48 protein-coding genes and 4 tRNA genes (1 of these 52 running past the window's edge) are annotated in these 57,671 nt (G+C 65.5%); 24 read left to right on the top strand and 28 right to left on the bottom strand.

Annotated elements, in window-relative coordinates:
• Positions 1–1,447, bottom strand: a 1,447-nt coding sequence (locus BFL43_RS07310; RefSeq protein WP_084891960.1) for a cytochrome c oxidase assembly protein, incomplete at its 3' end; no start/stop codon positions are given.
• A 153-nt stretch (positions 1,448–1,600) separates the two neighbouring features.
• Here BFL43_RS07310 and BFL43_RS07315 point away from each other — a divergent pair.
• The 7 genes from BFL43_RS07315 to cmrA all read left to right on the top strand — a co-directional run bounded on the left by BFL43_RS07315 (position 1,601) and on the right by cmrA (position 7,182).
• Positions 1,601–1,677, top strand: a tRNA-Arg gene (locus BFL43_RS07315).
• An 87-nt stretch (positions 1,678–1,764) separates the two neighbouring features.
• Positions 1,765–1,914: a hypothetical protein gene (locus BFL43_RS28855; RefSeq protein WP_168176553.1), complete on the top strand. Its 150-nt coding sequence runs from the start codon at positions 1,765–1,767 to the stop codon at positions 1,912–1,914.
• Between the two features lie 4 nt (positions 1,915–1,918).
• On the top strand, positions 1,919–2,164 hold the full coding sequence (locus BFL43_RS07320; RefSeq protein ID WP_240498119.1) for a DUF6188 family protein: 246 nt from the start codon (positions 1,919–1,921) through the stop codon (positions 2,162–2,164).
• Between the two features lie 84 nt (positions 2,165–2,248).
• The gene (locus tag BFL43_RS07325; protein ID WP_084891924.1) at positions 2,249–3,565 is read left to right on the top strand and encodes an HNH endonuclease; all 1,317 of its coding nucleotides are present in this window, start codon (positions 2,249–2,251) and stop codon (positions 3,563–3,565) included.
• Positions 3,566–3,643: 78 nt separating this feature from the next.
• Positions 3,644–4,201 (top strand): PadR family transcriptional regulator, encoded by a 558-nt coding sequence (locus BFL43_RS07330; protein ID WP_084891925.1) that lies wholly within the window; start codon positions 3,644–3,646, stop codon positions 4,199–4,201.
• Positions 4,202–4,240: 39 nt separating this feature from the next.
• Positions 4,241–6,286 (top strand): NADPH-dependent 2,4-dienoyl-CoA reductase, encoded by a 2,046-nt coding sequence (locus tag BFL43_RS07335; RefSeq protein WP_084891926.1) that lies wholly within the window; start codon positions 4,241–4,243, stop codon positions 6,284–6,286.
• Between the two features lie 92 nt (positions 6,287–6,378).
• Entirely contained in the window at positions 6,379–7,182 is an 804-nt protein-coding gene (cmrA, locus tag BFL43_RS07340) for a mycolate reductase (protein WP_084891927.1), read from the top strand.
• 1 nt (position 7,183) lies between these two features.
• Here the strand turns inward: cmrA and BFL43_RS07345 are convergent, their stop codons facing one another.
• Entirely contained in the window at positions 7,184–8,722 is a 1,539-nt protein-coding gene (locus tag BFL43_RS07345) for a helicase HerA-like domain-containing protein (protein ID WP_084891928.1), read from the bottom strand.
• Between the two features lie 63 nt (positions 8,723–8,785).
• On the opposite strand from BFL43_RS07345, the gene orn reads away from it, so the two are divergent.
• Both orn and BFL43_RS07355 read left to right on the top strand, forming a co-directional pair.
• The gene (gene orn, locus BFL43_RS07350; protein WP_084891929.1) at positions 8,786–9,385 is read left to right on the top strand and encodes an oligoribonuclease; all 600 of its coding nucleotides are present in this window, start codon (positions 8,786–8,788) and stop codon (positions 9,383–9,385) included.
• 83 nt (positions 9,386–9,468) lie between these two features.
• Positions 9,469–9,541 (top strand) — tRNA-His (locus tag BFL43_RS07355).
• A gap of 145 nt (positions 9,542–9,686) precedes the next feature.
• Here BFL43_RS07355 and BFL43_RS07360 read toward each other — a convergent pair.
• On the bottom strand, positions 9,687–10,898 hold the full coding sequence (locus BFL43_RS07360) for an Ig-like domain-containing protein (protein WP_084891961.1): 1,212 nt from the start codon (positions 10,896–10,898) through the stop codon (positions 9,687–9,689).
• A gap of 206 nt (positions 10,899–11,104) precedes the next feature.
• On the opposite strand from BFL43_RS07360, the gene BFL43_RS07365 reads away from it, so the two are divergent.
• Positions 11,105–11,177: transfer RNA gene (locus BFL43_RS07365), tRNA-Lys, on the top strand.
• Between the two features lie 167 nt (positions 11,178–11,344).
• On the opposite strand, the gene BFL43_RS07370 is transcribed toward BFL43_RS07365, so the two are convergent.
• Complete coding sequence (locus tag BFL43_RS07370; protein WP_084891930.1) at positions 11,345–11,566, bottom strand: DUF3618 domain-containing protein; 222 nt, start codon at positions 11,564–11,566, stop codon at positions 11,345–11,347.
• Between the two features lie 139 nt (positions 11,567–11,705).
• On the opposite strand from BFL43_RS07370, the gene bcp reads away from it, so the two are divergent.
• Both bcp and BFL43_RS07380 read left to right on the top strand, forming a co-directional pair.
• Positions 11,706–12,179 (top strand): thioredoxin-dependent thiol peroxidase, encoded by a 474-nt coding sequence (bcp, locus tag BFL43_RS07375; protein WP_084891962.1) that lies wholly within the window; start codon positions 11,706–11,708, stop codon positions 12,177–12,179.
• A 20-nt stretch (positions 12,180–12,199) separates the two neighbouring features.
• A complete protein-coding gene (locus BFL43_RS07380) occupies positions 12,200–12,889 on the top strand; it encodes a TetR/AcrR family transcriptional regulator (RefSeq protein WP_084891931.1) in 690 nt (229 codons plus the stop codon).
• A 4-nt stretch (positions 12,890–12,893) separates the two neighbouring features.
• On the opposite strand, the gene BFL43_RS07385 is transcribed toward BFL43_RS07380, so the two are convergent.
• Together BFL43_RS07385 and BFL43_RS07390 are read right to left on the bottom strand one after the other, a co-directional pair.
• The gene (locus BFL43_RS07385; RefSeq protein ID WP_084891932.1) at positions 12,894–13,298 is read right to left on the bottom strand and encodes a holo-ACP synthase; all 405 of its coding nucleotides are present in this window, start codon (positions 13,296–13,298) and stop codon (positions 12,894–12,896) included.
• Positions 13,299–13,332: 34 nt separating this feature from the next.
• Complete coding sequence (locus BFL43_RS07390; protein WP_084891933.1) at positions 13,333–22,557, bottom strand: type I polyketide synthase; 9,225 nt, start codon at positions 22,555–22,557, stop codon at positions 13,333–13,335.
• 451 nt (positions 22,558–23,008) lie between these two features.
• On the opposite strand from BFL43_RS07390, the gene BFL43_RS07395 reads away from it, so the two are divergent.
• Both BFL43_RS07395 and BFL43_RS07400 read left to right on the top strand, forming a co-directional pair.
• Positions 23,009–23,431 (top strand): HIT family protein, encoded by a 423-nt coding sequence (locus tag BFL43_RS07395; protein WP_084891934.1) that lies wholly within the window; start codon positions 23,009–23,011, stop codon positions 23,429–23,431.
• Positions 23,432–23,436: 5 nt separating this feature from the next.
• On the top strand, positions 23,437–24,210 hold the full coding sequence (locus tag BFL43_RS07400) for an NAD-dependent deacylase (protein ID WP_084891935.1): 774 nt from the start codon (positions 23,437–23,439) through the stop codon (positions 24,208–24,210).
• A 196-nt stretch (positions 24,211–24,406) separates the two neighbouring features.
• Here BFL43_RS07400 and BFL43_RS07405 read toward each other — a convergent pair whose 3' ends face one another.
• From BFL43_RS07405 to BFL43_RS07415, 3 genes are all read right to left on the bottom strand, one after another.
• Entirely contained in the window at positions 24,407–28,570 is a 4,164-nt protein-coding gene (locus tag BFL43_RS07405) for an AAA domain-containing protein (protein WP_084891963.1), read from the bottom strand.
• A 127-nt stretch (positions 28,571–28,697) separates the two neighbouring features.
• Complete coding sequence (locus BFL43_RS07410) at positions 28,698–29,024, bottom strand: rhodanese-like domain-containing protein (protein ID WP_084891964.1); 327 nt, start codon at positions 29,022–29,024, stop codon at positions 28,698–28,700.
• A 223-nt stretch (positions 29,025–29,247) separates the two neighbouring features.
• On the bottom strand, positions 29,248–31,023 hold the full coding sequence (locus BFL43_RS07415) for a DEAD/DEAH box helicase (RefSeq protein ID WP_143695158.1): 1,776 nt from the start codon (positions 31,021–31,023) through the stop codon (positions 29,248–29,250).
• 168 nt (positions 31,024–31,191) lie between these two features.
• Between BFL43_RS07415 and BFL43_RS07420 the strand changes: the two genes are divergently transcribed.
• Positions 31,192–33,003, top strand: a complete 1,812-nt coding sequence (locus BFL43_RS07420; protein ID WP_084891936.1) for a long-chain fatty acid--CoA ligase — start codon at positions 31,192–31,194, stop codon at positions 33,001–33,003.
• Between the two features lie 222 nt (positions 33,004–33,225).
• Here BFL43_RS07420 and BFL43_RS28860 read toward each other — a convergent pair whose 3' ends face one another.
• The 4 genes from BFL43_RS28860 to BFL43_RS07435 form a co-directional block, all read right to left on the bottom strand.
• Positions 33,226–33,402, bottom strand: a complete 177-nt coding sequence (locus BFL43_RS28860; RefSeq protein WP_168176554.1) for a hypothetical protein — start codon at positions 33,400–33,402, stop codon at positions 33,226–33,228.
• Positions 33,403–33,667: 265 nt separating this feature from the next.
• Entirely contained in the window at positions 33,668–34,597 is a 930-nt protein-coding gene (locus BFL43_RS07425) for a serine hydrolase (RefSeq protein ID WP_084891937.1), read from the bottom strand.
• A gap of 63 nt (positions 34,598–34,660) precedes the next feature.
• Positions 34,661–34,978 carry a hypothetical protein gene (locus BFL43_RS07430; protein ID WP_084891966.1) on the bottom strand — a complete coding sequence of 106 codons (318 nt, stop codon included), beginning with the start codon at positions 34,976–34,978 and terminating at the stop codon, positions 34,661–34,663.
• Between the two features lie 266 nt (positions 34,979–35,244).
• Positions 35,245–35,329 (bottom strand) — tRNA-Leu (locus tag BFL43_RS07435).
• A 59-nt stretch (positions 35,330–35,388) separates the two neighbouring features.
• On the opposite strand from BFL43_RS07435, the gene BFL43_RS07440 reads away from it, so the two are divergent.
• Positions 35,389–35,841: a transcriptional regulator gene (locus BFL43_RS07440; protein ID WP_084891938.1), complete on the top strand. Its 453-nt coding sequence runs from the start codon at positions 35,389–35,391 to the stop codon at positions 35,839–35,841.
• Positions 35,838–36,197 (top strand): DUF3817 domain-containing protein, encoded by a 360-nt coding sequence (locus tag BFL43_RS07445; protein ID WP_084834383.1) that lies wholly within the window; start codon positions 35,838–35,840, stop codon positions 36,195–36,197. The genes BFL43_RS07440 and BFL43_RS07445 overlap by 4 nt, the downstream gene beginning before the upstream one ends.
• 3 nt (positions 36,198–36,200) lie before the next feature.
• On the opposite strand, the gene rdgB is transcribed toward BFL43_RS07445, so the two are convergent.
• The 11 genes from rdgB to clpS all read right to left on the bottom strand — a co-directional run bounded on the left by rdgB (position 36,201) and on the right by clpS (position 43,719).
• A complete protein-coding gene (gene rdgB / locus BFL43_RS07450) occupies positions 36,201–36,818 on the bottom strand; it encodes an RdgB/HAM1 family non-canonical purine NTP pyrophosphatase (RefSeq protein WP_084891939.1) in 618 nt (205 codons plus the stop codon).
• A complete protein-coding gene (gene rph, locus BFL43_RS07455) occupies positions 36,818–37,603 on the bottom strand; it encodes a ribonuclease PH (protein WP_084891940.1) in 786 nt (261 codons plus the stop codon). Before rph ends, rdgB begins: the two co-directional genes overlap by 1 nt.
• 64 nt (positions 37,604–37,667) lie before the next feature.
• The gene (locus BFL43_RS07460; protein WP_084891941.1) at positions 37,668–38,432 is read right to left on the bottom strand and encodes a cyclic nucleotide-degrading phosphodiesterase; all 765 of its coding nucleotides are present in this window, start codon (positions 38,430–38,432) and stop codon (positions 37,668–37,670) included.
• Positions 38,433–38,480: 48 nt separating this feature from the next.
• Positions 38,481–39,278 carry a glutamate racemase gene (murI, locus tag BFL43_RS07465; RefSeq protein WP_084891967.1) on the bottom strand — a complete coding sequence of 266 codons (798 nt, stop codon included), beginning with the start codon at positions 39,276–39,278 and terminating at the stop codon, positions 38,481–38,483.
• A complete protein-coding gene (locus tag BFL43_RS07470) occupies positions 39,278–39,925 on the bottom strand; it encodes a rhomboid family intramembrane serine protease (RefSeq protein WP_084891942.1) in 648 nt (215 codons plus the stop codon). Before BFL43_RS07470 ends, murI begins: the two co-directional genes overlap by 1 nt.
• 29 nt (positions 39,926–39,954) lie before the next feature.
• Complete coding sequence (locus tag BFL43_RS07475) at positions 39,955–40,926, bottom strand: cysteine synthase (RefSeq protein ID WP_084891943.1); 972 nt, start codon at positions 40,924–40,926, stop codon at positions 39,955–39,957.
• A 12-nt stretch (positions 40,927–40,938) separates the two neighbouring features.
• A complete protein-coding gene (locus tag BFL43_RS07480; RefSeq protein ID WP_084834378.1) occupies positions 40,939–41,211 on the bottom strand; it encodes a MoaD/ThiS family protein in 273 nt (90 codons plus the stop codon).
• Positions 41,212–41,220: 9 nt separating this feature from the next.
• Positions 41,221–41,625 carry a M67 family metallopeptidase gene (locus BFL43_RS07485; RefSeq protein ID WP_084891944.1) on the bottom strand — a complete coding sequence of 135 codons (405 nt, stop codon included), beginning with the start codon at positions 41,623–41,625 and terminating at the stop codon, positions 41,221–41,223.
• Between the two features lie 22 nt (positions 41,626–41,647).
• Positions 41,648–42,742, bottom strand: a complete 1,095-nt coding sequence (locus BFL43_RS07490) for a P1 family peptidase (protein ID WP_084891945.1) — start codon at positions 42,740–42,742, stop codon at positions 41,648–41,650.
• A gap of 56 nt (positions 42,743–42,798) precedes the next feature.
• Positions 42,799–43,380, bottom strand: coding sequence for a DUF2017 domain-containing protein (locus BFL43_RS07495; RefSeq protein WP_084891946.1), 582 nt, complete (start codon positions 43,378–43,380; stop codon positions 42,799–42,801).
• Between the two features lie 3 nt (positions 43,381–43,383).
• Entirely contained in the window at positions 43,384–43,719 is a 336-nt protein-coding gene (gene clpS, locus BFL43_RS07500) for an ATP-dependent Clp protease adapter ClpS (protein WP_143695161.1), read from the bottom strand.
• A gap of 105 nt (positions 43,720–43,824) precedes the next feature.
• On the opposite strand from clpS, the gene BFL43_RS07505 reads away from it, so the two are divergent.
• From BFL43_RS07505 to BFL43_RS07530, 6 genes are all read left to right on the top strand, one after another.
• Complete coding sequence (locus tag BFL43_RS07505; protein WP_084891947.1) at positions 43,825–45,156, top strand: nicotinate phosphoribosyltransferase; 1,332 nt, start codon at positions 43,825–43,827, stop codon at positions 45,154–45,156.
• Entirely contained in the window at positions 45,153–45,743 is a 591-nt protein-coding gene (locus tag BFL43_RS07510; protein WP_240498118.1) for an isochorismatase family protein, read from the top strand. Before BFL43_RS07505 ends, BFL43_RS07510 begins: the two co-directional genes overlap by 4 nt.
• A 31-nt stretch (positions 45,744–45,774) precedes the next feature.
• Positions 45,775–47,913: an ATP-dependent DNA helicase gene (locus BFL43_RS07515; protein WP_084891948.1), complete on the top strand. Its 2,139-nt coding sequence runs from the start codon at positions 45,775–45,777 to the stop codon at positions 47,911–47,913.
• 88 nt (positions 47,914–48,001) lie between these two features.
• On the top strand, positions 48,002–50,008 hold the full coding sequence (locus tag BFL43_RS07520; RefSeq protein ID WP_084891970.1) for a maltotransferase domain-containing protein: 2,007 nt from the start codon (positions 48,002–48,004) through the stop codon (positions 50,006–50,008).
• On the top strand, positions 50,005–52,221 hold the full coding sequence (gene glgB, locus BFL43_RS07525) for a 1,4-alpha-glucan branching protein GlgB (RefSeq protein WP_084891949.1): 2,217 nt from the start codon (positions 50,005–50,007) through the stop codon (positions 52,219–52,221). Before BFL43_RS07520 ends, glgB begins: the two co-directional genes overlap by 4 nt.
• 15 nt (positions 52,222–52,236) lie before the next feature.
• Positions 52,237–53,694, top strand: a complete 1,458-nt coding sequence (locus tag BFL43_RS07530) for a hypothetical protein (RefSeq protein ID WP_084891950.1) — start codon at positions 52,237–52,239, stop codon at positions 53,692–53,694.
• 29 nt (positions 53,695–53,723) lie between these two features.
• Here BFL43_RS07530 and BFL43_RS07535 read toward each other — a convergent pair whose 3' ends face one another.
• The 4 genes from BFL43_RS07535 to BFL43_RS07550 all read right to left on the bottom strand — a co-directional run bounded on the left by BFL43_RS07535 (position 53,724) and on the right by BFL43_RS07550 (position 57,551).
• Positions 53,724–54,647, bottom strand: a complete 924-nt coding sequence (locus BFL43_RS07535; protein ID WP_084891951.1) for a tetratricopeptide repeat protein — start codon at positions 54,645–54,647, stop codon at positions 53,724–53,726.
• Positions 54,648–54,805: 158 nt separating this feature from the next.
• Complete coding sequence (locus tag BFL43_RS07540) at positions 54,806–56,077, bottom strand: MFS transporter (protein ID WP_346425952.1); 1,272 nt, start codon at positions 56,075–56,077, stop codon at positions 54,806–54,808.
• Positions 56,014–56,367 carry a DUF3817 domain-containing protein gene (locus BFL43_RS07545; RefSeq protein ID WP_084891952.1) on the bottom strand — a complete coding sequence of 118 codons (354 nt, stop codon included), beginning with the start codon at positions 56,365–56,367 and terminating at the stop codon, positions 56,014–56,016. Before BFL43_RS07545 ends, BFL43_RS07540 begins: the two co-directional genes overlap by 64 nt.
• On the bottom strand, positions 56,364–57,551 hold the full coding sequence (locus BFL43_RS07550; RefSeq protein ID WP_084891953.1) for an acetyl-CoA C-acetyltransferase: 1,188 nt from the start codon (positions 57,549–57,551) through the stop codon (positions 56,364–56,366). Before BFL43_RS07550 ends, BFL43_RS07545 begins: the two co-directional genes overlap by 4 nt.
• Before the next feature lie 113 nt (positions 57,552–57,664).
• Between BFL43_RS07550 and mce the strand changes: the two genes are divergently transcribed.
• Positions 57,665–57,671 carry the start of a methylmalonyl-CoA epimerase gene (mce, locus tag BFL43_RS07555; protein WP_084891954.1) on the top strand. It continues 476 nt past the right edge of the window, so the window shows 7 of its 483 coding nt (coding positions 1–7); the start codon lies at positions 57,665–57,667; its stop codon lies beyond the right edge, outside the window.

Consider the following 57,671-nt stretch of genomic DNA (forward strand, 5'->3'; position numbering starts at 1 on the left):
CGAACAGTACAGACGCCACCAGCGGGTGGGTCATGAACTTCGAGAACGGACTGTGCAGGAGCGCCAGAATCCATTCCCGGGGTCCCGGCGGTGCGCCGCGCCCGGCCGGTGCCAACGCTCTGAGCGCCAAGGTGACCGGACCACCGAGTACGAGAAGCACCGGCACCAGCATCGACAGCACCATGTGCGCGATCATGTGCATGCTGAACAGCGCAGGGGCGTATTTGCCCAGCCCGGACGACGTGGCGAACAACAGCGCCGCACAGCCCAGCATCCAGGCGATCGTGCGGCCGATCGGCCACGCGTCGCCGCGACGACGGAGCCTGATCACTCCCCGCAGATAGACGACGGCCATCGCGATCGCCAAGGTTCCGAACAACAGGTCGAAGCGCCAATCGGTCAGCAGGCTCCCGAAGGTCGGCGCTTCGTCGATCCGATATCCGAGCACGAGTTCGGCGGCCGGCATGTCCGCCGGGTTGACGTTGGCAGGCGGCGGAGTACGCGAGAGACCGACTGCGATACCGAAGGTCGCCGCAAACACGAGTAGCTCGACGAATGCGAATCTGACGAACGGCTTACGCTCGTCGCCGCCGGTCAAGGCCGGGATGGTCGTGCGACGATGCCAGGCGCCGAACCCGCCGAGGATCACCAACGCGGAGAGTTTGGCGAGCACCAGTTGCCCGTACGTCTCGGTGAAGAGTTGATCGATGTGCACGCGAACGAGAGCGTTGATGACACCGCTGGCGCCGACGACGATGAAGCACCAGAAAGCCACCCGCGAATATCGCCGGGCCGCGAGCGCGGTGAACTGCCCGCCCCCGCGTGCGTAGGCCAGCAGAGCGAACAGGCCACCCATCCACAGGCAGGCGCCGACGATGTGCAGGATCAGGCTGTTGGTGGCGACATCGTGACTTCCGCCGGTCGAAGAATGCCCCGCGATGGCTATCGGCATCAGCGTCAGCAACGCCAAAGGCAAAGTGATGAGGGTCCAGGTCCATCGCAACGCGATCCGGGCGACGATTGCGCAGATCAGAGCGAAGATCGCCGTCCACAACCATGATCGCGCGTCGGCCACCTGGTCGAAGGCGGTGGTCATGCGGTCGACAGTCAGGGTCTCCGACAACGGGAAGCCGGACGCATCTGAGATGGTCAGCGGGATCATGAGCAGTGCCGCGATCGCCCAGACCAACGCTCCCACCGATGCGAACCGGATTGCGCGGTACCCGCCGACGTCGAGAATCCCGTCGGATTGCGGCGGAACGAAGAACGCTGCGAACAGCGCCCCGCCCACGGCCACCACGGCACCGATCTCGCCGATCGTCTGCACGGTGGGCAGCCCGTAGCGTGTCAGCGCGCCCGGGTCACCGACGCCGGCCAGGTCCAGTGCCTTGCTCGCGGAGATGGCAGTGACAGCAATGGCGACGGCGGCCGCAACCCAGGCCAGCACCCAGCCGATGCTCGCCGCGGCGCTACGGCGGATGTCGATCGAATCGGCGCTCGGCGTACTCACTCTTTCAGGGTAGGCACCGCGCCGGTGTGACTTGCGTCCGCCCGCTCGAGCCGGGGCCGATATACTCACTCGCGCCGGTTGCACCGGCATGCCTCCGTAGCTCAGGTGGATAGAGCAAGAGCCTTCTAATCTCTAGGTCGCAGGTTCGAGTCCTGCCGGGGGCACCACGTTTTGGTGACTACGTTCCGAGATCGGGACGCTGATCGGCCTGCGGGTATACCGTCGAGTGTGACGTCCACCACACGGTGGTTGCCATGCAACTGTGGAGACAAGGCCACTTCGTCGAGCGCCTGACGTTCGACGACAATCTGACCCTGTTCTTCAACGGTCACCACGAGCTGGTGTTGTGGGTGGCCGTTCTCACTCACCTCACCACCGGTCGGCGGGCGCGGCATCGACCATGACGACATCGATCCCGCACAGGTGATTCCCGAGCAGCGCCCCATTTTCACCATGCTCGGCCACCACTGCGACGTAGCCGAGTGCGACGATCATGGCGCACTACATCTCGAGTTCGGTGACGGCAGCTCCATCGACCTTCCCACCGACCCGAACCGCCCATCCTGGGAACTGTTCGCCAAGCGCCGCGGCTACGCCACCTGTGAACGGACCGACGAGGTCCGCATCATCGAGCACCATCACGCGGTGTCCTGACCGCCGACCCTTTTGCGCCCGCGAGCTGTCACACCCCTGATCTACACTTCGAACAAAGATTCGATCTGAACATCGGGGGGCGGCATGATCGGCATACAAGAGGTATCCCTGCTGCGAACGCAGTTGCAAGAGTTGGACTTCGACGTATCGCCGACGGAGTCAGTTGAACAGCTCACGGCCCTCGAAGAACTCAAGGCATCGTGTGCGGCGGCGCAAGCCGGCGCGGTCATGAATCTGAATGTCAAACGCCGCGCAGAGCATCGCGCCCAGGGACTTCCGGAGAACAAGGTCGGAATGGGAGTGGCCTCAGAGGTCGGACTCGCCGCGCGCGTCTCACCCAGCCGTGGGAGTCGGATGCTGGGCTTCGCCCGCGCCCTGGTCGACGAGATGCCCCACACGATGGCCGCGCTCCGATCCGGCCTGCTCTCGGAATGGCGCGCCACCATTCTCGTCAGGGAAACCGCGTACCTCGACCTCACCGACCGACAGGCCATCGACGCGGAACTGTGCCGCGATCCAGCTGCCCTCCACGGGATCGGGGACAAGAGACTCGAGGCGCGAGCGAAAGCCCTGGCGTATGAGCTCGATCCACACGCAGTGGTCGCCCGGGTCGGCAAAGCCGAGAAAGACCGCAGGGTCACCTCACGCCCCGCACCTGATTGCATGGCCTCGGTCACCGCCTTGCTGCCAGTCGCCAAAGGAGTCGGGGTGGTCGCTGCGCTACGCCGTGCCGCCGACCTCCACACCGCCGAGGGGGATGGACGCTCGCGAGATCAGATCATGGCCGACGTCCTGTTCGAGCGAGTCACCGGATGCACCGCAGTCGACGGACCTCCCGTCACGGTGAACCTGGTGTTGTCGGACTCTGCGCTGATGGGCAAGACGAACGGCGCGGCACATGTCCAGGACTACGGACCCATCCCTGCCGAGATCGCGCGCCAACTCATCGCCACCGCCGCCGGGCGCGACACCGAACTCGCGTTGCGTCGGCTCTACGCCCGACCTGCAACAGGCGCCCTGGTCGCGATGGAATCAGTCGCGCGCACGTTCCCCAAAGCCCTCGCACTTCTGATCCAGCTTCGTGACCAAACCTGCCGAACACCGTTCTGCGACGCTCCGATCCGACATATCGACCACGTCGAACCACACGCTCGCGGCGGTCCGACCACGGGCGAGAACGGCCAGGGCCTGTGTGAACGATGCAATCACGCCAAACAGTCACCGGGTTGGCATTCCGAGGGCAAGTCGCCAGGGGGTGGCCGACACTCGGTGACCGTCACCACCCCGACCGGCCATCGGCACACATCGGTGGCCCCACCGGTGAGCGTCAGATCGTCAACGCGAACCAGGTCATCGGCCAGCCGGGTCGAGGCCCAGCTGCATGACCTGGTCGCCGCGTAGGAGTAACCGATCGGACTATGCACTCCGGGCATATGAACACTGTTGCATAGTGCCCTGTTGCATTGGTATGGTGCTGCCGTGGCCCTCGAACACGCGATCATGACCTCGCTGGCAGAGCGACCCGGGACCGGTTACGAGATCGGTCAGCAATTCACCCGGTCGATCGGCCACTTCTGGTCTGCCACCCATCAGCAGATCTACCGAACGCTCAAAAAGCTGCACGCCGATGGATTGGTCAGTTACGAATCGGTCGCGCAAGACGGAAGGCCGGACAAGAAGGTCTACACGTTGTCCGCGGAAGGCCTTGTGGCTCTGCGGGAATGGGTCAGCTCCCCTACCGAACCCCGCCAGTTACGCGACGAATTGGGCGTGAAGATCCGCGCCGCCGAAGCCGCCGATCTCCCCGATCTCATCGCCGAACTACGGCGTCACCGCGCACTCCACGAAGAGCGCCTGCGCCTCTACCAAGAATTCGAGAAAGACGACTACCCCGATCCCGATTCCCTGAATCTGCGCAAGCTCAAGCAGTACCTCGTGTTGCGCGGCGGCGTGCGCATCGAGGCCGGATTCATCGAGTGGTGCGACGAAGTGATCGGCGCACTCGAGAGTGTTGTCAGCCGAACGCCTGAAGTCTGAACATCGCGGCCAGCCCCCGCGGACGAAGAAAGGTCTCACATGACTAGTCCATACCCGAAGTTGTTCGAACCGTTGACGATCAACAAGGTCGAACTGAAGAACCGCGTCATCATGGGTTCGATGCACACCGGCCTCGAGGACCGGATCTGGGACGTCGACAAACTCGCCGCCTATTACGCCGAGCGCGCTCGCGGCGGAGCGGGACTCATCATCACCGGCGGCATCGCCCCGACCCGCGCCGGCCTGCTCATGCCATTCGGCGGCAAACTGACCAACAAGATCGACGTGATCCGGCATCGCCGGCTGACCAACGCCGTGCACAAAGAAGACGGCAAGATCGCGATGCAGGTCCTCTATGCCGGCCGTTACGGGTACACGCCGTTCAAGTTCGGTGTGAGCTGGGAGAAGTCACCGGTTCACCCGTTCCAGCCGATCAAGATGACCAACGCGATCATCAAACATGCAATCTGGTCGTTCGGCCGTTGCGCGAAGCTCGCGCAGGACGCAGGTTACGACGGCATCGAGATCATGGGCGGCGAGGGCTACCTGCTGAACACCTTCCTGTGCACTCGTACCAACAATCGCACCGACAAATGGGGCGGCAACACCGAGAATCGCCAGCGAATCGTCGTCGAGATCGTCAAAGAGATCCGCAAGCGAGTCGGACCCGACTTCATGGTCATCATGCGCCAGTCCATCGCCGATCTGGTCAAGGACGGCCAGACGTGGGACGAGATCGCCCTGCTCGCACGCAAACTCGAGCAACACGGTGTCGACGCCATCAACACCGACATCGGCTGGCACGAGGCGCAGGTCCCGACCATCGTCACTTCGGTCCCGCGCGGTGCCTTCGTCAGCTACACCGAGCGACTTCGCGAAGAGGTGTCGATACCGTTGATCGCCTCCAACCGCATCAACACCCCCGAACTCGGCGAGCAGATCCTCGAAGGCGGCCGGGTGGATGCCATCTCGATGGCGCGGCCGCTGCTGGCCGACCCAGAGTTCGCGAACAAGGCCAAAGAGGGCCGTGGCGACGAGATCAACACCTGCATCGCCTGCAACCAGGCCTGCCTCGACCATGCGTTCGTCGGTAAGAAGGTGTCGTGCCTGCTCAACCCGCGGGCAGGCCGCGAGACCACACTCACCCTCGGCCTCACCAAGCGGTCCAAGCGGGTCGCGGTCGTCGGAGCGGGTCCGGCCGGACTCGCCGCTGCAGTCTCCGCCGCGAAACGCGGGCACGAAGTCCATCTCTACGAAGCAGGTCCGAGCATCGGGGGTCAGTTCTCGATCGCCGCTCGAATCCCGGGCAAAGAAGAGTTCTCCGAGACCATTCGGTACTTCACCACCGCACTGACGGTCACAGGAGTGCAAGTTCACCTCAACACGTGGGCGAGCGCCGATGACCTCATCGCGCAGAAGTTCGACGACGTCGTCGTCGCCACCGGCGTGACGCCGCGCATGCCCGACATCCCGGGTATCGATCACCCCAAGGTGCTCTCCTACGCCGAAGCGGTTCTGGGGCACAAGGAAATCGGTAAGACCGTCGCCGTCATCGGCGCCGGGGGTATCGGCTTCGACGTCACGGAGTTCTTGACGGTCGACGACTCCCCCACCCTGAACATCAAGGAGTGGGAGCACGAATGGGGCATCACCGACGATCTGACCGTCCCCGGTTTCGTCGGTAGACCACGACCCACCCCCGCCGTTCGCACGGTGTTCTTGGTGCAGCGCAAACCCGGCCGCCAGGGTAAGACACTCGGCAAGACATCAGGTTGGGTGCACCGTGCGACCGTGAAGATGAAGGGCGTGGAACAGATCTCGGGTGCCAGCTACGACAAGATCGACGACGCAGGTCTGCACCTGAGCTTCGCGCCCAAGGAAGAGGGTGGCGAGCGCATCCACCGAATTCTCGACGTCGAGACCGTGGTGGTCTGCGCAGGTCAGGAATCGGTGCGCGATCTCGTCGATCCGTTGACTCTGGGCGGCGTCAACACCCACGTCATCGGCGGGGCCGACGTCGCCGCAGAACTCGACGCGAAGCGCGCGATCCGCCAGGGAACCGAGGTCGCGGCGAGTATCGTCTGATTCCGCTGACAGAGGGCCATCAGGAGGCCTCCGAGGCAGATACCCCTCGGAGGCCTTCTCCAGCGCATGCACGGCCGGTTACGATCTGCGCCATGGGTATTCCAGCACCGTCATCGTCGGCCAGGGCCGTGGTCACCGGGGCCTCATCGGGAATCGGTGAAGCTCTCGCCATCGAATTGGCCCGCCGTGGTCATTCACTGATCCTCGTGGCACGCCGTGAAGAGATTCTGCTGGCCACCGCCGTCGATCTCGCAGAACAATTCGGCGTCGAGGTCGAGGTGATGGCTACCGACCTGTCTGACCCCGAAGCCACTGCTGCGCTGTGCGACGTGCTGGCCGGTCGCGAGGTCTCCATCCTGTGCAACAACGCGGGGATTGCCACCTTCGGCCCCCTGGCCGAGCTCGATGCGGAATACGAGCGGGCGCAGGTCCGCCTCAACGCCGTTGCAGTGCACGACCTCACGCTCGCCGTGATTCCTCAGATGGTGAAGCGGGGATCCGGCGGGATCCTGATGGTGGGATCGGCAGCAGGAAACATGCCCATTCCCAACAACGCAACGTACGCGGCGTCCAAGGCCTTCGTGAACAGCCTGTCCGAATCCTTGCGCGGCGAGGTCGCCGCCCACGGTGTCCACGTCACGCTGCTCGCTCCCGGGCCAGTCCGGACCCAGACGCCCACCCCCGAAGAAGCCAGCATCGTCGACCGTGTGGTCCCAGACTTTCTGTGGAACTCGAGCGAGTATGTCGCGAAGTCGAGCCTCGACGCCCTCGAGCGCAACAAGATGCGCGTTGTCCCGGGCGTGCTGTCGAAGTCGATGTCTGTCGCCGGCGGCTACATTCCCAGAAACCTGACAGCACCCATCGTCGGCCGGTTCTACCGCAAGTTCGGCGACTGATTCATCGCTTGCGCCGCGCCGTTCCGAAGATCGACCTCGTGATCTCTCGTCCGGCCGCCGACGCCGCGGAGCGCAGAAAACTCTTCACAGCGGAATTTCCGAGCACCTCCTGCACCATCCCGGGCTCTTCCTTCTCCTTCTTCGCCGTCGGGACCGGCGCCGAAGCTTGCGGCGCAGCCTGTTCCACAAGGACTTTCGCGTTCAGCTTCTCGTAGGCGGATTCCCGGTCGATCGTCGGTCCGTACTTGGCCTGCAGTCCACTCGCCGTTGCGGCTGCCGTGATCGCATCGGGCCCGATGGTGTCCATCAACGACCGCGGAGCGCGCAGCATCGTCCAGGCCACGGGCGTCGGCGCGCCCTTCTCCGACAGGACGGTCACGATCGCCTCACCGGTGCCGAGCGACGTCAGAGCCTCTTCGAGGTCGTAGGTCTTGGTGGTCGGATACGTCCGGACCGTCTTGGACAGTGCCTTCTGATCGTCGGGGGTGAAGGCGCGTAGCGCGTGCTGGATCCGGGCACCAAGCTGAGAGAGCACCTCGTTGGGGATGTCGGTGGGCTGCTGTGAGCAGAAGAAGACCCCGACGCCTTTCGAGCGGATCAGCTTGACCGTCTGCACCACCTGCTCTTCGAATGCCTTCGAGGAGTCGGTGAAAAGCAGGTGGGATTCGTCGAAGATGAACACCAACTTGGGCTTGTCAATGTCGCCGGCTTCGGGCAGGAACTCGAACAGGTCCGCCAGGATCCACATCAGGAACGTCGAGAACAGCACGGGTCGCGCGGCCTGCTGCCCGAGTTCGAACAACGTGATCACCCCGGTCCCATCCGCATTCACCCGCAGCAGATCGGAGGGGTCGATCTCCGGCTCACCGAAGAAGGTGTCGCCGCCATCTGCTTCCAGATTGGTCAGCGCCCGCAGGATCACCCCTGCCGTCGCCGCAGACACCCCACCGATGCCTTTGAGTTCGGCCTTGCCCTCGTCGCTGAGCAGGTGCGCGATCACCGCCCGCAGATCCTTCAGATCGAGCAGCGCCAGGCCCCGCGAGTCCGCCCAGTGAAAGATCAGACCCAGAACCGATTCCTGAGTCGCGTTGAGCCCCAGGACCTTGCTCAGCAGGATCGGACCGAACGACGTGATCGTGGCTCGGATCGGTACACCGATGCCTTCGGTGCCCAGCGAGACGAACTCCACCGTCGAACCCGCCGGCGTCCAGTCGTCGCCGGTGTCGGCAGCTCTGGAGGCCACCTTGTCGTTGGTGGTGCCCGGCCGGCTCAGCCCGGAGAGATCCCCTTTGATGTCGGCCATCACCACCGGAACCCCGGCGGCCGAGAGCTGTTCGGCGATGACCTGGAGTGTCTTGGTCTTGCCGGTGCCGGTCGCCCCGGCAATCAACCCGTGGCGATTCATCATCGCCAGCGGAATCCGAACCTTCGCCGACGGATCGGCCATGCCCTCGACGACGACCGTTCCCAGCTCGAGAGCGGCCCCGTCGGTGGCATAACCGGCCGCGATCTCTCGGGCAGGGGAAACTGGCTCGGTCACGTGGACGGTCCTCTCGAGAGACTTGTCTGCTGGCAAAGACTATCGCTGAACTAAGGTGCAAGGGTGCAAGACAAACTTGTGTGGATCGACTGCGAGATGACCGGGCTGCAATTGGGCAGCGACAAACTCATCGAGATCGCAGCCCTTGTCACCGACAGCGAACTGAACATCCTCGGGGACGGTGTCGACGTGGTCATCCACGCCGACGACGACGCCCTCGCTGCCATGCCTGCGGTGGTGAAGAAAATGCATGCGGCCTCGGGCCTCACCGAAGAGGTACGCAAATCCACGGTGACGGTCGAAGAGGCCGAGAAGATGGTCCTCGACTACCTCCGCAAGGAGATCGGTAGCTCAGGTGTGGCCCCCTTGGCGGGCAACTCGATCGCCACCGACCGGGGCTTCATCACGCGGGACATGCCCAAGCTCGACGGCTACCTCCACTACCGCATGGTGGACGTCAGCTCGATCAAGGAGCTGTGCAGGCGCTGGTACCCGCGGATCTACTTCGGGCAGCCGGAGAAGGGCCTGTCCCATCGGGCGCTGGCGGACATCCGCGAGTCCATCCGGGAGCTCAAGTACTACCGGGCAACAGCCTTTGTGCCGCAGCCCGGACCCGAGTCGGCGGCGATCGAAGAGGTCACCAAAACCCTCGGTCCTGCATGATTTCGCCTGGCCAGATAACCGATTGGAATTCCTGCCCGGCATGCCGCTAGAGTAAGTCCCTGGTTCCGCTAGCGGTACCGATGGTGGGCGTAGTTCAGTTGGTAGAGCACCAGATTGTGATTCTGGCTGTCGCGGGTTCGAGTCCCGTCGTCCACCCCGACAAGAAGGCCTGTCCCGCATCGCGGGGCAGGCCTTCTTTCATTCACGACAGGCAAATCCGCTCCACCTACAGCAATCCGCTCCGCTTCCAGGGTTCTGGAAGCGGAGCGGATTGACAAAAGTGGAGCGGATCGGGACCTGGCTAGGCGTTGCCCCTCTTCCAGGTCTCCCACGGGATGTTCCAGTCGCCGAGTCCGTCGGTACCCGACAGCTGCGGGCCAACGGTGTTCTTGACGGTGATCACGTCGCCCCGCAGCGAGTTCTGGACCCACCAGAGAGCGTTCTCCGGGCTGACGTTCAGGCAGCCGTGGCTCGTGTTCTCGCTACCTTGCGCGTAGACCGACCACGGCGCGGAGTGGATGTAGATCCCGCTCCAGGACATCTGGGTCGCGTAGTCGACGTCGAGCCGGTAGCCGGCCGAAGAGTTGACGGGCACACCGTATGTCGATGAATCCATCACGATGGAGTCGAGACGGTCACCGATGATGTAGGTGCCGTTGTCGGTGGGCGTGGAGTCCTTGCCCATCGACGTCGGCATCGTCTTGATGACATTGCCGTTCTCGGTGACCGTGATCGTCTTGGTGGTGTCGTCGGCCGTCGCGATGAGCTCACGGCCGATGGTGAAGTTGGTCTTCAGGTTTTCCTGGCCGAACAGTCCGTCACCGAGATCGATCCCGTAGGTGTTCACAGCCACGTCCACCTTTGTGCCGGGCTTCCAGTAGTTCTCCGGCCGCCAGCGCAGCTCCGTGTCGCTGAGCCAGTAGAAAGCACCCTCGGTGGGCGGATCGGTCGTGATGGTGATCGCGTCCTGCGCGGCCTTACGGTTCGGGATCGACTCGTCGAAACGAATCGAGACCGGCATCCCGACGCCGACGGTCGAGTTGTTCTCCGGCAGCAGGTAGGCCTGCGTGAGGTTGTTCGGCGAACTCGTGGTGAACGTGGTCGTCGACTGCGTGCTGCCGCCGATGCCCTTGGCGTCGGCCACGAGCGTGTACTTCTTGTTGTAACCAAAGGAGCCTGCCGGCACGGTCCAGGTCTTCTTGTCTTCCGAGAGGGTTCCCTGGACCGGGGTTCCGCCTGCGTTCGTGATCGTGACGTCCGTCAGGCGGGCGTCTTTGGCGGTGACCTTGACCGGTGCACCGGGCGCGAACCCGACGTCGCCGTCCACGACCGGCTTGTCTGCGAACCCGGTGACCTCGACCGCGGGCTGGAGGAGATCATCGAACGGTGTCGTGCTGACCACCTGGTCGCTGTACTTCGGCGGAGTCGGGTCCGACGAACACGCTGACATGACACCCGCAAGTGTCACGAGGAAAATCACCAGGACAGCGGGCTTGCCAACCCTGCTGCCCATGGAGGCCTGCCGGAACCCCATCTCACTCCAAACATCTGCCTAAGGCCCGACGACGCGGGCAAGAAACCATCTGCGCGAGAGTCTACGTGCAAAGCCGGACAACCGGGAACCACAAAACACCGCAAAAGCCCTGGTTTACGGCGCGCGCGCCACGCGATTTTCATTTCTCGGGCTCGGCCTGCTACCGTTCCAACTCGAAAGAACGAGCGCCATTAGCTCAATTGGCAGAGCAGCTGACTCTTAATCAGCGGGTTCGGGGTTCGAGTCCCTGATGGCGCACAACGAAGAAAGATCCCCGGAGCACGCTCCGGGGATTTTTTCGTTCTACTGAGTAGTTCATCTACTCGAATGACGACACAAGCTGCTGCGCACGCGGATTCACTCCTTCACAGAGCTGAAAATGGGGGCCGCGACATCGCGACCCCCAATTCGACGAACTCGTCTGATCAGCTCGCGATCTTCTTGATCACGACTGCCAGCACGACGACACCCACCGCGATGAGCGATCCCGCGACCGCGGGCTTGCGCAGTGTTGTCAGCGCCGTGGACTTGGCGTCCTCAGCCAGCCGTGCAGGGCTGGCCCGGGTGGCCAGGGCATCGAGGGTGCCGGCGAGTTCGTCGCGGGCCCGCTCGATGTCGCGTTCGATTCCGTCGGTGTCGCGTCCCACAGGTCCTCCATCTAGTGCTGCGCCGCCTCGCCGATGGCCAGGTGCGTGTTCGGCCGGTCAGTATCGGCTCTACGGTAGTTCACCGCGGCGATCGGCAGTGCTCCGCCACACGTTTGCCCACTCCGCTAGCCTGAAGACGATGACTGAGAACACACGACTCGCGGTAGGCGACAACGCTCCAGGCTTCTCCCTCCCCGACGCCGACGGCAACACCGTCTCGCTGGACGATTTCCGCGGACGGCAGGTGATCGTCTATTTCTATCCCGCGGCCAGTACCCCGGGTTGCACGAAACAGGCGTGCGATTTCCGCGACAACCTCGCCGAGCTCGGCGGCGAGGGCATCGATGTCGTCGGGATCTCGCCGGACAAGCCGGCGAAGCTCGCCAAGTTCCGTGATGCGGAAGAACTGACGTTCCCGCTGCTGTCCGACGTCGACAAGTCCGTGCTGACCGCGTGGGGTGCTTTCGGGGAGAAGAAGATGTACGGCAAGACGGTCACCGGGGTCATCCGGTCGACGTTCTTGGTCGATGCCGACGGCAAGATCGCACTCGCCCAGTACAACGTGCGGGCAACAGGCCACGTGGCGAAACTCCGCCGCGACCTCGCCGTCTGATCCGAAAGCGTGCGACCCCCATGGCACAGGTGCACTCCGAACCCGGTACCGGGACTCGCGATGCCCTGAAGCCGGGGGCGTCGCGGCTGCTCAGTTCAGAGCCGTTGGTACCCCGGAAACGGCCGACCCAGCAGCGCAGCCAATTGCGTTTCGACGCGATGCTGGCGGCGGCGCGAGATCTGCTGATCGAGGTCGGGTTCGAGTCGCTCACCTGCGAGCACATCGCGCAACGCGCCGACGTCCCCATCGGCACGCTCTACCAATACTTCGCCAACAAATACGTGGTGGTCTGCGAACTCGATCGCCAGGACGCCACCGGCGTGCAGAGCGAACTGGCAACCTTCGCGGCGGAGGTCCCGTCGCTGGACTGGCCACGCCTGCTCGAGAAGTTCATCGATCACCTGGCGCAGTTGTGGCACGACGATCCGTCGAGGCGCGCGGTGTGGCTCGCGGTGCAATCGACCCCGGCGACGCGTGCGACCGCCACGGTGCACGAAAAGGCACTGGCGGCATTGGTCGCCCGGATCATCGCCCCGTTGACGCCCGAGCGCAGCCGCCGAGCGCTGATGTCCGAACTGCTGGTGCACACGGCGTATTCACTGTTGAGCTTCTCGGTGCAGGAAGGTCAGAACCACACCGACACCGTCGCGGAGCTCAAGCTCATGCTCGGTCGGTACATGATGCTCGAGGACCCCGAGAACAGCCGCTGACTTCTCAGCTCTCCGGTGGCGCTTCCTCGATGATCGCGACCGCTCCGGCCATGTCACCGTCGTGGGTCAGGGAGACGTGGACGACCGTGCCCTTCAGCAGGTCTCCGATCTCGCCGCCGAGTCTGATGGCCGGCCGGCCCCACGTATCGGTCACCACCTCGATATCGCCGTGGCGAATCAAGGGCAGCAACGGTTTACGCGCGAACCGGCTGACCGACCATGCCTTGATGACCGCTTCCTTCGCCGCCCACCGGGCTGCCAGATGCCTCGCCTCGCTGCCGGTGCCGGACGCGGCGTCGCGCCGCTCCCCCACCGTGAACCGGTCCGCGAACGTGGTGCCCGGTTGCTTCAACTGCTCGGCGAAGCCGGGGATCGACACGAGGTCGATCCCCACTCCGATTACCGTCATACGTCAGACATTCCCATATTTGGGTGGCAGACGCTCATGCACCGGCGCCGTAATGACCCGTCGCCGACAACCGCGCGTCACCGTCGAGCAGCATGGCCGCTTCCTGATCGCCCTCGTAGGCGCTGTCGTCGAACCGGCGGTTCGGCGGACGCTGGTAAGCCGGCTTGCCACCGAACATGGCCTCGAGCAGACGTTGCTGGCCGAGTCGTGACCGTTCGGCCGCGGCCGCCCGGTACTGCTCACGTTGCGCCGGATCCAGGGCTGCGACAAAGGCTTCCGGATGGACCACCGCGATCAGACCGGATACGTGCCCGAACCCGAGGCTGGTCAGCAGACCGGCCTTGAGCGCGAACCGCTTTCCGAAACGCAACGGGGCGGTTGGCCAGACGAGGTGCTTGTACTCCTCCATCGCCTCGTCGACACAGTCCAGACTGCGGTTCGGCGGGATGACCCCGTCGCGCAGAACCTGGCACAGCCCGATGAGCTGGAAGGCCGCGGCACCACCCTTGGCGTGTCCGGTGAGCGACTTCTGTGACACCACGAACAGCGGCGCACCCTCGCTACGGCCGAGCGCCTCGGCAAGGCGCTCATGCAGATTCGCCTCGTTGGGATCGTTCGCCTTGGTGGAGGTGTCGTGCTTGGACACCAACGCCACATCGTCGGGGCTCACACCCAGTTGACGCAGCGACTTGGCGAAGCCGGAATCCTTCTGTCCGCGAGCCGCTCCCAAGGCACCGATACCTGGCGCCGGGATGGAGGTGTGGACACCGTCACCGAAGCTCTGCGCCCAGCCGACCACACCGAGCACGGGCAGACCCATCTCGGCCGCGACATCACCACGGGCCAGCAGGATCGTGCCGCCGCCCTGCGATTCGACGAAGCCGCCGCGACGGCGATCGTTGGCGCGGGAGAAGCGGCGGGCGTCGATGCCCTGTGCTTCCATCTTCGCCGACTCTGCGGTGGCGGACATGTCACCGAATCCGACGATGCCCTCGATGCCGAGATCGTCGAACCCACCTGCGACCGCGAACAAAGCCTTGCCCAGTTTGATCTTGTCGACGCCTTCTTCCACCGACACAGCGGCGGTTGCGCAGGCGGCGACCGGGTGGATCATTGCGCCGTAGCTGCCGATGTACGACTGGACGACGTGCGCCGCAACGACGTTCGGCAGTGCCTCCTGCAGGATGTCGTTCGCCTTGGCCTCACCGGTGAACGTGTCGAGGTAGAGCGAGCGCATGGAGGTCATGCCGCCCATACCGGTGCCCTGAGTGTTGGCGACCAGTCCGGGGTGCACCCAGCGCATCAGTTCCGACGGCTCGAAGCCCGAGGCCAGGAACGCGTCCACGGTGGCGATCAGGTTCCACAGCGCGACCCGGTCCACCGACTCGGCCATGTCGGCTGACACACCCCATCGGGTGGGATCGAAGCCGGTCGGGATCTGACCACCGACGGTGCGCGTCAGGTTGAACCGACGCGGGACACGAATCTCGGTGCCCGCCAGGCGGGTCACCTGCCACTCGCCGCTCTCGCCGTCGACCTTGATCTTCGTCTTGTCGGGGCTCGACGACTGGAACGCCCTGGCCTCGGTCTCCGACGACACCGTGAAAGTGAGGTCGTCGTCGAGGAACACCGACGTGAGCAACGGCGAGGTGTTGTCGATCATGTCGCCGTCATCCGCGTACTTCCGGATTCCGCAGCGCTCGACGACCGCGTCGTGATAGCGATCGGCGATGTCCGCCTCCGCCACGGGATCCGACGTCTCGGCGTCATACCAGCCCGGCTTCGGAGTGGACTCCCAGACGATGAGCCCGGTGCTCCACGCCAATTCGAGGACACCGGCGGCCGACAGTTCGTCCTCGACCTCCATCTCGAAACGGGTCCGCGAGCTGCCGTACGGGCCGAGTTCGCCGGCACCGACGATGACGACCAGGTCTTCCGGCCGGGCATCGATCTCGCCCCAGTTCGGGGTGGTCGACTCAGGTGCGCGGGCCGGTGCGGGCAGAGCTGCCAGCGTCGGCTCGTCGTCGGTGTCGTCGTCCTCCGTGCGTGCGACCGCATCGGCCTGAGCCCGCGCCAGCGCCTTCATGTCGAGCGTGGCGTCCGCGAGCCCACCGGTCAGATCCAGCTGGATCGGCTCGGTGCGCGCCTGCTGACGGCTGTCCGGGGTGACGGCCTTGAGCAACTCCGTCGCCATCTCGCTCGTCAACCAGGTCCTGACGCCCGCGGCCTCGACCGCTTCGACCAGTCCGTCGTTGCTTCCCATCAGTCCGGTGCCTTTGACCCAGCCGATGAGGGCATGCGCCAGAGTGACCTTCGAGTTCCAGGAATCCTCGGCGCTCCAACGCTTCACGAGCGCGTCGAGAGCCGCCTTGGACTCGCCGTAGGCGCCGTCTCCGCCGAACATTCCGCGGTTCGGTGAACCCGGGAGCACCACGTGCAGTCGTGCCGCGAGATGGTGATCGGCCGCGATGTCGCCGAGACCGGCGATCAGCCGCTCGACCGACCAGAGCAGGACCTTCATCTCCAGTTCGGCGCGAGCACCGGCGTCGGTGAGGTCACCGGCGACCCGCGGTGCCGCGAACGGGAAGAGCAGGGTCGGCTTGAGGGCAGGTTTGACGACTCCGGTCTTGCCACCGAGGTTCTCGGTCTGCTCACTGCCGATCCACTCGATCAACTCGTCGACATCGGTGTACGACGAGAGGTTCGCCGGGGCGACCCAGAGCGCCGCGTCGCCGCGAGCACTCCGCCGGTAGAGCGCCTTGAAGAACGCCAACCGGTTGTCGTCGAGTCGCGAGGTGGTGGCCACCACTGTCGCCCCGCCTGCCAGCAACTGCTCGACCACCGCGGCGGCGATCGAACCCTTGCTGGCGCCGGTCACGACCGCGATGTCCTTGGCATAGGTATCGGGCTGCGGATCCTGTGCCGCATGGGCGATCTGGGCGTAGACCCGGGCATGCACCCGATGTCCGTTCGCCAGCGCTTTGCCCTGCCACCAGGAAGCCTGGTGGCACACCGTCTCGCCGGCGCCGATGAAGCGGGCGCTGATGTCGTAGAAATCGTTGTCGACGACGTGTTCGTCGTCGAGCCAGATCCGGGCGAGATCCTCGCGGGCACTGGCCCACCGGTCGTCGATGAGCACCGCGCAGCGCTCGTCGAATGCCGGAGCCACGACCCTGAGCCAATCCGAACCGAGTTCCGCGCTGACGCGTTCGAGGACTGCGGTGTTGTCTTCGGCCGGGGCGCCGACTTCCTGCTCGTCGGCCAGACCCAGCTTGGTCAGGATCGTCTGTGCAGCGGAGGCCAGGGCACCCGAGCGACCGATGAACTGCTCGGTCAACTCACCGAGGGCTGCAGCGTCGACGGTGCCGCCACCGCCGCCTCCGCCGACTGCCGGCTTCGACACCGAGATGCCCTTGTTGGAACCGACCTTCGAGACCGCAGCGTCGATCAATGCATCGATCGCGTCGGTGTTGGCCGGGGCAGCGGAGATCAGATCGCCGAGGTCGCCGCCGCGAACACTCACGCCGTCGCGGCTGCCGAGGGCGACCGCGAGGCTGGTGTGAAGCGCCCAGCCGGGTCCGAGCTGCCAGACCGAGGTGACCCGGTCCTCGATGTACGACGCGCGTTTGTTGACCGGTCCGAAGACCTTGCGGATCTGGTCGCCGATCGCATCGGTCAGCACCGAACCGAACGGCTTGTAGCCGCGGGCGAGTGCGTTCACGGTCGAGGCGAGCGCAGGCATCTCGGCCTCCGCGGCGCCGTCGATGGCACCGAGACCCAATTCGCCGCCGATGTCGAGCAGCAGCTGGTTGCGCCGCGACGAGACGCCGTCGCACAGTGCCTCGATCGTGTCGGCCGTCCCGATCTGATCGATGCGGATCTTGGTCCACAGCGCGATCACCGCGTCCACGGCGTCAGCCGGGGTGAAGGAGATGTCGTCGGGACGTGGTCCCGAATCGACCGGCGCAGCGACCGGAGCCGGTGCAGCGGTGGCGGTTTCGGTGGCCGGGGAGGCTTCTGCCGCTGGTGCCTCGTCGGTCGCGTCGTCCTCGTCCACATCGGGCGCGGTGTCCTTGGCCAGGATGACGTCGGAATCGCGCTCGATGTTGAGGATCTGCACAGCGGACTGCGCGTAGTCGTCGAGCTTGAGCGTGTTCCCCGCCAGACCGCTGAGCGTCGGAGCCGACTTGACGCCGACCTCCACGAACCGTTCGATGCCCGCGCCGCCGCGTTCGGCGGGCGTGAACAGCAGGTCCTGCGTCTCGATCCAGCGAACCGGGCTGGCGAACTGCCAGGCCAGCAGCTCGACGAGGATCACCCTGGTCAGCTCACCGGGCTTGGCGCTCCACGCATCCCAGTCGGCGAGAACCTCGTTGAGCGGATCCGACGGCACGAGATCGGCGATCTCCTGGACGAAGTCACGGCCGAGGTTGAACATCCGGGGCACCAGGTTGGGGACGTAGCGTCCCACCAGGATCTCGGGGTCGATGTGCTCGGGCAGCAGGTCCTGCAGACGGAGCCGGAAATCCGGCACGCCGGCCCGCAGCACCGTGGAGTGGAACGGCACGTCGATGCCGGGGATGACGATGAACGAGCGCTTGCCGCCGGTCTTCGCCCGCAAGATCTCGATCTCGGCTTCGAGGGCTTCGAGGCCCTTGACCGTGCCGGCGATCGCGTACTGCGAGCCGAGCAGGTTGAGGTTGACGACCTCGACGAAGTCTCCCGTACGCTCACCGATCTCGGCAACGAAGTCGATGACGTCGTCGTCAGCCAGACCGAACTGGCTCGGCCGAATGGCAGCCATCTGGTAGTCGCTGCGGCCCTTGGCATCTCGAGGAACCAGGTGATGCATGGCCTCGCCGCGCTGGAACACGACCTCGAGGACGGCCTCCAGCGGGAGAACGCCCGCGCACGCAGCCAGCGCGTTGTACTCGCCGACCGAGTGACCACAGGTGATGGCGTTCTCGACGAATGCGCCGGATTCCTTGAGCTCGGCGATCTGCGCGACGCCGAGTGTCGCCATGGCGACCTGGGTGAACTGGGTGAGGAACAGGACGCCGTCAGGGTGCTGGTAGGTGGTACCACCGGCCGACAGCGTGGTCGGGTTGTCGCGCACCACTGCCAGGATCGAGAAGCCCAGTGCATCGCGGGTGTGCTTGTCTGCGCGGTCCCAGATCTTGCGGGCGGCCTTCGAGCGCGAGCGGGCGTCGAGACCCATGCCCTTGCTCTGGATGCCCTGGCCGGGGAAGGCATACACGGTCTTCGCCGGGGCCAGCAGGCCGGTGGCGTTCATGACCAGCAGGTCACCCACCTTGGCGCTGACCTCGATGACGTCGCGACCGGCGTCCATGCCGACGCGGTCGACGCGGACGGTGACCTCGTCTCCCGGACGGACCATCCCCAAGAAGCGGGCGGTCCAACCGGTCAGTGCGCGCGGCACCGGGACGGGGTTCTTCGCGTCGGTGGCGGTCACCACGTGCTGCGCGGCCGCCGAGAGCCACATCCCGTGGGCGATGGGACTGCCCAGACCGGCCATCTTCGCAGCCGACAGATCGGTGTGGATGGGGTTGTGGTCACCTGAAACCAGCGCGAACCCGTTCATCCGCGACGGCGCCGTGATGGTCGCCTGGCGGATCTTCTTGCGGGTGGCTTCGCCGGTGCGGGCGCTCAGTGCACCGCCCGCCCGCTTCGGGTCGCTCAGTTCGCCACTGCCGGTGCGTCCGCGAACCGCGAAGCGCTCGGTCATGGTGGCGACCTCGCGGTCACCTTCTGCGATGGTGACATCGACGGTGACGACCCGACCGAGGTCGGTGTCGGTCACATCGGACAACGCGGCGATGACGGTGAACTCGGCCTTCGTGCGGGGCAGCTCGGCCAACGTCGTCGCCACGTGATCGAGGTGGACCAGGTCGAGCAAGCCTTCCACGACAGGCGCGCCATCAGTGGTGGTTGCCGCACCGATAACGCTGAACACAGCGGGCCAGCACAGGCCGACCAGCGTGTCCGGATTGGCGAAACCGGTGACGCCCTGGGGAATCGAGGCGCTGAGATGCTCAGGCAGGGTGTAGGCGGTGACGGCCGCGTGGTCGGCGACGAGGTCGGGATCCCAGGTGGCGGTGCGCGTTGCGCTGCCATCGGTCACCTCTGCCAGCGATCCGCCTGCGGCGACGGCCAGGAGCTGACGCATGGCGCCGGCCGCGGCATCGACGGTCACCGTGGGTGCTCCACCGTCGAAGATCGAGTTGTCGACGATCATCGGGATCGAGACCGTGGCCTTACCGATCGGCACGCTCAGCAGCACACCGTCTTCGGTGCGCTCCAGCACGGCACCGGTCGGTTCGTGTTCGCCACGCTCGGTGGACGGGAACTCCCACGCATCGCGATCACCCAACTGAACAATCGGGTTGGGCACGAGCCGGCCCGACCACTGGACGCTGAGAGCCTCGATCGCGCTGCCGAGGACACCGTCGACATCAACCAGTCCGGCGCGCAGCCGTGCGCTGATCGCAAAAGGCTCGGAACCGATTCCGTGGAGATCGGTGACGACCTGTGCTTCGAAGCGGTCGAGCAGTTCGCCCACCGGCTCGTCGACGCGGGTGATGCCGGCAACGGCGACAGGACCCGGGATGATGCAGACCTCGTCCGCGCCATAGCGAGCATCGTGTGCCTGCCACAGCGAGTCACTGCGCCACCAGCGCCGCACGTCCTTGTCGATGACGGGCACGAAGTTGACGGGCTTGCCGGGCGTACGGCAGAGCTCGAGGAAGAAGAGCAGGTCGGCCGGGTGCAGCACGTCGGTGTCCGCAGCCGGGTACACCGCGACGAGCGCGTCGATGGCAGCACCGGGGTTGTCGGTGGCCGCTGTGTGCCCGAACAGCGTCGGGATCTGGCCGCGATCGGCATCGTTCAGGCGGGCCTCGGCGCGCTGCAGCATGTCGATGAAGCGCTGGCGCCAGGTGATGTCGACCCAGGTGTCGGGTCCGGTGGCCTCTCCGACGGCGAGCTCGACGTAACGGTCGAGCCACTGCCGGTAGGTCATCTGCGCCACATCGCCGATGTACGGCTTCGCGGTTCCGGTCAGGGCCTCGATGATCTCGTCGCGGCGCTCGGCCACGGCGTCCTCATCGCCTGCCACCTCGTCGAGCAGGCGGCCACACCGCGATGCGGCGTTGTCGACCTCGTGGATGTCGGCGCCGAGCTGGCTTCGGCCCGAGGCCATTCCGGCGGTGGCGTAGCCGGCGCCGATCCACTCGTCGCAGCCCGGGGTGTTGACGAGCAGTTCCTTGACCGCGGGTGAGGTGGTTGCTTCCTTGGTCGCCATCGCGGCAGTACCCACCAGGATGCCGTCGAGCGGCATCAGCGGGTAGTCGTGTGCCGCGGACCAGACGCCGGTGAGGTACTCGCTGGCGCGCTCGGCGGTGCCGATGCCGCCGCCGACGCAAATGACGACGTTGGGCCGCGCCCGCAGCTCGGCATAGGTCGCCAGCAGCAGCGAATCGAGGTCCTCCCAGGAGTGGTGTCCACCCGCGCGGCCACCCTCGATCTGGACGATCACGGGGTAGTGGGGAACCTCGGCCGCGATCCGGATCACCGAACGGATCTGGCCTATGGTGCCGGGCTTGAACGAGACGTAGGGAATCTGGGCCTCGGCGAGCTCGGAGACCAGGGCAACCGCCTCGTCGAGCTCAGGGATTCCTGCCGAGACGATGACGCCGTCGATGGGGGCGCCGTTCGCGCGCGCCTTCTGCACCAGACGCTTGCCACCGATCTGCAGTTTCCACAGGTACGGGTCGAGGAACAACGTGTTGAACTGCGCCTGGCGACCGGGCTCGAGCAGCTCGGTCAGCTTGGCGATGTTGTCGGCGAAAATCCCTTCGGTCACCTGACCGCCGCCGGCGAGCTCGGCCCAGTGGCCTGCGTTCGCGGCGGCCGCGACGATGGCGGGGTCGACGGTGGTCGGCGTCATGCCGGCGAGCAGCATCGGGGAACGCCCGGTCAACCGGGTGAACGAGGTCTCCACGACCTGGCGTCCGTCCGGCAATTCGACGATGCGCGGGCTGTAGCTGCTCCACGGACGCTGCACGTCGGGGATACCGCCGGGGGCGAACAGGTTGCGCTGGCCGCCGCGCTGGCTCACCGAGATGAGTCCGACACCCTGGCCGCGAACCACGGGAACGCTGAGGCGAGTGGCGACATCGCCGGGGCCCAGATCGAGGATCCACTTGGCGCCGGCGCTCACGACGTCGTCGAGTGCATCCACCCAGTCGACGCGGTCGACGAGCACGGCTGCGGCCAGGCGGCGCGCGGCCACCGGATCGATGTCGCAGGCCTGTGCCCATTCGGCGACCAGATCGGCCGCGGCGTCCAGCGCGGGATGATGGAACGCGATCGACACCGCGAGGGGGTCGAAGACAGGCGCGAAGGCGGAACCGCCGGTGGTCTTCTTCTTGCGCTCGGCTGCCTCGGCTGCGGCGATGGTCTCGCACTGGGCGACGAACGCGGCGAGGTGGCGGGGAGCGCCCGACAGAACCACTGAGCGGCGACCGTTGAGAATGGAGAGGACGGGGGCCGACTCGCGGTCGCCTTCGCGCAGCGTCCGGGCGTAGTCGTCGACCAGTGTCTGGATCCGGGCCGGGTCGACGTTCGCGATCGACAGCATCGGACTTCCGGCGGCCTCGGCGGTCAAGCCGCGCCGACGAGCCACCAGTGCGCCTGCAGCACCGATCAGATGTGCGACGGCCAGCAGCGCTCCGTCACCCAGCCCACTCTCGATGGTGGCGGCCTTGATCGCCTCGGTGGCGAGAACCCCCTGCGAATGTCCGATGGCGGCGACGGGAGGCATCGCGGCGAGGTCGAGACCCTGCTTGCGCGTGGCGCTCACAGCAGCCAACTGGGCGAGCAGGATGCCAGGCACGGAGACGGGAGCGGCAGCCAGCGCGGCGTCGGATGGAGTGACCTCTTCAGCGTTGTAGGCGCGCACCCAGCTCAACGGATGGAATCCGTCGGGGCGTACTGCGGACAAGCGGTCGGCCACCGGCTCGATGAGCCGCTCGGCGGCTTCGACGATCTTGGCAGTGCTGCGATCGAGATCGGCGTCGATGACCAACTCGGCGAGAACGGGCAGCCAGGGGCCGCCCTGTCCACCGAAGCTCACTGCGTACGACTCACCATCCCGCAGTCGGTCGATCAGGGATCCATCGGGCCGGGTGGCCCAAGCAGAGTTTTCTTCGGATCCGGTGCGGAACTGGTGAATGGTCACGAGGCTCCCTCATGTAGCTGGTTGCGTGTGTTTCTGCGGATGTGAGGACCGCGCTGTCTGTGGGCGGCGCATCCCGGAGATTCTCACCCGCTGGCGGACCGAGCGATTCGCGTTGCGAATCCCTGTGCAGCCCACTACGTTTCATCTCGACCGACGGGCAACATTGCCCGCGCCCTCCAGATGCGCTCGAACACCATGTTGGCACACAAAAATGAGGTTTTCCTCATGTTTCAAAGTGACCCGCGGGTATACCCGTCAGTAACATTCGACGTAGAGGTGCTAACGACTACTAAAGTAGTGCAAACAATAGTTCAACAAGCAGTTCACACCGACCGAACGAGCGCTCACCTGGGCAAATGACGGACTGTCGGCACCGTTATGCAATCGTGATAAACGAATTTGTCACTCCCGGTGAGCGGGCTGTCGAAAGACGCGGCATTAGGGTGGATGTATGAGTGACTGCGTCTTCTGCGCGATCGTCGCCGGAAGCTCTCCGGCCCACGTCGTCTACGAGGACGACGACGTTCTCGGCTTTCTCGACATCCGTCCGGTACGACCCGGCCACACGCTGCTGATCCCCAAGCGCCACGCCGCCAACCTCGCCGAACTGAGCCCCGATCAGGGCGGCAAACTGTTCCAGGCCGGCCAGCGTGTCGCCGCCGCCCAGCGCGCATCGGCGATCGCCGCGGACGGAGTCAACCTGCTCGTCAATGACGGCCGCGCTGCCTTCCAGACCGTCTTCCACTCACATCTGCACGTGGTGCCGCGACACAACGGGGACAAGCTGGTCCTCGCCAAGAGTTTGCTCACCAGGCGCGACAACGACCTGCCGGGTACGGCCGAGATCCTGCGTTCCGAACTGCAGGGATCCTGACGCCCATGGGCGCGACACCCCTTGACCCGGCCGTCGCCGCGCTGGTCCGCGGGGCGCACTGGGTGACCGTGTGCTCGGGTGCGGGCATGTCGGCCGAGAGCAACGTCCCCACTTTCCGCGACGCCGAGACCGGATTGTGGGAGCGCTTCGACCCCACCGAGCTCGCGACGCCCGAGGCGTGGTCGGCCGACCCCGCGCTCGTCTGGGCTTGGTACCAGTGGCGCGCCCGGCTCGTCCGCGGCGCTGAACCCAACGCGGGCCACCGCGCACTGGCGCAGTGGGCGCAGCGGCGAACCCTGATGGTCGTCACCCAGAATGTCGATGATCTCCACGAGCGTGCGGGCAGCTCCGTGTCCGCACACTTGCACGGCAGTCTCTTCGCGCCGCGGTGTTCCAACTGCGGAACCCCCTACGACGGCACCGATGCCGACCCGGATACGGCGACCGAGACCCTGCGCGTCGAACCGCCCGCGTGCCCGCGGTGCCTCTCCCCCGTCCGGCCGGGCGTGGTGTGGTTCGGGGAACCGCTACCTCAGGATGCCTGGGACCGCGCCGCCGATGCGGCGGCCGGATGCGACCTGCTGATCGTCGTGGGGACATCGGGCCTGGTGTATCCGGCCGCCTCACTTCCGGAACGGGCTCTGGCCGCAGGCATCCCGGTGATCGAGATCAACCCGGATCCGACACCGCTGAGCTCATCGGTCACGCATTTCCTGCAGACCACCGCGGGCCGAGGTCTACCGGCCCTGCTCGAGCACGTGCGAGCGGCCGACGACTGAGCGCCTGACAAATGAGCACCGGTCGGGTCGCAACCACCCCCTCGACCGTGCTTGTCGCCATCGAGCGTGCCTTAAAGACCCTCGACCGTGCCAATACTCGCATCGACTGTGCCGAAAGCGCTCGTCTGCGTGGGGTATAGGCACGCTCGACGGCCAGTTCGGCACGGTCGGCGGGTGTTTCGGATCGATCGGAGGTCTAGTCTCCGCCGCTCAACGCGAGAGGTTGCCAGGGCTCGACATCTGAGGAACCCGCCAGCTCTGGTGCCACCGAGTTCGGTGAGACGCCACGTCTTTCGAGTTCATCCCACAGTCCGCGCATCGCGAGTTCTGGGTCGAGCAGATATTCCGACTCGCGCACTCGCCAGAAACGCCAACCGCAGCGGCGCAATTCGCGTTCGCGCTCCATATCGGCGCGCGCTTGTTCAGGCGTGCTGGTGAACTCGTCACCGTCGCATTCGACGGCGAGCCTGGCGTCGCTACCGGTGACGACCAGGTCGATGACGCGGTTGTTGACGACCACCTTGGGATTCACGTAGAAACCGCGCTCGGTCAGATCGACGAAGATCTGCTGCTCGAACAGCGAGTCGAACGGTTCGTTGCGCGACGTGGTCGTGATACCGACAGGCATCGGATCGACCAGCGCACCTTCGGTTTTCTGCATGTAGGTCAACAGCGAGTACCGCAGATCGTTCGCCTTGAGGTCTTCGGCCTCCACCGAATGGACCAGCCAGAGCTGTTCCATCGCCCGGGAGGCCGCCACGTTGATACGGCGCTGGGACTCACTGCGGGTCAGCGCATTGACGTTGGTCTCCGGGCACACGACCATCGACAAGAAGATCACGTGTCTCTCATCGCCCTGGAAGTCGGGCGGAGTTCCCACCCGAAGCGCCCGCTCGCGCCAGGTCTCGGGATCGATCGCATCGCGTAGCGACTGGCTCACGAGGTCGACTTGGCGCTGCCCCTGCAGCACCACGACACCGAAGGACATTCCCGCATACCGCGGATCGGCGTCAGCCTCCTTCAGGAGCTGCACCAACGCGGCGGCTTCGTCCGGATTCACGAGCGAAGAGTTCGACCCGGAACTCCTGGCCCCGTCGATATGTCGGGTCTGCAACGGCGGCAACCGATCCGCACCGAACTGTCGCACCGGGATCAGCGGGGAGTCGGGATAGAACTGCCGACTCGAGAACTCGATGATCTCGGGCATCGACCGGAAATGCTCGCGGAGGCGCACCACGTGTCCGAAGCGGGTACGCAACATCGAGAACAGGCTCGAACGCGGCGTGAGACTGTCTCGCATGTATTGCGGGATGTCGTACAGATAGGTGTCGAGTTTGGTGAAGACCTCGTCCATGCCCGATCCCCCGAAACCTCCCGGCGCACACTGCCGATCGTCTCCGACGACGATCACGCGGGGCGCGAGCCACAGCAGGAAGAGACTGGAGATGTCGGCTTGGCTGGCCTCGTCCACGATCACCACATCGAAAGAGTTCTGCTGCGGTGCAACAGAACTGAGCACCTGTGAGATCGGCATGATCCACGCGGGCACCGCGGTCTGCGCTTGTGCCATCGCAGACCGTGCGGCGAGCCTGAAGCGCTCTGCGTGCTTTCCCGAACCCTTACCGATGTTCGTGATGTGATCTCTGTACGACTGCAGGGCCTGGACCTGGCTGACCGTCATGTGCTCGAGGCACTCGCGCCACGCGCAGGCGGCTGCCAGCCGCGCTGTGAAGTGCGTGATGTCGGCTTCGACCTCGTCGAGGTCCGCCTCGAGCCTCATTTCACGTTCGGGGTCGCTGCGGTCCTGCGCCCACTGATAGGCCCGGCGCCACGACCACGCGGCATCCATGTCAGCGAGACGGTCATCCCAGATCGCCTCGGTCGAGGTCTCGATCAGCAGTTTGACGAGATTGGGGGCCTTCTGCTTCAGGCGCAGCTCGAGGAGGTCCAAAGCTCCCTGGCTCTCGCGCTCGATGCGGGCTGAGTTGAAGGCGCGGCGGGTCTCGAGGATTGCGTCGGGGTCGGCGGCACGCACTGCCGCGAGCAGGGCGTCGCCCTCGCTCGACGGTCCCTTCTCGATCTCCGCTGACAGGACGCGTGCGATGTCATCGAGTTCACGGCGAGCCAACGTGCCGTCGTTCGCCGCGGCGATGGCACCTGCCTGCCGCGCCACCTCCTCGACCTCATCGATACTCTTCGGACGGGGGCCACCTGGACTGATCGAATTCAGCTCGCGCACCAATTGATCTCGGCCCGTGAGCAATTCGGACACCCAGGCGAGTTGCCCGTCGAGCCGCACGAGACGTCCGAGCTGCACCGAACGAGTCCCGCTGGTGTCCATCGGGACGTTGACCTCGGCGAGGATCGACTGGACCCGGGCCACCGCATCGAGCACTCCGAGGTGGTCGGCGACGAGCCTCAGTGACGGAGCATCAGTCGGCACTCGACCATCGACCGTATAGGACGCTCCCAGGTCCTCGACAGCTTTCTGCTGCGGGGCTTTACGGAATCGACCGCGCCACACACCACCCGATTCCAAGTACTCCGCGGCCTGTTCGAACAGGACCGAATCGCCTGTGGCCGCACCGTCTACCTCGACGGTGTGTGTCCCGATGCGCTTGTCCCGCTCGGTCGCGTCATCGATGACCTCCGACAGTGCCGTCACGCGATTCCACAGGTATGACGCCTCACCGGAGAGCAGTCGCTGCGCCATCTGCTGCAGGTGCGGCGGGAATGTCCGGACTTCGCGTACCGCTGCACCGAGACGATCACACCTGGTCTTGACCCGGAGCAATCGAGCACTGTCCACATCGGCGAGAATCGCGAGAAGCGAACCGCTGCCGACCATGCCTTCAGAGGGGCGCTCTTGCACCCGCTTACAGATCTGCTCGAGTTCCACGGTGCCCGGCAGCACGTCGTCCAGTGGGGGCAGATGCTGAGCCAATCGATCAGACCATCCGTCGCCCCGCGCGCGCAGTAGTTCCAGTAGTCGCTCGAACTCGGTGGGCTCCAGGGCCGGCAGCGCACTGCTCAACGGACCTGGAAGCCAATCATGCTGCTCAGCAACCTGGTTGCACTGGCGCACGATGTGGGCTGCGGTTCCGCTGTACCCGGCCGCGACCCACTCGTGCTTCTCGGTTTCCGACTCCCGGAGCTGCCAGATCTCCCGTAGGATCTGTTCACGCTTGGCGCGTGCCTGATCACGCTTGGACCGCAGGTTCTTGATCTCGCTGGTCGCGACTCGCGACTGGAAGCTGCCCTTACGGGTGGCGATCGCCTCGACGCTGTCGATCAGCGACTGGGAACCGTCCTTGGTCACATCGGTGATCGAGACCGCCAGTTCCTGCAGTTCGACGGGAAGCTTGTCTCGGAGTACGTGCAGGGCCTGCGCCTTCTCCGAGACGACCAGCACCCGCTGACCCTTGGCCAGGAGAGCCGACATGAGATTCGCGATCGTGTGGGTCTTACCTGTTCCTGGCGGACCTTCGACGACGACCCCGCTGTCGAGGCCGAGTTGCGCGAGGATGTCGCGCTGTTCGACGTTCGACGGCAACGGATAGAGCGCGTCTTCGACGAGTTCGGCCGCGGACATCGCGCCGGTCTCGCGCAGCCGAGAGACCCGCTCCGACGCTTCGACCGGCTCGACCAGTTGTGCAAGGCCGATCGGGATGTCATTTGATTCATCCCGAACGCTGGCCATCATGGCCTCGTAGTAATCGAGCAGCGGCGCCGAACCGCGACGACGCAGGACGAGAGCAGGCGCCAAGTCGACCGTCACGGAGGCAGGGTCGTCGACGACCGCGCGTCGCCACTTGGTGAAGAATTTCTCGACCGACTCCGCGATCGGCGAGCGCGTGGTGCCAAGGGTGTCCGAGAGCTCGGTCGACGCCGCCAGGTCGAACCCGTCGAGGCCGGTGAGCAGATGACCTGCGTGCAGCTCCGGTTGTGACCCTCCGGCGAGCCTGACGCTGATGACCCCGGTGGCGTGGTCATGATCGGCGATGACCGGCTGGGTGAGAAGGTGCTCGCGGATGGCCGTGGGCCCATGAGCCGTGAGCAGCCCTGACGCAACCACGAGCTCCAGCGATTCTGGACGCTCGGCCAATTCGTCGATGGCCTGGGCCAGCAGGTCGTACGCGGTGTTCTGCAGCTCGTTGCTGCGGGAGAGTTCGGTGATCACCTGGCCCACCGCTGCATCGCGGTCGATAGAGATGTCGTAATCAGGCCCGAGCCAGACCACCCCGGCGTGCTCTGAGACGTCCCGGATGACCGAGGACTTGGCCCGAACCAGCTCATGCAGGAACTGCAACAGGCGCAGTACCCTGCCGCGCCGGTCGTCGCCGGGCACAGAATCGGTCATCATGTCCTCGAGTTAAGCCTCAGGTTGATACTTACTAACCCAGAACGCTACCCGTTGCAGCGACCGTCTTCACGAGATGGCTGCCGAATGTCGGACTCGACTTCCCTACGCTCGCGCCGTTCTCCCCTCAGGCAGTTGTCGCGGAACGCAAGGCGCGGAAACCGCCGTCGACATAATGCACATGGGTGTAGCCCAACGCGGCGATCCGCTGGGCGATCTGGGGTGCCTGTGAACTCACCGATACGACCGCGATCTCGGTGTCCAGGTCGTCGATCACAGGAATGCGATGCTTCGAAGTCGGGTCGAAAGCTGCGAGGAGCTCATGGGGTTCGACCACCACGGCTCCGGGCAGACTGCCCTGGTGCCGCACGACCTGAGGTCGCATGTCGACCACGATTGCATCTCCGCGATCGCGATGCTCGGCACATTCTTGCGCCGAGATCGGATCAGCCATCATTACTGGACTCATCACCGTTCCTCTTACCTACAACTTGTGTGCGCTCTTGTTGTGTCGTTCACCACACCCGAATTGTTACGGGAGGATGACGTCGAATCTAAGTTCGCAACACCAGAACCACGCCGCCGGCGATACTACCGATCGTCCGGGATGTATTCCACCCGGTGATCTCACAGCTCACAAGAGGTGATAGGGAAGAGTGATCTGCCCAGCTCGGACCCTACGGGCGGGCCCGGCCTGCAACTTTCTGTGACCCGCGACGCTCGCGCCCGTACGACTTCCCGCCGCCGGCGCCCTTGTTGCCGTAGGAAGATCGCGAGCGTGGAGCCCCGTCGTCTTTCTTGATGCCGATGGGCACGCCGCCGATACGGGTACCACGCAGACGCGTCAGCGTCTCCCGGTCGAGATTGCGCGGCAACTCGACCAGCGAGTGGTCTGCACGGATGCTGATGTGGCCGAAATCGCCTCGCGAGAGGCCTCCTTCGTTGGCGATCGCACCGACTATGGCACCCGGGGTCACGTTGTTCTGACGACCGACGGCGAGCCGGTACGTCGCGAACTCGGTGTCGCCGCCGCGGCCGGAACGCTCGGCACGCTCCTTGCGGTCGCGATCCTTACGTTCGCTCGCAGGCGGATCCGGCGACATCAGGAAGCCGCCGTCGCGCGTTTCGAGTGCGAGTGCAGCCGCGATGTCGGCCATCGTGACGTCGTTCTCTTGCGCGTAGCCCTCGATCAGTTTCCGGAACATGTCCAGGTGATCGGAGCCCAGGTTCTGGGTGATCGACTCGGCGAACTTCGTCTTGCGCTGGGCGTTCACATCGTCGACGCTCGGCAGCCCGATCTCGTCGAGCGGTTGGCGTGTCGCCTTCTCGATGGCGCGCAACAGGTGGCGCTCGCGCGGGGACACGAACAGCAGCGCAGTGCCGGACCTGCCCGCGCGGCCGGTGCGGCCGATGCGGTGCACGTACGCCTCGGTGTCGTGCGGGATGTCGTAGTTCAGCACGTGGGAGATGCGATCGACGTCGAGTCCGCGGGCCGCCACGTCGGTGGCGACGAGGATGTCGACCTGACCGTTCTTGAGTTGCGCGATGGTGCGCTCACGCTGAGCCTGGGCGATGTCACCGTTGATGGCCGCCGCGGAGAACCCGCGCGAACGCAACCGTTCTGCGAGATCTTCGGTGGCCTGCTTCGTACGGACGAAGACGATCATCGCGTCGAACTGCTCGACTTCGAGGACGCGCGTCAGGGCGTCGAGTTTGCGTTGATGCGAAACCTGCAGGTAGCGCTGCGTGATGTTCGACGCAGTGCCCGTTTTGGCCTTCATCGTGACCTCGACGGGGTCCTTCAGGTACTTCTGCGACAGCCGGCCGATGGTCTTCGGCATCGTCGCGGAGAACAGCGCGACCTGCTTGGTGTCCGGAGTGTCCTTGAGGATTCGTTCGACATCCTCGGCGAAGCCCATGTTGAGCATCTCGTCGGCTTCGTCCAGCACGAGGTAGTCGAGCTCGGAGATGTCGAGCGTGCCCTTGTCGAGATGATCGATCACGCGACCGGGGGTGCCGACGATGATCTGTGCACCGCGCCGCAATCCAGACAACTGGACGGTGTAGCTCTGTCCGCCGTAGATCGGCAGCACCTTCACGCCGGGCAGGTGTGCCGAGTACCGGCCGAACGCTTCGGCGACCTGCAGTGCGAGCTCACGGGTCGGCGCGAGGATCAGCGCCTTCGGTTTACGGGCGGATGCATCGATCCCCGAGAGGATGGGAACGGCGAACGCCGCGGTCTTACCCGTTCCGGTCTGGGCAAGACCGACGACGTCACGACCCTCGAGGAGCGGCGGAATCGTCGCAGCCTGGATCGGTGACGGGGTCTCGTAGCCCACGTCTGTGAGCGCTTGGAGTACCCGGGCATCCATCCCGAGGTCTGCAAACGTGATGGTTTCTTCACTCGCAGCGGCCGCATCACTCACGGCGGCCGCATCAATACTGTCGGTCATTACTGTCCACTGTAGCCGTGAACAGCCCAAATCCGTTATTCGCAGCGTAGGGTGCCGCAGTCGCTCGTAGCTGCTTCGCAGGTCCCTTACTGACGAGTAATGACAAAAGGTAATCTATCGCACAGTTGCCGGTGTCCGATTTCGTCAGTCACCGGTTCTCCGCATTCCATGCCGCAGGAGGCCTACGTGCAAGAGATCACCGTCCCGTCCGACTTCGTTGTGCCGGACAAGGCATCCATCGTCGATTCGATGTTGCGGCACCGCGAGGAATCACCGACCAAAGCGCTGTTCAAGCGGCGCACCGATGGCGGCGCCTGGGCCGACATCAGCACCAAGGAATTCGCGGACCTCGTCGACGCGGTGGCCAAGGGCTTCATCGCCTCCGGCATCGGCCCCGGCGACCGGGTGTCGATCCTGAGCGCAACCCGTTACGAGTGGACCGTGATCGACTACGCCGTGTGGCGTGCCGGCGGCACCACGGTCGCCATCTACGAGACCTCGTCCTCGTCGCAGGTCCAGTACATCGTCGAGAACTCGGAGACCTCGCTCATCGTGGTCGAGACCGAGGGCCAGAAGTCGGAGCACTCGCCCGCTCTCGCCGAGGCGGCGAGCCTGAAGGAGACACTTGTCATCGACTCGGGTGCGATCGACGAACTGAAGAAGCGTGGCGAGAAGATCGACGACGCGGAGCTGGACCAGCGACATGCGAACACGCTGTCGAGCGACATCGCGACCCTCGTCTACACCTCCGGCACCACCGGCAAGCCCAAAGGCGTTGCACTGACCCACGCCAACTTCCTGCACGAGTGCCACGCGGTGCGGGTGACGCTCGGCGACCTGATGTCCGAGGGCAGCTCCACCCTGCTGTTCCTTCCCCTGGCCCATGTGTTCGCGCGCATCATCTCTGTCGCGTCGATTGTGCATCTGGTGCAACTCGGCCACACCACTGTCGGCCCGACGCTCATGGATGATCTCGCGGCATTCAAGCCCAGCTACCTGCTGTCGGTGCCGCGTGTGTTCGAGAAGGTCTACAACAGCGCCAAGCAGAAGGCCGAAGACGGCGGGAAGGGCAAGATCTTCGGCAAGGCCGCCGACACCGCGATCGAGTACTCCAAGGCTCTCGAGACCCCGTCCGGCCCAGGGCTCGCACTCAAGCTCAAGCACAAGCTGTTCGACGCTCTCGTCTACTCCAAGCTGCGCGCCGCTCTCGGTGGCGAGTGCACCAGCGCGGTGTCCGGTGGCGCCGCGCTCGGCGCTCGGCTCGGGCACTTCTTCCGCGGCATCGGGATCCCGATCTACGAGGGCTACGGCCTCAGCGAGACCACCGCCGCAGTAACCGTGAACGCCGAAGGTGCACAACGCATCGGGACGGTCGGACGGCCCATCTACGGCCAGTCGGTCGCGATTGCCGACGACGGCGAGGTCTTGCTCAAGGGACCGGTCGTGTTCGGTGGTTACTGGAAGAACGAGCAGGCGACTGCCGACGCCCTCAAGGACGGCTGGTTCCATACCGGCGACATCGGCACGCTCGATGACGGATACCTCTCGATCACCGGACGCAAGAAGGAACTGATCGTCACCGCCGGCGGTAAGAATGTCTCGCCGGCACAGATGGAGGACGCGGTCCGCGCTCATCCCCTGGTCAGCCAGGCGTTGGTCGTCGGTGACAACAAGCCGTTCATCGCGGCCCTGATCACCCTCGATCCAGAGGCCCTCCCGGGCTGGCTCGAGCGGCACGAGCTGCCCGCGGACACCGCGATCGCGGATCTGCTCGAGAACAAGGACATCCTCGCCGACATCGATGACGCCGTGAAGACTGCCAACACCCTGGTGTCCAAGGCGGAAGCGATCAAGAAGTTCCGGATCATCGACACCGACTTCACGATCGAGTCCGGAGAATTGACGCCCACGCTCAAGCTCAAGCGCAACGTCATCCACGACTCACACGCCGACGAGATCGAGGGTCTTTACACGAAGTAGACAAGAACCCGAAAGCAACGGGAGGCAGGCCACCACGGCCTGCCTCCCGTTTCGCGTTTCCGTCGCCAATGTGGTCGGTCAGAGCGAGTTGGCGGGAATGTTCGTCCCCGAGGTGGATTGCCGAGGGAACATTCCCCCGAACCGTCTCTGAGGGGACGTTTTTCGCGAATCGACTGCTGGGCAAGTGGGTACGGTGGCCGCCGAGGGCCCGCGACGAGTGGGCTACTTCAGTACCAAGACGATGACGACGAGAGCCAGCAACGCAACCAAGACGAGCCACTCCCATTTGTCGCCGCGACTCTTGCGCGGCGGCGGGGTGTGCTCGCTCTCGGCTTTCTTCGCTGCCTGCTGGGCACGGAAACCGGCCGTCCACGGTGGTGGCGGCGGAAAATCACTCACTGTCTTCTACTCCTTGAACGTACTGCGTAAATCCGGCTCAGCTCTGAGCTTTTCGGTCAACGACCGATGCCGGGGTTCCGTTCCCAACTGCGGCGGTGGGGCGACCGAGATCACAGCACCCGACCACGAGGAGCGGCGTCGCGGCCTATCCACGGTCGGCAACAGGGCGCAGCACGAGCGTCCGCAGAGCGATCGGAGTGGCGGAATACGCTCCGGCCCAGGAGATCACACGAATACTCGGCAATCTCCCGACGTCTTCACGGCGTCAGTTCATCACATCGGACGCCTGATCCAACACCTCGTACACGGCGGCGGCCAACGCGGTGAGGCGGTCCCTTTCCGGTTGCCAATCCTGGTCGAACTGTTGCCGGCTCAGGAGCACCACCACGAACCGGCCGTCGTCACCGACGAGCCCCGCGCTGTGCAGGTAACTCGTCTGATCGTCGCAGCACATCCAGCCCTGCTTCGCGACGGCGATCCCGACCTGCCGTGGAGCAAGGAGTCCGAAGTCCTGCGCGAAGCCGTCTGTCGCGACGGGCGGCGCGGCGGCGAGAGCACCGATGATCATATCTCGATCCATCTCCGGCATCGAGATCACATGCCGATAAAGCGTCGCGAGATCGGCAGCCGTGGTCGTCATCTGCCCCCAATACGACGGATCGACGGGCGCAGTCGTCCCGACCAGTCCGACTCGCGCACTCACGCGTGCCGCAGCACCCTGTCCATCGAACCTCTCCCACAATTCGTTCATTGCGAGGTCATCGCTCGGCCCGAGGGCGCGCCGCAGCAACTCGAGGTCTGGCTCGCCGACCACGAGGTCGTCATCTCGTCGTCTGTCGATCACGTCCACGGTCACAACGAGTTTGGCGAGCGACGCAGCAAACATGGGCACCGGCGCAGGGGTGGTGGACGCACTGACCCCGGTCGTCGTGTCGAGCACCGCCGCGTCGAGGTCGATACCGCCCCCGGCGGTCGCTGTGGCCTGCGCCGCGGCCAGCGCCGCAAACGAGTGATCGGCTGACACGGGTCCTGATGGTGCCATCAAGAGAGAATTGGTGGGCACGGGGGCGGCGGCCCGTGCCGACCCGCACACGACCGCCCCGACCGACGCCGCGACGAGGATCTGCGCAGCGATCAGCGACGCCGCCACGACGGTGCGTAGGGGCGGTGCCGCGGAGGTGGATCGAGCGAACATCGTATGTCCAGCATCCGCTTCTCTGAGGCTTGCGGCCACTTCGCCACCTGTGTACCTCACCACCTACCGGGGACCGGGATGCTCGGCCGGCCGCAGCGCCCACCCGGGAACCCAGTGCGTCACCTTTTCCTCGCGACCTTTCGCCGGGATCGTATAGGTCACCTTGCCGAACCACTCCCCCCATTCCGTCATGCCCCACTCGGTCAGGACCCCCAGCGTCTTTTTACGAAATTGCAGTCCATCGGGGTGGTACGAGCCGGAATGGTGCGGCTGATAGGCGTAGAGCGTGATCAGGTCGACGGTCACCGCCATATGGCCCACGCGGACGAACGCCGGTCGTCGCGGTTGACCGCTGTCTCCACCGATGCTCGCCGTCTTCATCATTCGACCATACGTTCGAAGTACTGATAGTCTCAAGCGCGGCGGGGCGGCGATGCCTGCGGAGTCCGAATGGAGACGTGGAGACGCCGCTCTGCCTATCGACCTGGTCTTTCTACCGACTGACCTCGGTTGTACGCAGAATGTCTGCGACAAACCAATCCCTACCCGGCCGGGGACCGAATGACTGGATGCCGGGGGACCCCCGACCCTCCCGGCACTACCGCCCCTCGGCCTTCACAGGCCGAGGGGCGGTCATCTTGTTCACGTGGTGCGCGAGGGGGGACTTGAACCCCCACGTCCTGAGACACTGGAACCTAAATCCAGCGCGTCTGCCAATTCCGCCACTCGCGCGTGCAGAGCACAGACTACCGGCTGACCAGCGAGTTGCGGCACTTAGGTACGGTCAAGACATGGCATCGAACAAGCAGCGGCACCGACCAGCACTCATCGCGCTGGTCATCGTCGCAGCCGTTGCCTGCCTAGCCATGGCCTGGTGGCAGCTCGACCGGTTCGAGTCCAGCTCGGGCACCGGCCAGAACCTCGGCTATGCCCTGCAGTGGCCCGCGTTCGCGGCGTTCTTCGTCTACGCCTACCGCAAGTTCGTCGTCCTCGAGGACAATCCGGACGAGGTCGAGAAGATGCATGCGGCGAACAACGGCATCAAAGAGATCCCCGCGGGCATCCTGCCGCCGCGGCCGAGCGCCGCGCCGACGCCGACGGTCGAGGACGGCACCACCGAAGGCGATCAAATCGCCGAGTACAACCGGATCCTCGCCGAACTCGCAGAAGCGGACGCGGCCCGTCTGGCGCGACTGCAGGCCCAAGCGGCCCCATCCGACAATTCGCAACGGAGTAATCAGTGACCGAAACACCCGCCGAGTCGACCACCACCCCGAGGACGATCACGCCACCGAACAAGATCAAAGGTGCGCTGCTGCGATATCGGGTGATGGCCTGGATCACCGGCCTGTGGCTGCTGCTGCTGGTTGCCGAGATGATCCTGCTCTACGGATTCGACAACCACTCGCTCGACTTCGTTCCGTTCGTGCACGGGTGGGTGTACTTCATCTACCTGATCATGGCGATCGACCTCGGCATCAAGGTCCGCTGGCCGATCGGCAAGGCTATCTTCACGCTGATCGCCGGAACAATCCCGTTCCTGTCGTTCTGGGTGGAACACAAACGCACCCAGGAGATCCGGGCGCAGTTCAGCCTCTGAACGCTACCGCGTCGCAAACTCGCGCAAGGCGGGTAACAGCTGCGCCAGCGCCCGCCCGCGGTGACTGAGCGCGTCCTTCTCGGCTGCCGACAACTCGGCCGAGCTGCGCCCTTCGCCTACCGCGTCATCGGGTACGAACACGGGGTCATAGCCGAACCCGTTCTTGCCGCGCGGTTCTGCGATGATCCGCCCGCGCCACTCTCCGCGGACGACGACCTCTGAGTCAGCCGTGACCAGCGCGCACGCAGAGACGAACGCGCCGCCCCGACGCTCCTGCGGTACATCTTTGAGCTGACCGAGCAGCAACGCGGTGTTGGCGGGATCGTCACCATGCCGACCGGACCAGCGCGCCGAAAGCACCCCCGGCATGCCGTTCAGCGCATCCACCTCGAGGCCGGAATCATCGGCAACACATGGCAATCCGGTGGCCGCGTATGCGTCCCGGGCCTTCGCGAGGGCATTCTCCTCGAACGTGGCACCGGTCTCCGGTGCCTCTTCGAACGGGGGCACCTCGTCGAGACCGATCACCTCGAGGCCCTCGATGCCGGCCTGCTCCACCACGCGCCGGAGCTCGGCCAACTTCTTGGCGTTGCGACTGGCAACCAGTAGACGACCACCCATCAGCTGCCGAATGCCTTGCGCTTGCCCGGGGTCTCGGCAACCGGCAGCTCACCCGGGTACGGAAGCGCCAACGCCGCACGCTGCACCTCGAAGAGTTGTTCGGTGCCCGCCATCGCCACGTCGAGCAACCGGTCCAGGGTCGACCGCGGGAAGGTCGCGCCCTCCCCCGTGCCCTGGATCTCGACAAGAGTTCCGGTATCGGTGGCCACCACATTCATGTCCACCTCGGCACGAGAATCCTCTTCGTAGGGCAGGTCCAGACGCACGCGACCATCGACGACGCCAACGCTGACGGCGGAGATCATGCAGGAAATAGGCTGTGGGTCAGCGAGTTTGCCTGCGGCGTTCAGATAGGTCACCGCGTCGGACAACGCAACGTAGGCGCCGGTGATGGCTGCGGTTCGTGTTCCACCGTCGGCCTGGAGCACGTCACAGTCGAGCGCGATCGTGTTCTCCCCCAACGCCGCGAGGTCGATGCAGGCACGCAGTGATCGACCGATGAGGCGGCTGATCTCCTGGGTGCGACCGCCGACCTTGCCCTTGACGGACTCGCGATCGGAACGGTCGTGGGTGGCTGCGGGCAACATCGCGTACTCCGCTGTGAGCCAGCCGAGTCCGGAGCCGCGGCGCCATCGGGGAACCCCCTCGGTGACACTCGCGGTGCACATCACTCGCGTCTGCCCGAATTCCACCAACACTGATCCGGCGGGGTGATTGGTGAATCCGCGGGTGATGGTGACCTTCCGCAGCTCGTCGTCGACTCGGCCATCTACACGTCTACTCACACCGCCTACCCTATCGACTATGGCCAGACCTGTGGTCGGGTGGCCGATACGCGGGTCGCCGGCGTCAGTCGATGTCGATCTGTTCGCCTTTACGAACGACCGTGATCGGGCCGTCGTACACCTCACGAGCTTCGGCGAGTACGTCATCGGGCCAGGTCCATGGCGGAAGGTGGGTCAGCGCAAGCTTCTTGACCCCCGCTTTGGCGGCGGCTTCGCCCGCTTCACGCCCGGACAGGTGCAGGTTCGGCGGCCGGTTGGCCGGATCGTGAGTCCACGATGCCTCGCACAAGAACACGTCAGCGCCCTCGGCCAGTTCGATCAGCTCATCGCACACACCGGTGTCCCCCGAGTACACGAGGACTTTCCCCTCGGGCGCGGTGATCCGAAATCCGAAGGTCGACGGCGGATGGTTGACCTTTCGCGCCAGAATCTTCATCCCGCCCAATTCGATCTCTTCTCGGTCAACCCATTCGCCCACCTCGAAGGTGTCGGTGATGTCGTCGACCTGACCGGCGTACTCCGACGACGCGGCGCCGATTCGCGCGGCGGTACCCGGAGGCCCGATGAGCGTGCCCTTACCGGTCGCTGGCACCGGACTGTATCGACGCCACACCAGCAAGCCCGGGAGATCGAGGCAGTGGTCGGCGTGGAGGTGGCTGAGCACGATCGCCACGTCGTTCGGGTTCGCGTGCTGCTGCAGGGGCCCGAGGACGCCCGGACCGAAATCCATCACCACTGGCTGGTGCCCCGGCACGGTCAGGAGATACCCCGACGCCGGAGAGTCTGGGCCAGACAAACTGCCCGAACAACCCAGCACGGTCAAACGCATGCCGCCATGCTGCCACGCCTGATGACCGTGGCGTCACCGGACGGCAGATCAGGCGTGTTGAACCGCTCCGATTGCGGGTCCGAGGAACCTCGTCGCCAACCGCGCGAACAAATCCGGGTCGCCGGTTGCCTGGAAGACGCGCTGCGCGGGCAGGACCGATGGTTCGCGGAGCAGATCGTTGGCGGTGAGGACGCGCAACACGTCCTTCGCCGTCTCCTCCGCACTCGACACCAACGTCACGTCGTCGCCGACCGCCAACTGGATGACCCCGGACAGCATCGGATAGTGGGTGCAGCCGAGCACGACGGTGTCGACCCGGGCGGCAGCCAGCGGCTCGAGGTAGCCCTCCGCCAAGCCGAGAACCTGACGACCGCTGGTGATGCCCCGCTCGACGAAGTCGACGAACCTCGGGCAGGCGACAGACGTGATCACCGCGTTCTGCGCAGCGGCAAAGGAGTCCTCGTACGCCCGGGAGGCGATCGTCGCCTCGGTCCCGATCACGCCGATACGTCCCGACCTGGTCGCGGCGACAGCTCGGCGCACTGCCGGCAGGACCACCTCGATCACCGGCACCGGGTAGCGCTCACGCGCGTCTCGCAGACACGCCGCCGACGCGGTGTTGCACGCGATCACCAGCGCCTTGACACCTCGTTCGACGAGTTCGTCGCCGATGGCGAGCGCGTGGGCCCGGATCTGCGGGATGGTCAGCGGCCCGTAAGGACCGTGGGCGGTATCGCCGATGTAGATGATGTTCTCGGCGGGAAGTTGGTCGATCACGGCGCGCGCGACCGTCAGGCCACCGACCCCGGAATCGAAGATTCCGATCGGTGCGTCCACATCTGTGATCACTGGGTCAGTGCCTTCTTCTCGTCGCGCTTGCGATCCTTCTTCGACAGGTACCAGGCGGCCAGGACGCCCCCGATCGCACCGAAGAGGTGCCCCTGCCAGGAGACCCGGCCGTCGGTGGGGACCACACCCCACAGGACGCCTCCGTAGATCATGAACACCACGACCCCGAGGAGGACCTGCCAGACGTCGCGATTGAACAGTCCGCGCACCAGGATGTAGGTGAGCCAGCCGAAGATGATGCCGGACGCTCCGACGGTCACGGTGTACGGCGGCGCGAACAACCAGACGCCGAGGCCCGACACTACCCACACGATGGCCGTCGTGATGATGAAACGCCTCGCCATCAGGACCAGGAACCCCAGCACCATCCCGGGAAGTGTGTTGGCCGCCAAGTGTTCCCAGTCGGCGTGCAAGAACGGCGAGAAAAAGATGCCGGTGAGACCGTCAGCCTCTCGCGGTTCGATACCCGCACTGTCGAGGTCGTGTTTGCTGACGGCGTCGATCGCCTCGATGACGTAGAGCAGCGCGGTCAGGACGGCGATGACGACGGCCGAACGTGCCCACAGCGGCCACGACGTCCGCGCAGGCGCCGGTGGTCCGGTGGACGGCAATCCACCGCCGTAGGAGCCGAGCGATCCGGTCATGGGTCTCCGATCAGATATCGCCGCGACCGTCAGGCCCAGAGCTGGCCCTCGAGATCGTCACTTGCCTTGTCGAGGCTACCTTCGTACGCCCCCGTGGACAGATACTTCCATCCGGCGTCGCAGACGACAAAGGCGATATCGGCGCGCTGACCAGCGGACATCGCCTTGCGGGCGACGCCGAGGGCGGCGTGGACGATCGCACCCGTCGAGACCCCGGCGAAGATGCCCTCGGTGTCGATCAGCTCACGCATACGGCGGACCGCGTTGCGGCCCTCCACGGAGTACCGCATGGTCAGGATCGACTCGTCGTACAACTCCGGTACGAAGCCTTCGTCGATGTTGCGCAGTCCGTATACCTCTTCGCCATAACGAGGTTCGGCTGCGACGATCTGGATCTGCGGCCGCTGCTCACGAAGAAACCTGCCGGCACCCATCAGGGTCCCGGTGGTGCCGAGTCCTGCCACGAAGTGGGTGATCTCCGGTAGGTCGTCGAGCAGTTCGGGGCCGGTGCTCTCGTAGTGCGCCAGCGCATTCGACGGATTCCCGTATTGGTAGAGCATCACCCAGTCGGGGTTGGCGGCGGCCAGCTCCTTGGCCATCGCGACCGCCTTGTTCGACCCACCGACCGCAGGCGAGGAGATGATCTCGGCGCCGTACATCGTCAGCAGCTGTCGCCGTTCGACCGACGTGTTCTCAGGCATCACGCAGATGACCTTGTAGCCCTTGAGTTTTGCTGCCATCGCCAGCGAGATCCCGGTGTTGCCGCTGGTAGGTTCGAGGATGGTCGCGCCCGGCGTCAACAACCCGTCCGCCTCGGCCTGTTCGATCATCCGCAATGCCGGACGATCCTTGATCGAGCCGGTGGGATTGCGATCTTCGAGTTTGGCCCACAACCGCACGGCCGGGCCGTCATCGGTGTCACGCCAGCGCGGTGACAACCGTTGCAGACCGATCAGCGGGGTATGGCCGACCGACTCGATCAGCGATTCGTAGCGTGTCATGGACTGCTGGTCTCAGCCGCCGGCGACGGCAGGCAGAATCGTGACCTCGTCGCCGTCGGCAACTGCGGTGTCGAGACCACCGGAGAACCGGACGTCCTCGTCGTTGACATACACGTTGACGAATCGGTGTAGCTTTCCGGAGGCGATCAGGCGGTCCTTGAGACCGCCGTGGCTCGCATCGAGATTGTCGATCAGTTCGGCCACCGTCGCACCGGTGGATTCGACGCGCTTGTTCCCGTCGGTGTAGGTCCGCAGGATCGTGGGGATGGAAACGGTTACCGCCATGGCGAACTCCTAGTTGATTTCGATCTCTTCTTCGGTGACCACTCCGGCGGTGATCCGGTAACTGCGGATCTCCTCGGTGTCGGGATCTCGGGTGGAGATCAAGACGTAGTGTGCGTTCGGCTCGGAGGCGAACGAGACATCGGTACGGCTCGGGTACGCCTCGGTCCCGGTGTGCGAGTGGTAGATCACAACCGGTTCCTCGTCGTTCCGATCCATCTCACGCCAGACCTTGAGTTGTTCCCCGGAGTCGAACCGATAGAACGTCGGCGATCGTTCGGCGTTGACCATCGCGATGAACCGCTCCGGCCGATCCGAATCCTCCGGGCCCGCTATCACCCCGCAGGCTTCGTCGGGATGGTCGGCGCGGGCGTGCGCAACCATCGCTTCGACAAGCGAGCGGCTGATGGTGAGCACTGACTACCTCCGGGTGGATGGGTCAACGTACGGGCGGGGCAAACGCTGATGGCAACGTCTGCCGATAGGTCGGTATTCCGGCGACAGGGTCGGCCGCGATCACGGCCTTGACGATGGCCCGCTGCACGACGGTAGCCGCGGCCTCACCGATCGCGGCGACGAGAGCGACATTCGGATTCATCCCGACCGGGACGTTCGGCGCGTCTTGCGGAGTCGGGGTCACCGAACCGGTGGCGACCGCGAAGAGCGTGTCGCCGTCGAGCGGCGAATGTGCCGGACGGATCGCGCGCGCGAGCCCGTCGTGAGCGGTCATCGCGACCCGCTGGGTTGATGCCGGGTCGAGAACGGCGTCGGTTGCCACCACCCCGATCGTGGTGTTGAGCGGACTCGACTTCGCAGTCAGGGCCAACAGTGCGGCGGTCTCGACGTCGGTCGGCTTGCGCAGTCCGAAGTAGTCGAGCTCCACCGGCAGGGCGCCCCACGGCAATCCGCTCGTGGGGTCGATAACGGCGCCCACCGGGTTCGCGACGACGAGTGCGGCGACGGTTATCCCGGTTGCGGGCCCGGAGGTGAACGTGATGCTCGCCGACCCGACGCCGCCTTTGAGCGCACCCGCCCGTGCGCCGGTCCCCGCGCCGACCGACCCCAGCTCGACATCGTGGCCTGCCGCCTGCGCCGCGAGCCTGCCGAAGTCGCGGTCGGGTCTTGCCGTCCACTTCCCGACCGTGAGATCGAAGATCACCGCAGCCGGGACGATGGGTACCACTGATCCACGGGTGTCCATGGCCAAGCCGAGGCCGGCGTCCTCCAGATGGGTCATGACCCCGTCCGCAGCTGCCAGTCCGTACGCGCTGCCGCCACTGAGCACGATCGCGTGCGCCGTCTGCACCGTGTTGGCGGGATCGAGCAGGTCGGTCTCCCGGGTGCCCGGTCCCCCGCCCCGCACGTCGACTGCCGCAACCGCACCTTCGGGGAGCAACACAACTGTGGTGCCCGTCGCCCAGCCTTCGCCCGCCATCTCGTCTGTGCCCACCCGGACCTCGTCGTCGAGGCGATGGTGGTGCCCGACCTGCACCCCTGCGACGTCGGTGATCGAATCGGATGCGCCGGGAATCACTTGTGGTGCCCTACCCTTCGAAGATGTCGTCGCGTGCCGCGAGGCGCGGCCGGAAGTCACTTACCGATCAGCGCGACCACCAGTAATTCCTGCACCACCGTGAGCCAGTGGTACACGTCGAGATGGGCTGCCATCGGATCCCCTTCTGGAAGTTGATCGGGGGTGGACTCGTCGATTCCGATCATCGCGCCGAGCGCCAGCCGCACGTCGTTGATCGCCGAGAGCCACTGGTCGGCCTCCTGCGGACTCAGCGAGATCTGACCGCCGCCGGCCGGCAACGAATCCAGGACGACCTGCGCCGCTTCCTGCTTCGCGTTGATGATGTGAGGCTCGTGCAAACTCCGCAACGCACCGTTGAGGTCCCCGGTGACGGCGTCCACGGTGGTCGTCTCGTCCTGGTCCGGGCGATGGAAGTCGGGGAACAGCCTGCCGAGCGTCGCATCCGTCGGCGGTGTCGAGTGACCGGCCTCGATGCCTGTCAGGTCTGCCAGCGAATCGGTCGGAGCGGTCGACTGCCGCTCGTCCAGCAGCTCGGTCATCGACGTGACGAGTGAGGCGATGAGGTCGGACTCGTGGGAGTCGAGCTCCGAGGTGATCCGCAGACGCGCGCCCGATCCGCGTCTTTTCCAGTTACGCACTGCTCAACTGTCCCGTTGCATGGTGGCCCACAGGCCGGCGGCATGCAATTTCTGGACGTCGAGTTCGACCTTGTCCCGATCGCCGGTGGAGACCACGGCCCGGCCTTCGGTATGTACCTGCATCATCAGTTCCGACGCCCTGGTCTCGCTGTACCCGAAGAGCTTCTGGAACACGTACGTGACGTAGCGCATGAGGTTCACGGGATCGTCCCACACGATGGTCACCCACGGCCTGTCCACTGCCTGGTCACGTTCGGCAACGGCGGTACTCGACGGGGTAACCTCGTGCTGACCGTCGCCCGCCGCCAACCATGGTCCGCAGCGGGGCGGTGCGGTCATCATCTGTCCGCGCATGACGCCTAGGGTACCGATAGTGACCGCTTCGAACACAGCCTGCTGCGCGCCCACCCCATCCGCACTCGCCTCGGGCCTAGGGTATTGACAGTGACCTCAATGAACACAGCATTGTTGACCGACCAGTACGAGCTCACCATGGTTGCGGCCGCGCTCGCAGACCACACTGCCCATCGCACGTGCACGTTCGAGGTGTTCGCGCGTCGATTGCCAGATGGGCGCCGCTACGGTGTCGTCGCGGGAACCGGGCGTCTGGTCGAGCAGCTCTCGGAGTTCCGATTCGGTCCGGAGCAACTCGCCGTCGTGGAGAAGTTCCTGGACGCCGACACCCTCGAGTGGCTGGGAAACTACCGGTTCTCGGGCGACATCGACGGCTATCCCGAAGGCGAGTTGTACCTTCCCGGTTCTCCGATTCTCACGGTCCGCGGGAGCTTCGCCGAAGCCGTGGTGCTCGAGACCCTTGCCCTGTCGATCCTCAACCATGACAGCGCCATCGCCTCCGCGGCCGCTCGTATGGTCACCGCGGCCGGATCCCGCCCGATCATCGAGATGGGGTCGAGGCGTACCCACGAACAGGCCGCGGTCGCATCGTCACGGGCCGCGTATCTCGCGGGCTTGTCGGCGACGTCCAACCTCGAGGCAGCGCGCAGGCACGGCGTGCCCAGCGCGGGTACCAGCGCCCATTCGTTCACCCTGCTCCACACGAGCGCCGACGGCCCCGACGAGAAGGCCGCATTCGCGGCGCAGGTCGCAAAACTGGGCGTGGGTACGACGTTGCTCGTCGACACCTACGACATCACCCAGGGTGTTGCCAGCGCGATCGAGGTCGCGGGCACCGAGCTCGGCGCGGTCCGCATCGACTCCGGTGACCTCGGCGTGCTCGCCCGCCAGGTTCGCAGGCAACTCGACGACCTCGGGGCGCGCAATACCCGCATCGTGGTCTCCGGTGACCTCGACGAATATGCGATCGCGTCGCTGCGCGCCGAACCGGTCGACGTCTACGGGGTCGGAACCTCCCTGGTGACCGGGTCCGGGTCGCCCACTGCGGGCATGGTTTACAAACTGGTCGAGGTCGACGGGATCCCCGTGGCAAAACGCGCAAGCCACAAGGAATCCCGGGGCGGTGCGAAAACCGCGATCCGCACAGCGAAGCCCACCGGCACCATCGTGGAAGAGATCATCTACCCCACCGGTACTGCGGCGCCGGAGACGACGCTGACCGCACGGCCGCTGCAGATCCCATTGGTACGTGGCGGCGAGCCCGTCGTGGATCTGCCAACCCTCGATGACTCCCGAGAACACCTTGCTGCTGCACTTGTCAGCCTTCCGTGGGAGGGTTTGGGACTATCGCGGGGGGAACCGGCAATACCGGTCCGATTCATCGCGCCAGAAACGCACCGACCGGAGGGGTATCGACCGTGACCCAACACATTCGAACAGCGCTGCTCATCGTCGACGTCCAGAACGACTTCTGCGAAGGTGGCTCGCTGGCGGTGTCCGGAGGCGCCGCCGTCGCCGCAGCGATCACGGCATACACCGGCCGTGATCACGGCTATCTGGCGGTCGCCGCAACCCGTGATCACCACATAGATCCCGGCGATCACTTCTCCGAGACGCCCGACTTCGTCGACAGCTGGCCCCCGCACTGTGTCGTCGGCACGCCCGGCGTAGACTTCCATCCCGCGTTCGATGCCGGCATCGCCGACGAGGTCTTCTCCAAGGGCGAATACAGCGCCGCCTACTCGGGTTTCGAGGGCACGAGCGCCACGGGCGTCGCACTCGGTGACTGGCTCCGCGAACGCGACATCAACGCCGTCGACATCGTCGGATTGGCCACCGACCACTGCGTCCTGGCCACCGCACTCGATGCTCGCAAGGCCGGTTTCACGACCCGTGTGTTGCTCGAGTACTCCGCCGGTGTCAGCCCCGAGACGACCGGGGCCGCCATCGCGACGATGACCGGGGCCGGGGTCTCCGTGGTCTCGGCCGTCGCGGCCCGGCTGCTGTGACGATCCCAGCGCTACGGACAACCGGGACGCGATGACAGACATCCCCGAGGTGCCCGATCTGCTGTCGTCTGCGGTCGAGGCGCTCGGTGGGGCCAGGCGCGACGGACAGTTGAAGATGGCGTCGGCAGTCGCCCACTCCATCGACACGGGTGAGCATCTGGCCGTCCAGGCCGGCACCGGCACCGGCAAATCCCTGGCGTACCTGGTGCCGTCGCTCCGTCATGCAGTGGACACCGGCAAGACGGTGGTGGTCTCCACCGCCACCATCGCGCTACAGCGCCAGCTCGTAGAGCGCGACCTCCCCCGGACCGCCACGGCGCTCACCGGGCCGCTCGGCCGCGCACCCGAATTCGCGATCCTGAAGGGTCGCGGAAACTACCTGTGCCTGAACAAGATTCACGCGGGCACCATCGAGGAACCGGATGGCGACCTGTTCGAGGCGATCGGCGGCGGAAAGGCCGACCCGTTCGCGGCTTCACGCCTCGGCCGGGAGGTCACCCGACTTCGCGAGTGGACGTCGGACACAGAGACCGGCGACCGCGACGATCTGACGCCCGGGGTGACCGACCGGTCGTGGCGCCAGGTCAGCGTCTCGGCACGCGAATGCCTCGGCGCCACCAACTGCTCCTACGGCGCGGATTGTTTTGCCGAGAAAGCCAAGGCCAAGGCAGGAAAGGCCGACGTCGTCGTCACCAACCACGCGCTGCTGGCCATCGACGCGATGAGTCCGGCAGCGATACTGCCCGAACACGACGTCGTCGTGGTCGACGAAGCCCACGAACTCGCCGACCGCATCACGTCGGTCGCGACCGCCGAGATCTCCGGTGCTTCTGTGGCCGGCGTGGCCAGACGGTGCGCAAGACTCGTCGACGACGAAGTCGCGGACGACATCTCAGGCAGCGGCGAACTCATCGAATCACTGCTCGAGGAAAATGCGCCGGGCCGCTGGACCGGGCTCCCCGACGGAGCGCCGCTCGCCCTCTCGTCGCTGCGTGACCGGCTGTGGCGAGCGCACACCGCGATCGGACCGGTGCGACGCAGTGGCGAGGTCGACCCCGAGGCAAACGCGGCCCGGTCGGCGGCGCTGACCAGCCTCGAGGAAATGCACGACACCGCGGTGCGCATCCTCGCCGCGTTCGACGACCCCGACGAGGCGAAGCGACCCGACGTGGTCTGGATCGGCGAAGACCTCGTCCGCGGCGACCGAAAGCGCGTGCTGCGGGTCGCGCCGTTGTCGGTCGGCGGACTGTTGCGGGCCTCGCTGTTCGCGCACGCGACGGTCATCTTGACCTCGGCGACGTTGACCGTCGGCGGATCGTTCGACGGCCTGGCCGCGAGCTGGGGACTGCCACCTCATCGCCCCGGTACGTCGGATGCCACATCGGCAGACCACGACTCCAACCCGGAGACGGAGGCCACCAAGTCCGCACAGAGCATCACCGCGATCGGCAAACCCCCGCCGGCCGACGAAAAGAAGGTCACCTGGAACGGTCTCGACGTGGGTTCGCCCTTCGACCACCAGAAGGCAGCCATTCTCTATGTGGCCAAGCATCTGCCCGCGCCGGGCCGCGAGGGGATGTCGGCCCGCACTCTCGACGAGGTGGTCGAACTGATCACGGCCGCCGGTGGACGGACGCTGGGCCTGTTCTCGTCCATGCGGGCAGCGAAAGAGGCGGCCGAAGCGGTGCGTACGCGCATCGACCTGCCTGTCCTGTGCCAGGGTGACGGCGCCACGGGCGCCCTCGTGAAAGAGTTCGCCGCCGACGAGAAGACGTGCCTGTTCGGGACCCTGTCGCTGTGGCAGGGCGTCGACGTGCCCGGTCCGTCACTCAACCTCGTCCTGATCGACCGGATCCCCTTTCCCCGACCCGACGATCCGTTGCTGATGGCCCGGCAGCGAGCGGTCGCCGCACGCGGTGGCAACGGTTTCATGGCCATTGCGGCAGGCCATGCCGCACTGCTCCTCGCGCAGGGCACGGGCCGTCTCCTACGCGGCACGTCGGACCGCGGAGTGATCGCGATACTCGATTCACGTTTGGCCACTGCTCGCTACGGGAACTATCTGCTCGCGTCGCTGCCGCCCTTCTGGCGCACGACCGATGGCCAGTTGGTGCGCGGCGCGTTGTCCCGACTGCAGGGGACAAACACCACTGATGGCGACAGAGCCTGAGCCGGATACCTCGATGTCGCCTACGGTGGTGAACAGCACGACGACTTGAGCAACGCTGGCAACAACACTGTGAGAGGTGGCCGACAAGGTGATTGGGCGCATCGGGATCGATGACATAGCCCCAGTGGTTTCTTCGGGTCAGTTCGCCGCGAAAGCGGTTGTCGGAGAGATCTTTCCAGTCAGTGCAACCGTATGGCGCGAGGGCCACGACGCGGTGGCCGCCACCCTGCACGTCGAGGGTCCGACTCGCGCGGGTGCGCTGGACGTCCGAATGTCGCCGGGTGCGGAACCCGACACGTTCAACGCTTTCTTCAGCCCCGACGCGACCGGCTACTGGTCCTATCGCATCGACGCGTGGAGCGATCCCTTCAGCACCTGGCGCGATGCGATGGACAAGAAGCTCGCTGCCGGCCAGGGAAGCGCGGAGCTCGCGAACGACATCGAACGGGGTGCACGGCTGCTCGATCGCGCCCTCGAGCTCACGCCCCCGACAGATCGTGACTCTCTGACGAACGCGGCCAAAGCGCTGCGCGACTCGCATCTGGCACTACCGGACCGCGTGGGACCCGCATTGTCGGCGCAGACAGCTCACTTGCTGACCACCTATCCGGTCCGCGAACTCGTGACCAAGAGTCGTACGCATCGTGTGTGGGTCGACCGCACCCGGGCCCTGTTCGGGTCGTGGTACGAGCTGTTCCCACGCTCCACCGGTGGTTGGGACAACGAGGGACACCCGGTACACGGGACGTTCCTGACCGCTGCAGAAGATCTCCCGCGGATCGCTGACATGGGCTTCGACGTCGTGTACCTCCCGCCGATCCACCCGATCGGCGAAGTCAACCGCAAGGGGCCCAACAACTCGGTGACCGCGGGCCCGGACGACGTCGGTTCACCGTGGGCCATCGGGTCCAAGGACGGTGGGCACGATGCGATCCATCCTCTCCTCGGTTCTTTCGAGGACTTCGAGTACTTCCGGCATCGCACCGAAGAGCTGGGCATGGAGGTCGCACTCGACCTCGCACTCCAGTGCGCACCAGATCACCCGTGGACCACCGAACATCCGGACTGGTTCACCGCCGAACCCGATGGCAGCATCCGGTACGCCGAGAATCCGCCGAAGAAGTACCAGGACATCTACCCCCTCAACTTCGACGATGACCGCAACGGCATCTTCCGGGGTGTCCTCAAGGTGGTCCTCGGCTGGGTTGCCAGGGGTGTCAAGATCTTTCGGGTCGACAACCCACACACAAAGCCACCGGACTTCTGGGAGTGGCTCATCGTGGAGGTCAAGAAACGCGATCCCGACGTGTTGTTCCTGGCTGAGGCGTTCACCCGCCCGGCACGCCTGTACGGACTGGGCAAGCTCGGTTTCACGCAGTCCTACACGTACTTCACCTGGCGTACCGCGAAGTGGGAGATCACCGAGTTCGGGAACGAGATCGCGGGTAACGCCGATATCGCCAGGCCGAACCTGTTCGTGAACACACCGGACATCCTGCATGAATCGCTGCAGCACGGCGGTCCGGGGATGTTCGCGCTGCGCGCGGCGTTGGCCGCGACCCTGTCTCCCACGTGGGGCGTGTACAGCGGGTATGAGCTGTACGAACACCACGCAGTCCGGGAAGGCAGCGAGGAGTACCTCGACTCCGAGAAGTACGAGCTGCGTCCCCGCGATTACAAGGGGGCATCGAGCCGGGGCGAGTCACTCGAGGGCTGGATCCGGTCGCTGAACGAGATCCGGCGACGACATCCCGCTCTGCAGCAGCTGCGATACCTGAAGTTCCACCACGTGGACAACGATGCGTTGATCGCGTATTCCAAGTTCGACCCGAAAACCGGGGATACCGTGGTGGTCGTGGTGAACATCAACCCGTACGGCGCGGAAGAATCCACGCTGTGGCTGGACATGCCGTCCATCGGATACGACTGGCAGGACCGGTTCAGTGGGGTGGACGAGGTCAGCGGTGAGAGTTTCCACTGGGGTCAGGCCAACTTCGTCCGACTCGAACCCTGGCGATCGGTGGCCCACATCGTCGCGCTGCCCCCCATGCCCGAAGCCGCCCGCCGCAACCTCGCGTTCAGGACACCCTCATGACAACATCATCTGACGCTGTACCCGACGCATTGCTACCCGCAGCAGACCTCGACCGGCTGCTCGCAGGCAGCCATCACAATCCGCACGGCGTCCTCGGCGCCCATCCGGTGGGTGACCACACCGTACTGCGCACCCTCAAACCGGATGCGAGCGCGGTGAGCGCGATCATCGGCGGAGTCGAGTACCCACTGACACAACAGGATTCCGTGCTGTGGGTCGCAGCGGTGCCGTTCACCGACCTGATCGACTACCGCTATCGGGTCACCTATCCGAACGCCGATGACGGCGGCTCCGACCGCGAGTTCATCGTCGCCGACGGCTACCGGTTCCTCCCCAGCCTCGGCGAGCTGGACATCCACCTGTTCACCGAGGGCCGTCACGAACGGCTGTGGGAGATCCTCGGCCCGCAGGCGCGGGTCTACACGACCGCCGACGGCGAGGTCGGCGGCACCAGTTTCGCCGTGTGGGCGCCCAACGCCCAGGGCGTCACGCTCATCGGCAGTTTCGACGGCTGGCGCGGACACACCGCACCCATGCGTTCGCTGGGATCGAGCGGCGTGTGGGAGGTGTTCGTGCCCGATGTCGGCCCCGGGACCACCTACAAGTTCCGGATCACGGGTAACGACGGCATCGTGCGCGAGAAGGCCGACCCCATGGCACGCGCCACCGAGATCCCGCCGGCGACCGCGTCGGTGATCCCGGAGACGTCGTTCGAATGGACAGACGACGCGTGGATCGCAGACCGCGAGCAGATCGTGGCCACCGAGGAGGCGATGAGCGTCTACGAGGTCCACCTCGGATCGTGGCGCCAGGGTCTGGACTATCGCGAACTGGCGCAGCAGCTCGGCGACTACGTCATTCAACTCGGTTTCACGCACGTGGAATTACTGCCGGTGTCGGAGCATCCCTTCGGCGGCTCATGGGGTTACCAGGTCACCTCGTACTACGCACCGACGTCACGGTTCGGAAGCCCCGACGACTTCCGCTACTTCGTCGATCATCTCCATTCCCTCGGAATCGGAATCCTCGTCGACTGGGTCCCTGCCCACTTCCCGAAGGATGCCTGGGCGTTGGCGCGGTTCGACGGGACCCCACTATACGAGCATGGCGACCCCCAGCGCGGCGAGCAACTGGACTGGGGCACTTACGTTTTCGATTTCGGCCGCAACGAGGTCCGCAACTTCCTTGTCGCCAACGCGCTCTACTGGTTCGATCAATTCCACATCGACGGACTTCGCGTCGACGCCGTGGCCTCCATGCTCTATCTCGACTACTCCCGACCCGAGGGGGGCTGGTCCCCCAACATCTACGGCGGGCGCGAGAATCTCGAGGCAGTTCAGTTCATCCAGGAGATGAATGCCACCGTGCACAAACACCATCCGGGTGTCGTGACTGTCGCCGAAGAATCCACGTCCTGGCCCGGCGTGACGCGCACCACCAATCTCGGTGGTCTCGGTTTCAGCATGAAGTGGAACATGGGTTGGATGCACGACACCCTCGGCTACCTCGGCCGTGACCAGATCCATCGGAGTTTCCACCACCACGAGATCACCTTCTCGCTGATGTACGCCTGGAGCGAGAACTTCGTCCTGCCGATCAGTCACGACGAGGTGGTGCACGGCAAGGGCACGTTGTGGTCACGGATGCCTGGCGATTCCCGCGCCAAGGCCGCGGGCGTTCGATCACTGCTCGCGTACATGTGGGCGCATCCCGGCAAGCAACTGCTGTTCATGGGCCAGGAGTTCGCGCAGACACCGGAGTGGTCGGAGAACCGCAGTTTGTCCTGGGATCAACTCGAGGGCTGGGAAGGTGAATTGCACTCCGGGGTCCAGGCGCTGGTCACCGATCTCAACAGCGTCTATCGGGCCCACCCTGCGCTCTACAGCCAGGACATCACGCCCAACGGCTATTCATGGATCGACGCCAACGACACCGCGGGCAACATCATCAGTTTCCTGCGCTGGGGATCGGACGGTTCGGTGGTGGCATGTGTGTTCAACTTCTCTGGCACCACCCGCACCGAATATCGCGTGGGACTGCCGTCGGCAGGCACGTGGACCGAGATCCTCAACACCGACGCACCGGCATACAGCGGCAGCGGTGAGGGCAACCTCGGTCAGGTGATCGCAGCGGAAGAGGAGTGGCACGGACGTCCGGCCTGTGCCCGGTTGACCCTCCCGGCCAACGGGGCCATCTGGCTCACCCCGGCCTGACGGCCGAGGCGCTTGATGAAAACCGGTCGGGTACTGATCGGGCCGCTGTTGGGCGTCGTTCTGCTGGTGTTGGCTGCTTGCGCCTCCGACGATCGCCGCGAGCAGGTCAGCGGAGAGGCGGTGTCCGCCTTCAGCGATGCCTTCACCGTTGCCGGGATGCCGGTCACGACCGGGCCCAATGGGCTGCGATCGGGCACCACCGGACCTGATCTGGACATTCGAGGGGGCACCGGCGACCAGATCGACGAACTCATGGCCGCTGCCTTGGCCGACCTGGACACGTACTGGAAAGAAGCCTTCGAACCCGCGTTCGGCCAGAGCTTCAAGACCGGCCTCAGCTTCGTCTCGTGGGATGCCGAAGCGTCCGAGTCACTGTCGGAGTCTTTCTGCGGGCAGTCCACTTTTCGTCAGGTCAACGCCGCGTTCTGCCCCGATCGCGTCGAAATCGGCTGGGACAGAGGCGTGCTGATGCCGGCGCTGCTCGAGGAATTCGGCCCGATGGCCCCGGTTACCGTGATCGCGCACGAGTACGGTCACTACATCCAGATGATCGGCGGCTTCGACAAGTCCGCCTCACCGATCGTCAGCGAGCAACAGGCCGACTGCCTGTCGGGTACCTTCATCCGCTGGCTCGCCGAGGGCCACGGCAAGTATCTCGAGATCAACACCGGGGACGGGTTGAACACCGCCATCGCCGCGCTCATCTCCGCACGGGACGGTCGTCGCGGCCAATCAGATCACGGCACCGCCTTCGAGCGTGCCGATGCCTTCGAGACGGGATTCAGCTCCGGGGCCGCCTTCTGCGGCGCGATAGGCCAGCTCTATGTCGACGGAAAGCGTGATCAGATGCCCCCACGATTCGACAACACCGGGTCGATCGACTCCTCGCCGTTCAGCGAGGCCGGTTTGGAGTCTGTGGTGACGTCGGTAGAGAGCTTCTTCGACCTCTCCGAGGCGGTTCGGCCGGTGGTCGAGCGCACGGCACTCGACGGCTCATGCGCAGACGTCGATCTGGCCGAGGTCGCGCAGGCTCCGGTCGCCTTCTGCCCGAGCACCAACACGGTGTCGATGGATCCCGATCAGCTCGCGCTGATCGCCACGAACGGCACGAACGGCACGAACGGGCCGGCTGGGTTGCCCAGCTTCATCGGCGGCGATTTCAGCGCCTATTCGCTGGTGGCTTCGCGGTATTCGGTCGCTGCGCAGAGCGCCCGCGGGCAGGTGATCGACGAGCCGGTCACCGCGGCGAGGGCGGCGTGCGACACCGGCCGCTGGGCCCGTTCCGCTGCCGATTCCGGCGCGTTCACGTTGCGTGGCGGTGACCTCGACGAGCTGGTGTCAGGGCTCCTGGTCAGCGGCGCGGTGGCGAGCGACGTCGCCGGCCGCGCATTGCCCAGCGGATTCGCGCGGATCGACGCCTTCACAGCCGGGTACTTCGACCCGGAGAACGGCTGCTCGCGCTACGACCCCTGATTTAGCGCGACATCGCCGGGCAACGATGCTCAGTACAGCGCTGTTGCCAGTTTGCGCCGGGCCGCGACCACGAACGTCTCGGCCGGATCGAAGAGTTCGAACAGCTCCAGCAGTCTGGTCCTGGCTGCGGTCCGCTCGTCGCCTGCGGTTCGTGAGATCACCTTGATGATGCGATCGAACGCGGCTTCGGGCTGCTGGTTGAGCAACTCGAGGTCGGCCGCCGCCAACTGGGCCGGAACATCGTCCGGTGCCGCGTCGGCGAGGGTTGCGGCATCGTGCTTCTGGGCCCGGGCGACGAACTCGAGGTTGCGCACCAGCGAAGCGGCTTCGACGTTCCCCGGTTCGGCCGCAGCGATTTCCTTGTAATCGGCAAGGGCGCCGTCGATGTCGCCGTCGTTGAGCTTGGTCTCCGCGGCGATCATGCGCGGGTCCTCGGGCTCCGGTTCAGGTTCGGCGCCATCCGCAGCCGGCGCACCGGTCAGCTCTGCTCCGTGTTTGGCCAGGATGTCATCGATCCAGCCCTGGATCTGCCCCGCAGGTTGGACCCCCGCGAACGCCGACACCGGCTGCCCGGCGACGATCGCGACCACGGTCGGAATCGACTGCACTCCGAACAACTGCGCGATCCGCGGGTTGGCATCGACATCCACCTTCGCCAGCACCCACGTGCCACCGGACTGCGCAGCCAGCGCCTCCAGGGTCGGAGAGAGCTGTTTGCACGGCTCGCACCAGGTCGCCCACAGATCGACGAGCACCAGGACCTGTTCGGAACGGGCCACGACGTCGGCTTCGAAGTCGGCCTCGGTCACGTCGTACACCGTGGGGAAGGCGCCGCCCGCCGGCGGTGCCGGGGCGCGGCCGGCGGGAGGCGCCGGCGCCGCGGGACGATTCGCCTGCGCGCGCCCGGCATCGGCACGCTCCTTCAACACCGAGAGGTCAACTGCACCGGACATCGCGGCGGCTGCTCTCACTGCGGAGGCGGAAGCGGGATTACGTTGTTGCGGTCTGCTCACCAGTCCAGTTTGGCACGACCGCGAAGCGATGTGTGCTGTGGTCTTCCGGCGTTCGCCAGAAGCTGACAGCGCTCGAGTCCGACGTAGGGGTTGTCGGGTCAGTGGGACGCGGTGCGCACTGGATCGGTCGTGGTGGCGCGCGGCCGCACGATGGGCGCGGCCACCGCGGCGAACAGCATTCCCGCGGCCGCGATCCACAGCGCAGACCCGAGAGACCACCAATGACTGACCGGGCCGATCACGGCCGGGCCGGACAACATCCCGACATACCCGAAGCCCACCACCAGCGAGATGGTCTGACCGCTCGATCGCGTCGAGAGATTTCCTGCAGCGGTTAACAATTGCGGCACTCCCCCGGCCACGCCGAGGCCGAAGATCGCCCAACCGACGACACTCAGCAGCGGCGTCGGAGAGCAGATGACGACGGCGATCCCGGCGACCGCGACCAGCGACCCCACCCGGACCACCGCCACGGGACCCAGCCTCGCGCTCACGGCGTCCGCCGAAAATCTCGCGATCACCATCGTCGCGCTGAACGCTCCGAACGCGACGGCGCCCATCGCTTCGGGCTGGTCGAAACGCTCGACGAGGTGCAGAGCACTCCAGTCATAGGCAGTGCCCTCGGCGAGCATCACGCTGAAAGCGACCGCGGCCAGCAGTGCGATCCGCCCCCACGGTTTACGCTCCGGTCCATCCGCGACGATCTCTGCATCCGACCGCCCATCACCCGGACGTCCGGCGAGTAGGGACCCTGCCAGCAGCAGTGTCGCCGCAACACCCAGCACGCAACAAACGAGCAAGGTCGCAGGCAGTGGGACGTCGGTCGCCACCGTGGCCGCCACGACACCCGATCCGATCAGGCCTCCGACGGAGAAGAATCCGTGGAACGACGACATGATCGGGCGGCCGTACTCGCGTTCGGTGAGGACCGCCTGCGAGTTCATGCAGACGTCGAGCGCGCCGTTACAGAAACCGAACGCCACCAGGGCCAGCGCGAGTGAGGTGGTCCCGGTGGCCAGCCCGGGCAGCACGATGGCGCCGGACAGTGCGATCGCGCTGAAGACGGTGGGATACCGGGACCCGTAGCGATCGGTCAGCGGTCCCATCACCTGCATACCGATGAACGCGGATCCACCCAGGGCGAGCAACAGGCCACCGAGGGTGGCATGGTCGACGCCGGTCCGCGACTGCACAACCGGAATGTGAGCCACCCACATCGCTGCGAGCAGGCCGTTGAGGGCAAAGATCCCGGACACCGCCACCCGCACCCGTGGGTGCAGATGGGTGGCGGCGGCCGGGGACGTCGTCAGGAGGCGGCAGCCTTGGACGTGCGGCCTGCGTCGGTCAGATGCCCACTGCGCTGCGCCCACCACTCGAACACGAGGGTGCCGAACGGCGGGATGCTGGCGGCCAACGCGACAGCGGTGATGGTGAGCATCTGCTTTGACGAGGTGGCATTCCACCGCAACCGGAGCGCGGTGTACACGGTCACGACGAGATAGACGACGAACACGATGCCGTGCACCATGCCCGGCACGGCAACTGCCTCCTCATGGCCCAGCACCCACTTGAAGAACATTGCGATCAGTAGCGCCAGCCAGGTGATGGCCTCGGCGATCGCGACGATACGAAACAGCAGCGCTGTTGCCGACGCGCTCATTTCGCGGGCACCGTGATGATCAGGGCATCGCCCTGTCCGCCGGCGCCACACAGCGCAGCGGCACCTGTGCCACCGCCCCGCCTGGCCAGTTCGAGTGCGAGGTGCAGGGTGATCCGCGCACCGGACACGCCGATCGGGTGGCCGACCGCGATCGCGCCGCCGTTCACGTTGACCTTGCTCTCGTCGACACCGAGCTCGGCAACGGAAGACAGACCGACCGCGGCGAAGGCCTCGTTGATCTCGAGGAGATCGAGATCCTTGGGGTCGATGCCCGCACGCCCGCAGGCCTTGCGGATGGCGTTGGCCGGCTGATGCTGAAGAGTGGAGTCCGGGCCCGCGACGACACCGTGCGGACCGATCTCGGCGAGCCACTCGAGTCCGAGGGCCTCGGCCTTGGTCTTGCTCATCACGATGACCGCGGCTGCGCCGTCGGAGATCTGCGAGGAGTTGCCCGCGGTGATCGTGCCGTCTTTGCGGAACGCTGGGCGCAGGCGACCGAGTGAATCAGCGGTGGTGTCTGCCCGGATGCCCTCGTCCTCGGAGAACTCGATCGGGTCGCCCTTGCGCTGAGGGATGCTCACGGGCACGACCTCGTCGGCGAAGACGCCGTTCTTCCACGCGGTGGCCGCACGCTGATGCGACTGGGCGGCGAACTCGTCCTGCTGGGCACGGGTGAACTTCTCGACATCGTTCTGCTGCTCGGTGAGAGCTCCCATGGCCTGGTCGGTGAACGGATCGTGCAACCCGTCGAACGCCATGTGGTCAACCAGCTCGGTATTGCCGTACTTGAAGCCGCCGCGGCTGCCCGGCAGGATGTGCGGGGCCTGGGTCATCGACTCCTGGCCACCGGCCACCACGCACTCGAACTCGCCCGCGCGGATGAGCTGATCGGCCAGCGCGATCGCGTCGATCCCCGACAGGCACATCTTGTTGATGGTGAGAGCCGGTACGTCCCAGCCGATTCCGGCCTTGACCGCCGTCTGCTTCGCGGGCATCTGCCCGGCGCCCGCGCCCAGTACCTGACCCATGATCACGTACTCGACCTCGGAGGCGGGAACGTTCCCCTTCTCGAGTGCCCCGCGGATGGCGATCGCGCCCAGGTCCACAGCGCTGAAATCCTTGAGCGAGCCCATCAATCTCCCGATTGGGGTGCGCGCTCCCGACACGATTACCGACGTCGACATCTCTTCTGACCTCTCTCGACAAAACCGCCGGAGTTCTCCGGCAACCGGGAGCAAACGTCTCCCGGCCAGTGGCTGAATGGTGTATTGGCCGCCCCCAACGCTACCTTTAGACCATGAGTG

Origin of the sequence: Williamsia sp. 1135 (assembly GCF_002095395.1) — a bacterium.
Classification (GTDB): domain Bacteria; phylum Actinomycetota; class Actinomycetes; order Mycobacteriales; family Mycobacteriaceae; genus Williamsia.

Bases quoted from the DNA above. Each gene is read 5' to 3' on its own strand.
- BFL43_RS07430 (WP_084891966.1), bottom strand. From the start codon at position 34,978: ATGAAGACGGCGAGCATCGGTGGAGACAGCGGTCAACCGCGACGACCG.
- BFL43_RS07545 (WP_084891952.1), bottom strand. From the start codon at position 56,367: ATGAGCGCGTCGGCAACAGCGCTGCTGTTTCGTATCGTCGCGATCGCC.
- BFL43_RS28855 (WP_168176553.1), top strand. From the start codon at position 1,765: ATGCAACTGTGGAGACAAGGCCACTTCGTCGAGCGCCTGACGTTCGAC.
- BFL43_RS07535 (WP_084891951.1), bottom strand. From the start codon at position 54,647: ATGTCCGGTGCAGTTGACCTCTCGGTGTTGAAGGAGCGTGCCGATGCC.
- BFL43_RS07395 (WP_084891934.1), top strand. From the start codon at position 23,009: ATGAGTGACTGCGTCTTCTGCGCGATCGTCGCCGGAAGCTCTCCGGCC.
- BFL43_RS07440 (WP_084891938.1), top strand. From the start codon at position 35,389: ATGGCATCGAACAAGCAGCGGCACCGACCAGCACTCATCGCGCTGGTC.
- BFL43_RS07385 (WP_084891932.1), bottom strand. From the start codon at position 13,298: ATGACGGTAATCGGAGTGGGGATCGACCTCGTGTCGATCCCCGGCTTC.
- BFL43_RS07475 (WP_084891943.1), bottom strand. From the start codon at position 40,926: ATGACACGCTACGAATCGCTGATCGAGTCGGTCGGCCATACCCCGCTG.
- BFL43_RS07415 (WP_143695158.1), bottom strand. From the start codon at position 31,023: ATGACCGACAGTATTGATGCGGCCGCCGTGAGTGATGCGGCCGCTGCG.
- rdgB (WP_084891939.1), bottom strand. From the start codon at position 36,818: ATGGGTGGTCGTCTACTGGTTGCCAGTCGCAACGCCAAGAAGTTGGCC.
- BFL43_RS07515 (WP_084891948.1), top strand. From the start codon at position 45,775: ATGACAGACATCCCCGAGGTGCCCGATCTGCTGTCGTCTGCGGTCGAG.
- cmrA (WP_084891927.1), top strand. From the start codon at position 6,379: ATGGGTATTCCAGCACCGTCATCGTCGGCCAGGGCCGTGGTCACCGGG.
- BFL43_RS07380 (WP_084891931.1), top strand. From the start codon at position 12,200: ATGGCACAGGTGCACTCCGAACCCGGTACCGGGACTCGCGATGCCCTG.
- BFL43_RS07425 (WP_084891937.1), bottom strand. From the start codon at position 34,597: ATGTTCGCTCGATCCACCTCCGCGGCACCGCCCCTACGCACCGTCGTG.
- glgB (WP_084891949.1), top strand. From the start codon at position 50,005: ATGACAACATCATCTGACGCTGTACCCGACGCATTGCTACCCGCAGCA.
- BFL43_RS07405 (WP_084891963.1), bottom strand. From the start codon at position 28,570: ATGACCGATTCTGTGCCCGGCGACGACCGGCGCGGCAGGGTACTGCGC.
- BFL43_RS07460 (WP_084891941.1), bottom strand. From the start codon at position 38,432: ATGCGTTTGACCGTGCTGGGTTGTTCGGGCAGTTTGTCTGGCCCAGAC.
- BFL43_RS07530 (WP_084891950.1), top strand. From the start codon at position 52,237: ATGAAAACCGGTCGGGTACTGATCGGGCCGCTGTTGGGCGTCGTTCTG.
- BFL43_RS07410 (WP_084891964.1), bottom strand. From the start codon at position 29,024: ATGGCTGATCCGATCTCGGCGCAAGAATGTGCCGAGCATCGCGATCGC.
- bcp (WP_084891962.1), top strand. From the start codon at position 11,706: ATGACTGAGAACACACGACTCGCGGTAGGCGACAACGCTCCAGGCTTC.
- BFL43_RS07480 (WP_084834378.1), bottom strand. From the start codon at position 41,211: ATGGCGGTAACCGTTTCCATCCCCACGATCCTGCGGACCTACACCGAC.
- BFL43_RS07550 (WP_084891953.1), bottom strand. From the start codon at position 57,551: ATGTCGACGTCGGTAATCGTGTCGGGAGCGCGCACCCCAATCGGGAGA.
- BFL43_RS07335 (WP_084891926.1), top strand. From the start codon at position 4,241: ATGACTAGTCCATACCCGAAGTTGTTCGAACCGTTGACGATCAACAAG.
- BFL43_RS07360 (WP_084891961.1), bottom strand. From the start codon at position 10,898: ATGGGCAGCAGGGTTGGCAAGCCCGCTGTCCTGGTGATTTTCCTCGTG.
- BFL43_RS07470 (WP_084891942.1), bottom strand. From the start codon at position 39,925: ATGACCGGATCGCTCGGCTCCTACGGCGGTGGATTGCCGTCCACCGGA.
- clpS (WP_143695161.1), bottom strand. From the start codon at position 43,719: ATGACCGCACCGCCCCGCTGCGGACCATGGTTGGCGGCGGGCGACGGT.
- BFL43_RS07325 (WP_084891924.1), top strand. From the start codon at position 2,249: ATGATCGGCATACAAGAGGTATCCCTGCTGCGAACGCAGTTGCAAGAG.
- BFL43_RS07400 (WP_084891935.1), top strand. From the start codon at position 23,437: ATGGGCGCGACACCCCTTGACCCGGCCGTCGCCGCGCTGGTCCGCGGG.
- BFL43_RS07420 (WP_084891936.1), top strand. From the start codon at position 31,192: ATGCCGCAGGAGGCCTACGTGCAAGAGATCACCGTCCCGTCCGACTTC.